The sequence below is a fragment of the Gordonia paraffinivorans NBRC 108238 genome (assembly GCF_000344155.1).
GTDB lineage: Bacteria > Actinomycetota > Actinomycetes > Mycobacteriales > Mycobacteriaceae > Gordonia > Gordonia paraffinivorans.
The window spans coordinates 1-57,496 of the sequence record NZ_BAOQ01000038.1 but is presented as its reverse complement, the minus strand read 5'-3'; the positions used below and the strand labels follow the sequence as shown (position 1 = coordinate 57,496).

The following is a 57,496-nucleotide window of genomic DNA, read 5'->3' as shown; positions in this document are numbered from 1 at the left end:
GTCTACAGCCTCCTGCGCGTCCGGTACCCGCGGCGCAACGGCTGGATTCCGTGACGGGCCGTCGCCTCATGTGAGGCGACCCAGTCTCGCCAGTAGCCGCGTCTGGCGATCGGCGCCGGCGGGGACGTCGATCCTCCGGCAGACCCCCTCGGCATAGAGAGCATCGCCGAATCCGTCGGCCGCGCTCTCCATCTCGGTCAGCTCGTCCTCGGTGAACCGGTGCGCGATCCCGGCGGCGGCGGCGATGTCCCAGCGGTGGGCGATCATGTCGAACCCGTAGAAGCGGCACAGTGTCTCGCCGATGGTCGTCGGCCCGAAGTGGCCGTCGTAGCGTCGCCGGCCGACGCCCGGATCGGTGAGTCGAGCGGCGACGGCGTCGCGGTGGGTCCGCCAGGCGCCGGCCGGGTCGTCGAGCGGCGGGGCCGTACCGAGGTCGATGCCGTGGCCGTCGAGGAACTGTCGTTGCGTCTCGATGACGTGTCCGACGACGTCGCGTGCGGTCCAGCCCTCACACGGCGAGGCGTTGTCCCAGGCGTCGGCGGGCAGGCTCTCGATCACCGCGGAGAACCCGTCGGCGTAGCGGTTGTAGCGGTCGAGCAGTGGTGTGTTGTCGGTTGTCGTGGTCATGATGAGAGTCAACCGCCGTGGGACGGGATGGGGATTGATGAAACCCGACAATCCGGGGAGCGCGCGCGTCGACGACGTCGAACGCGCTCATCTCGTGGACCCTCGCGACGCCACCTACCGGATCGGCCGCTGGGGGCCGGGCCCCGATCTCGCGGACGTGGTCCGGCGGTTCTGGGTGCCGGTGTGGTCGGTGCCGCCGGGGTCGGAGTCGCCGCAACGAGTCCTGCAGTACCCGGTCTGCCTGATGATCGTCACCGACACCTACGCCCGCTTCTACGGTGTGGCCACCGGACTGTCGGAGACGGTCCTCACCGGTGACGGGTGGGGCGTGGGCGTGATGCTCACCCCGGGCGCGGGCGGATTGCTGGTCGGCGACGTCGGCCGGTGGACCGACCGGCACGACGAGCTGTCGGTGGTCTTCGGCGACGCCGGCGCCGACCTCGCCCGCCGGGTGCGTGCGGTGATGGACGACGATCCGCTCGACGAGTCGGTCCAGCGGGAGGCGACCGGTCTCGTCGAGGCCTGGTTGCGCGGGTACCTGCCGATGGACGACGACGGGCACCTCGTCAACGCGATCGTCGACCGGGTCGAGCACGACTCGTCGGTGACCGCGGTCTCGCAGATCTGCGACGGCTTCCACCTCACCGAGCGCAGCCTGCAGCGGCTCACCCGACGCCGCCTCGGCCTCACCCCGAAGTGGCTGATCCAGCGTCGACGCCTCCACGAGGCGGCCGAGCGGCTCCGCGAGCCCGGGGACACGCTCGCCGCGCTGGCGGCCGAACTCGGCTACGCCGACGAGGCGCACCTCGGCCGCGACTTCAAGGCCGTCACGGGGATGACCCCGCGTGAGTTCTCCGGACGGTTCGGCTAGCGCACCCGCGGCCCTCTCGCGTCACCCGAAACGTCCGATTGTTGCCGGAATCACACGTGGCCAGGCAGAATCGTCCCCATATGAACAGCGACGGAGGGCGCATGACAGACGCGACTGCAGTGGCGACGCGTATCCGTCGTGCGTACGAGGAGTTCCTCTCGGGAAACATGCCTCCCACCGATGCGGTCCGGTCGATCGTGCGCGAGTCCTGGGCGCGCTCTCTCAGCCGGGGCGTCGACCCCTCCGACGTCCACCAGGTCGACGAGCTGCCGTCGGGCGTCACCGTGCCGGCCATGTCCGCCGAGGAGTTCGCCGAGTACCGGGCGGCCCATCCGATCACCGCGGTGCGGCCGCTGGTGCAGTCGCTCATGGTCGACGCGATCGCCGACACCGGTGTGGTGGTGGCGCTCACCGACCAGGTGGGACGGCTGCTGTGGGTCGAGGGCGACTCGGACGCGCGCGACAAGGCCGGGCACATCAACTTCGTCGAGGGGTCGGTCTGGGCCGAGGAGGTCGTCGGCACCAACGCGCCCGGACTCGCGCTCGCCGTCGACCGCGGTGTGCAGGTTGTGGGTCCCGAGCACTTCGCCGGACCGGTGCAGGAATGGTCCTGCGCCGCGGCCCCGGTCCACGACCCGTTCACCGGTCACGTCATCGGCGTCATCGACGTGACCGGCGGCCGCGAGGTCGCCGCGCCCTTCGCGCTCGCCGCCGTCCGTTCCGTCGTCGCCGCCGTCGAACGTGAACTGCAATCGGGCGCAGTTGATCTCGCCGATCCGTCGGTGTTCTCGCTCGGCGGTCCGCGCACCAGTGCGGCACATTTCTCGGTCCTCGGCGACGGCCCGCACCGCTGGCGGCGCACCACCGACCCGTCGAGCGCGCGCACCCTGTCGCCGCGTCACGCGGAGATCCTGGTCCTGCTGCAGGCCTTCCCGGAAGGGCTCAACACCGAGCAGCTCGCGCTCAAGCTGGCCGAGGACGGACTCGACCCGGTCAGCGTGCGGGCCGAGATCTCGCGGCTGCGGCGAGACCTCGGTGCCGACGTCCTCGCCAGCCGTCCCTATCGCCTCACGCTCGACGTGTCGTCGGACCTCCAGGACATCCGGACCCGCATCGAATCGGGCACCGACCTGGCGAGCGTGGTCGACGAGGTGGGCCGCGGCGGGCTCCTGGCCGAGTCGACCGCCCCGGGCATCGTGGAGATCTTCGAAGAGCTGCGCGAGGACCTGCGGTCGCGGCTCATCGCGAGCGGCGACGTCGCCGCGCTGCGTAAGTGGACGTCGTCGGTGCATGGTCGCGACGACCTCGTCGCCTGGCGCCGGCTGGAGCATCGCCTCCCGGTCGGACACCCCGACCGCCCCCTCGCCGGAGGTCGCATCAGGTTGCTCGACAAGCGCTACGGGCTCTGAAAGGCCCAGGTCATCGCGCGTTGCATTCGTTGCAACCCATGTGCAACGAATGCACCCCTACCGTGTGCAACAGATCACATCGGAACGCCAGGGTGTCCGGTGTGACATGTACAGGCGGCCCCTGAGGCCCACACGCAAGGAGTGACCATGACCGTCTACGCAAAGCCGGGTGCCGAAGGCTCGGTGATGAGCTACGAGTCGCGCTACGACAACTGGATCGGCGGCCAGTGGACCCCGCCGGTGAAGGGTCAGTACTTCGAGAACACCTCGCCGGTCGACGGCAAGGTCTTCTGCGAGGTCGCGCGATCGACCGCAGAGGACATCGACCTCGCCCTCGACGCCGCCCACAAGGCCGCACCCGCCTGGGGCAAGACCTCCGTCGCCGAGCGCTCCCTCGCGCTGCTGCGCATCGCCGACCGCATGGAGGAGAACCTCGAGAAGCTCGCCGTCGCCGAGACCTGGGACAACGGCAAGGCCGTCCGCGAGACCCTCGCCGCCGACATCCCCCTCGCGATCGACCACTTCCGCTACTTCGCGGGTGCGCTGCGTGCGCAGGAGGGCTCGATCTCCGAGATCGACGAGGACACCGTCGCCTACCACTTCCACGAGCCGCTCGGCGTCGTCGGCCAGATCATCCCGTGGAACTTCCCGATCCTGATGGCCGTCTGGAAGCTGGCCCCGGCCCTCGCCGCCGGCAACGCGGTGGTCCTCAAGCCGGCCGAGCAGACCCCGGCGTCGATCCTCTACCTGGTCAGCCTGATCAGCGACCTGCTGCCCGCGGGTGTCCTCAACGTCGTCAACGGCTTCGGCGTCGAGGCGGGCAAGCCGCTCGCCTCGAGCAACCGCATCCGCAAGATCGCGTTCACCGGTGAGACCACCACCGGCCGCCTGATCATGCAGTACGCGTCGGAGAACCTCATCCCGGTCACCCTCGAGCTCGGCGGCAAGAGCCCGAACATCTTCTTCAACGACGTCATGGCGGCCGACGACGGCTTCCTCGACCGTGCGCTGGAGGGCTTCTCGATGTTCGCGCTCAACCAGGGCGAGGTGTGCACCTGCCCGAGCCGCGCGCTGATCCAGCAGGACATCTACGACGAGTTCATCGCCAAGGCCGTCGACCGCGTCTCGAAGATCAAGCAGGGCAACCCGCTCGACACCGACACCATGATGGGTGCCCAGGCGTCGAACGACCAGTTCGAGAAGATCACCTCCTACCTGGCCATCGGCAAGGAAGAGGGCGCCGAGGTCCTCATCGGCGGCGAACCGGCCGATCTCGGCGGCGACCTGTCCGGCGGTTACTACATCAAGCCGACGGTGTTCCAGGGCAACAACAAGATGCGCATCTTCCAGGAGGAGATCTTCGGCCCGGTCCTCGCGGTCACCACCTTCAAGGACTTCGCCGACGCGATGCACATCGCCAACGACACCCTCTACGGCCTCGGTGCCGGCGTGTGGAGCCGCGACGGCTCGACCGCCTACCGCGCCGGTCGTGAGATCCAGGCCGGTCGTGTGTGGACCAACACCTACCACGACTACCCGGCTCACGCGGCCTTCGGCGGCTACAAGCAGTCCGGCATCGGCCGCGAGACCCACCTGATGATGCTCGAGCACTACCAGCAGACCAAGAACCTCCTGGTCGGCTACGCTCAGAACGCGAAGGGCTTCTTCTGAGCCACTCATCAAGTCACAGAAGGTGATTGAGAATGACCACCGAACGCAACGCCGTTGATCGGGTGGTCGCCACAGACGCCGCCGTGCAGCTCCTGACCAAATTGTCGGAGCTGCACGGCGGACTCATGATCCACCAGTCCGGTGGATGCTGTGACGGCTCGGCCCCCATGTGTTACCCCGTGGGGGACTACCGGGTCGGCCAACGCGACGTCCTCGTCGGCGAGATCGAGCTGCCGGAACCACTTCCGGCGGTCCGCGTCTGGATCAACGGCGACCAGTTCGAGCTGTGGAAGCACACGCAGTTGATCCTCGACGTCGTGAAGGGCCGGGGTGCCGGGTTCAGCCTCGAAGCGCCCGAGGGCGTGCGGTTCCTGTCCCGGTCCCGCGTGTTCGACGAGCAGGAAAATGCCTGGTTGGACGCTTGTCCGCCACGGCGGGGTGCGGATATAGAGTGATTAACCCCCCATTTCTGGGGACAGATCCATCACTTTACGAAGTGATGGATCTGTCCCTTTTTTGATGTGTTATTGCAGATAGTGCACGGTTGCTACTTGCGGCACGCGCGGGTGATACGAAGCTATTTCCTCTGTTACGTTCGCTGAAGCCCGACGAATTGAATACCAGACGACACCATCAGCCGAAATGAATGTGGAGGCAGGACTTCGTATGAATCGAAATACCATTCGCGTGACCACCGTTGGAGCCGCGCTGGGAGTGGCAGCGATCTTCGCACCGGCGGCCGCCTCTGCGGCACCGGGGGACTGGGTGTCGCCGACGAACTGCGCCAAGGTGGCGACCCCTTCGAACCCTGCCGGCTGGGGAAATACCTTCCCGGATGAGGCGGGTCGGGCCGGCGAGATCGTCACGACCACTGTCGTGGACGACGACGGCTCGCTCGAATTCAACACGACCGAAGAGTTGAAGAGGAAGGCGTCTTATCACGAGGCAGGCGGACTCCCGCTCGCCGAACTGGTCGACAAGAAGGGGGGCGACCGTCGGCTCACCTTCCAGGAGTCTGAAGGCCAGGCCAACTGGCAGATCCGCGTCACCGGCGCGAACACCGGCTCCGGGGACGGTTTCATGACCTTGGTGTGGGTTGCGCCCGATGCGGCAGGCACCTACGACGCCACCGACTCCGGACAGTGGTGGGCGACGCGCCCGCTGCCGAATCACCCGAACAGGCAGGACAGCCCGGGAACGCTGGAGCAACTGCTCGAAGCGGCCAACAGCGAGGGGCACACGACGGTCATCAACCACTACGGCATCTCCAGTGATCCGGGCAACGTCCAGCCGGCCAAGGTGAACGTCGACAACGTCTCCTTCAACGGCTGCACGACCAACTTCAAGGCCACCAACGACGGTGGTGGCGGTTCGCTGGAGGGCATCCTCCCGTTCTGATGACGAGACGCCACACCTGAACGCAACGGGCCCGCGACCATCTCTCCGGTCGCGGGCCCGTTCCTTCCGGTGATCAGTGGGCGTCCTCCACTCACCACAGGTCGTAGCTCACGTTGGCCTGCGGGTAGCCGGTGGCGACCGACGTGTTGATCCAGTACTGCTGCGAGACCCGGCCCGAGACGCCGGTCATCGAGGTGTCGACCCCGTAGCGGTGATTGCTGATCTGGTACTCGGCGGTCGGACCGCCGAGGCCGATCCGGTAGGTGGCGCCGACGTCGAGATGGCCGCTGAGCGGGGCGGCGGCAGAGACGATCTCCGTGGCACCGGGGTACAGGACCTGCGCCGGCCCGTTGACCCATTCGCCACCCGCTGCGCTCGAACCGACCAGGTATTCGGGCTTGTCGGTGTGGTTGGAGATCGTCATCGTGACGGTCGGTTCGCCGGGTCGGACGATCGGCATGGTGCCTGCGTGTGCCGCGCCGGCGGCGCCGAATGCGACTCCGGCGACACCGAGGGCGCCGATGGTTCCGGCTGCGATGCGGGTGGCGATCTTCTTCATGGTGGTCTCCGATCTCTTGCGGGGCGGCCCGTGGGCCGGGGGTGAAGGTTTCTCGGTGTTCCGGGCTGTCCCGGTGACACCAATGACCTTCCTCCGACAACGGCCGCCCCGGATTCCGCCGACGGGATGATGGGCCGGGGGAATCGCGTGTCCACCGATCGGTGGACCCGGCCGGGTGGTGCGCACGGAAAGGCGCCCCCGGGAAGCGCCCTCACGGGCGAAGCGGATGACGATATGAGGTCGACGCTGCCGGTGAGGGTGGAAAATCGGAGGTGCTTTTCCGTCAGCAATCATTCCGCGATCGCGGGATTTCGGGGTTGATATGTTTTGTCGCCCAAACGAACCGTCGAAAGGGCGATTAGTCCCGTATTTTCGGCGATAACGGAGAATACGGACCGAACCGGCCGGGACAATGGTGGAGGCAGGCAATCGTATGAACCGCGACGTCGTTCGGGTTGCCACCGTGGGGGTGGCATTCGGGGTCGCAGCACTGTTCGCGCCTGCATCCGCGTCGGCGGCACCGGTGTCGCCGACGAATTGTGCGGAGGTCGCGACACCGGCGTTCCGGGAGAGAACGGATTCATGACGCTGGTGTGGTCTGCGCCCTCCACCGCCGGGAAAGCCGATGCCACGAACTCGACCTCGTGGCGGGCGACCCGAGACCTTCCGGGGTACACGCGCAACACGTACACCACTCTCGAGGACGCGAAGGCGGGCAGCGACACGGTGATCGACTGCTACGGGATCTCCAGCAATCCGGGCGAGAACAACCTGCCGGGCCGGGTGAACGTGGACAGCATCAGCTTCAACGGCTGCACCACCGACTTCAAGGCGACCGGCGGTGGTGGGGGTGGCGGCGGTTCGCTGGAGAACGTGCTGCCGTCCTGACGACGGGCGAGAAGAGCCGAACGCGGCCGGGCCCGCGACCGACGTGTGGTCGCGGGCTCGGCCGTTTCCGGTGGTCAGCAGGCATCATCCTCCACTCACCACTGGTCGAAACAGACGTTTGCCTGGGGGAAGCCGGTGTCGATCTTGCTGTTGATCCAGTACCGCTGGGCGTGGCGCCCCGAGATCCCGGTCATGGCGGTGTTGGTGCCGGCCCGGTGATTGTTCACCTGGTACCGGGCGATGGGGCCGTCGTCGCCGATGCGGTACATGGCGTTGACGTCGAGGCGGCCGCTCAGAGGGGCGGTGGCGGTGATGGTCTGGGACGCGCCGGGGTAGAGGACCTTGGCCGGGGCGTTCACCCACTCGCCGCCGGCCGCGCTCGAGCCGATCAGGTGCTCGGGCTGATTGGTGTGGTTGGTGATCGTCATCGCCACGGTCGGTTCGCCGGGGCGGACGATCGGCATGGTGCCGGCGTGGGCTGCGCCGGCGGCGCCGAGGGCGAGTCCGGCGATCCCGAGGATGCCGATGGTTCCGAGGGCGAGGCGGGATGCGATCTTCATGGTGTTCTCCGACTCTCCGGGTGGATTCTGTTCTGGGATCTGGTGTTCCGGGCTGTCCCGGCGACACCACTGACTCTCCTCGGAGAACGCCTGCCCCGGACTCCGCCGCCGGGGTGATGCACCGGTGGAATCGCGCATCCACCGATCGGTGGACATGGCCGGGTAGCGAGCACGGAGAACCGCCCGTGGGATGTGTCCGCCTTGTGTGCGAAGCGGATGGCGACACGGCATCGGCGCCCCTGGTGAGGGGCGAGGTCAGGGGCGCCTGTCCGCCCGCCTGCGTATCAGCGCCCGCCCCTGCAGGACGATCACCCAGACCGCGAGGGTGAGGAGACCGACGGCGATCGGCGTGACGATCCGACCCTCTTTGCGGTTGTGTCTGCGTTGCGCCCAGAGGTCCGCCAGTTGCCCGTCGGAGGGCCAGGACTCCCGGTCCGTCCGCAGGTCGGGGAGCAGCGTCTCGGAGTGGCTGCGGCCGGCCCGCTTGTGCAGGCACAGGTCGTCGACACCCATGGGATCGCCGCCACACTGGTCGGGCACGAACCACATGTCGAGGGCGAAGTACAGCCCGACGAGCGAGCCGGCCAGGAACAGCGCGGACGAGAGCAGCGCCTTCGGACCGAGAAGCCGGCGATCGTCCACCACCCATGTGCTGCCCAAACCCGACCCGCCTCTACTCGCGTGACGCCGAGCAGACCCTACGGCATCCGTTGCGACATCGGCCGCGAAGAACTCACAGCCTCCGTGCCGGCATCTCGACGATCGCCGCGAGACCGCCGGTAGGACGGTTCTCCAGGCGCATCCGGCCGCCGAGGCCCTCGATGCGAACCCGGCGGGACGCCAGGCCGATATGGCCCGACGCCTGACGCCGCTGCAGCAGATCCTCCACGTCGACGTCTCCGGGCAGGCCGACGCCGTCGTCGAGGACGACCAGCCGCGCGACGCTGTCCTCGAATTCGGCGGTGATCTCCGCGTTCTCGGCTCCGGCGTGCTTGATCACGTTGGTGAGCAGCTCGCGGGCGGTGGCGAACAGCAGCGAGTCCGTGGAGGTGCGCAGGTCCGACGGCCAGGCGGCGGTGTCGACGGCGATCGTGGGTGCCCCCGCGCGGTTGCCGTACGAGGACGAGAGGTCGGTGAGGGCGACGGCGAGGCCGGCCTGTTCGAGGACCGCCGGATGCAGCTCGCTCAGCGTCGTCCGAAGCAACCGGGCCGACTCGCGCAAGGCGCCGTCGACACGGTCGAGGGTCTCCTCGTCGGCCGAATCACGCAGTGTCGCGAGCTCCTGTCGCGCGGCGAGAATGTACTGCAGCGCGCCGTCGTGGAGGCTGTCGGCGAGGTTGCCGCGCTCGCGTTCCTCGATCGTCATCGTCTCGTCGAGCAGTTGTGCCCGCTCGGCGGCGAGTGAGCCGATGGTGATGACCCGGGAGCGGTTGAGCTGCGCCAGCAGGACCGCGCCGACCGCGAGCGCCGCGATGACCAGGACCCGCAGCACCACGACCGACCACGGCTCGCCGTTGGCCTCCCGGGACAACGCGGTCGAGACCGCATAGACGACGACCGTCGCGGCGACGACCAGCGCGCACAGCCGCGGTTGCAGCGACACCGCCGCGATCATCGGCACCAGGGCGAACCCGGCGATCAGCGCGTTGATCGTCCAGCTGACGTCGTTCGACATGCTCGCGATGACCGCCAGGATCGTCATCAGCAGCAGGTCGACGGGCAGCCCGACCCACGACCATCGCACCGCGAATCGCGCGTGGCGCATCACCGCCCAGCAACCCGCGATACACCATGCGGCGTACAGGATTCCGGTGACGACGCTGACGGCCATCGCCGAATTGGGCGGGTCGAGGCAGACGGTGAGCAGGACGAAGGCGGCGAGGAAGACCCGCAGCAGGGCCTGGATGCGAACGCCGCGCACCGCGTGTTCGACGAGGATCCGATGGATGCGCGGCTCGTCGGCAAACCTCCCGAAGCCGAGATAGACGGTCAGACCGGCGATCTCGAGATCGGAGTTGCGGGCCACGCGGTCACTCGAGGAGCCCACGACGCATCGCCTCCGCCACCGCCGCGGCCCGGTCGGAGACGCTGAGCTTCTCGTAGAGCCGCTGGGTGTGGGGTCTTCACGGTCGTCGCGCCGATGTAGAGCTCGGCCGCGATCTGCGGGATCGACCGTCCGCGAGCGAAACCCGTCAGCACCTGCCGCTCGCGTTCGCTCAGGACGGGGGCGTCGGGCTGCGTGCGGGTGCGGATCTCGCCGGCCAGCGCCGAGGCGAGCGCGGCCGGGACGACCGTCTCGCCCTTGGCCACCCGGGTCACCGCGCCGACGATCTCGTCGCGGTCGGAGTCCTTCGGCAGGTAGCCGGCCGCGCCTTCCTGCAGCGCGCGGAACACGATCGGGCCGTCGGTGATCGCTGACAGCAGCAACACGCGGGTCGGCAACTCGTCACGGGTGACCGCGTGCGCCAGTTCGACGCCGGTCATGCCGGGCATCTGATGGTCGACGACCGCGACGTCGGGGTGCTCCCGGCGGATCAGCTCCAGCCCCGACGCGCCGTCGGAGGCCTCGCCGACCACCCGGATGCGTCCGCTCTGCGTGAAGCCGCGCGACACCCCATCCCGGAAGAACGGGTGGTCGTCGACGACGACCACGGTCACCAGTAAATCCATCGTCTGAGGATACGGCGGCTCGCGTTGCCGGGCAGAGGGTTTTCGGCGCGGACGCCTCAGCCGCCGGCACGCTCCGGCGCCGTCACCGTGATGAAGCGGGCCGCGGTCTCGACCGCGTGCCGCGCCTCCGAGGACAACTGCGGCATCAGCTGGAAGACGTGCCCCTGGTCCGGCCACGCCTGCAGGACCGAAAGCCCTCCGGCCGAGGTGATCTCGCCGTGCAGGGCCCGGGCGTCGGCACCCATGACCTCCAGGGCGCCGTACTGGATGAGCGTCTTGGGCAGTGTCATGTCGGGACGGAGACGGACCCGCATGCGCGGGTGGTCGGCCTCGGCCGTGCGGGTGTAGAGGCTCAGGATCTTGCGTGCCGACACCGCGTTGATGATCGGATCGCGCACCCCGCCGAGCTGGTTCTGCACGGCCAGCTCGAAGGTCGGGTCGTACAGCGGGGAGAATAGGACCATCGAACCGGGCTGCGGCGTGCCCGTGCAGTGGTTGACGTACAGCAGGTCGAGGGCGAGGTGCCCGCCCGCGGAGTCCCCGGCGATGACGATGTCCTCGGCGCGATATCCCTGTTCGAGCAGCCAGCGGTAACCGCGGATGGTGTCGTTTCCCGCGCAGGGCCACGGATACTCCGGCGCGAGACGATAATCGAGGCTGAACGCGGGGACCTCGGCGAGATTGCCGATCCGCGCGACGAGTCCGCGGTGTGTTCGCGGGGAGCACACGACGTATCCGCTGCCGTGGAGGTAGTAGACGATCCGCTCGCCGGGTCGGGGTTGCGGGGCGCGCCGGCCGACCACCCACTCGCCCCGCACCTGGCCGCCGCGGAACGACTCCCGGACGGGCTGCACGCGCGTCTCTCGGGGCGGGGGACCGAGCCGCTCGATGGTCCGGTTGAGGCCGGGCCGGGCCCGCTGGATCATCTGCGCGGTGATGCGTGGATGGCTGCGGCCCGCCGCGGCCATCAGCGGCCACGTCGCGCGGGTGAGGTAGGCGTTGACCGCCCGGGATCGGCGGGAACCGCGCGGGTCGACCCCGAGCGGTCCGAACGGCAGGTCGGCTCCGGATCGCGGGTCGGGGACACCGGCGGGCGCACCGCCGGCCATCGAGGTGACGCTCATCACTCCGACGGTAGCCGCGGGTGATGTCCGATGTGTCTGATCACCCGGGACGACACCGGACTGCGACCGGACCGGTACCCGAGAACCTCGCCCTCGCGACCCCGACACCGCGGTCGCGGGTTCGGTCGCGGCCGCCGCGGGAGATCGCCGAAGGGCGCGGACTCCTACCTTGCCGCGGACATATGCAGGGCGTCCGCACACGCCGGATCGGCCCTTGACGTGCAGAATCGTGGCGATTGTGCTAGCCGGATTTCGAGAGTGGACCCCCCACGTGGAAAAATGGCCCACAATGCTCATGCGGTTGCCCGCAGGCGCTCTGTCCAGCGCTGCGCGCACGCCGCCGACGAGCATGTGTTCGGGCCCCGACGATGCGGCCCGAAGGGACTGTCAGCAACGGCGCTGACGGGGACACCGCCTTTGTGGTCGTTCCGCCCAGGTCAGCCCCTCAGGGGGTGGAAGACGACGACCGTCAGCGGACATCGAGGTCCGCGACGTGCACGGCCGAGTGGCCCCCCAGACATCTACGACGGGTAGTGCGTGCACCCTCCGCACGCATAAGTGAGGCGAATATGAAGCAGGCTCCGGGACCGGTTGGTCTCTACGACCCGCGTTACGAGCACGACTCGTGTGGCGTGGCGTTCGTGGTCGACATGTACGGACGACGCAGTCGCGACATCGTCGACAAGGCGATCATGGCCCTGGTCAACCTCGAGCACCGCGGTGCCGCCGGCGCCGAGCCGAACACCGGCGACGGCGCGGGCATCATGATCCAGGTCCCCGACCGTTTCTTCCGCGAGACGGTCGACTTCGATCTGCCCCCGGAAGGCAGCTACGCAACCGGTATCGCCTTCCTGCCGCAGGGTTCTGAAGACGCGCGTCAGGCCTGCGAGGGCGTCGAGAAGGTCATCGAGTCCGAGGGCCTGACCCTCCTCGGCTGGCGCGAGGTCCCCACCAACGAGACCTCGCTCGGTGCTCTCGCCCGCGACGCGATGCCGACCTTCCGCCAGGTCTTCATCGGCGGCGCCGAGGGCATGGAGCTCGAGCGCCGTGCCTACGTCGTGCGCAAGCGCGTCCAGTACGAACTCGGCAACAAGGGTGCCGGCGCCGACGGCCCGGGCCGCGAGACCGTGTACTTCCCGTCGCTGTCGGGTCGCACCTTCGTCTACAAGGGCATGCTGACCACCCCGCAGCTGCGGGAGTTCTACGTGGACCTGCAGGATTCGCGCGTCGAGAGCGCGCTCGGCCTGGTCCACTCGCGCTTCTCCACCAACACCTTCCCCTCGTGGCCGCTGGCGCACCCGTTCCGCCGCGTCGCGCACAACGGTGAGATCAACACCGTCACCGGCAACGAGAACTGGATGCGCGCCCGCGAGTCGCTCATCGACACCGGCGCCTTCGGTCCCGATGCCGCGTCGAAGATCTTCCCGGTGTGCACCCCCGGCGCCTCGGACACCGCGCGCTTCGACGAGGTGCTCGAGCTGCTCCACCTCGGTGGCCGCAGCCTGCCGCACGCCGTGCTGATGATGATCCCGGAGGCCTGGGAGCGTCATGAGTCGATGAAGCCCGAGCACAAGGCGTTCTACGAGTACCACTCGGCGCTCATGGAGCCGTGGGACGGACCGGCGTCGGTCTGCTTCACCGACGGCACCGTCGTCGGCGCCGTGCTCGACCGCAACGGCCTGCGCCCGTCGCGCATCTGGGTCACCGAGGACGGACTCGTCGTCATGGCCTCGGAGGTCGGCGTCCTCGACATCGACCACTCCCAGGTCGTGCAGAAGATGCGCCTGCAGCCGGGCCGCATGTTCCTGGTCGACACCGCCGCCGGCCGCATCGTCGACGACGAGGAGATCAAGGACGAGCTCGCTGCCGAGCACCCGTACGCGGAGTGGCTCGAGCAGGGCATGGTCGCCGTCGACGACATCGAGGCCCCGCCGCACATCCACATGCCGCATGACCGGGTCACCCTGCGTCAGCAGGTCTTCGGCTACACCACCGAGGAACTGAACCTCCTCATCGCGCCGATGGCCAAGACCGGCGCGGAGGCGCTCGGCTCGATGGGCACCGACACCCCGATCGCGGTGCTGTCGAAGCGCCCGCGCATGCTGTTCGACTACTTCCAGCAGCTCTTCGCGCAGGTCACCAACCCGCCGCTGGACGCCATCCGCGAGGAGGTCGTCACCAGCGTCGGCTCGACCATCGGCGCCGAGGCCGACCTGCTGCACCCCGGCCCCGAGTCGTGCCGCCAGATCTCGCTGCCCCAGCCGGTGATCGACAACGACACCCTGGCCAAGCTGGTCGAGATCAACGACAACGACAAGCTGCCGGCCTTCCGCAGCATCCACATCCACGGCCTCTACCCGGTGGCCGAGGGCGGGGACGGCCTGCGCAAGGCCCTCGACGAGATCCGGGCCAAGGCGAGCGCCGCCATCGACGAGGGCGTGAACCTGATCATCCTGTCCGACCGCGAGTCGGACGAGACCTACGCGCCGATCCCGTCGCTGCTGCTGACCGCCGCGGTGCACCACCACCTGGTGCGCGAGCGCAAGCGCACCCGCGCCGGCCTGATCATCGAGTCCGGTGACTGCCGCGAGGTCCACCATGTCGCGACCCTGGTCGGCTTCGGCGCGGCCGCGGTCAACCCGTACATGGCCTTCGAGACCATCGAGGACATGATCGAGCGCGGCGTGCTCGGCGACATCGACTTCGCGACCGCGAAGAAGAACTACATCAAGGCCGCCTCCAAGGGCGTGCTCAAGGTGATGAGCAAGATGGGCATCTCGACCATCGCCTCCTACACCGGCGCGCAGCTCTTCCAGGTGATCGGCCTGTCGCAGGAGCTCGTCGACGAGTTCTTCACCGGCCTCAACAGCCAGCTCGACGGCATCGGCCTCGACGACATCGCCGCCGACGTCGCCAAGCGCCATGCCCTGGCCTTCAACGGCCGGCCGTCGGAGCGCGCGCACCGCGAGCTCGAGGTCGGCGGCGAGTACCAGTGGCGCCGCGAGGGCGAGTACCACCTGTTCAACCCGGACACGGTCTTCAAGCTGCAGCACTCCACGCGCACCGGGCAGTACAAGGTGTTCAAGGAGTACACCAAGATGGTCGACGACCAGTCGCGCCGTCTGGGCACGCTGCGCGGCCTGTTCGACTTCAACTTCGGCGATCGCGACCCGATCCCGATCGAGAAGGTCGAGCCGGCCAGCGAGATCGTCAAGCGCTTCTCGACCGGCGCGATGAGCTTCGGTTCCATCTCGGCCGAGGCTCACGAGACGCTCGCCATCGCCATGAACCGCCTCGGCGGCCGCTCGAACTCCGGTGAGGGCGGCGAGGATCCGCGTCGTTTCCATCACGACGAGAACGGCGACTGGCGTCGCAGCGCGATCAAGCAGGTCGCGTCGGGACGCTTCGGCGTCACCTCGCACTACCTGAGCAACTGCACCGACATCCAGATCAAGATGGCGCAGGGCGCCAAGCCCGGTGAGGGTGGCCAGCTGCCGCCGCACAAGGTGTACCCGTGGGTCGCCGAGGTGCGCGGCTCGACGCCGGGCGTCGGCCTCATCTCGCCGCCGCCGCACCACGACATCTACTCGATCGAGGATCTCGCGCAGCTGATCCACGACCTGAAGAACGCGAACCCGAAGGCGCGCATCCACGTCAAGCTCGTCTCCGAGGTCGGCGTGGGCACCGTCGCCGCGGGTGTGTCGAAGGCACACGCCGACGTGGTGCTCATCTCGGGCCACGACGGTGGCACCGGCGCGTCGCCGCTGACGTCGCTCAAGCACGCCGGCGCGCCGTGGGAGATCGGCCTGGCCGAGACCCAGCAGACCCTGCTGCTCAACGGCCTGCGCGATCGCATCGTGGTCCAGGTCGACGGCCAGATGAAGACCGGCCGCGACGTCGTCATCGCCGCCCTGCTCGGCGGCGAGGAGTTCGGTTTCGCGACCGCGCCGCTGGTGGTCTCGGGCTGCATCATGATGCGTGTCTGCCACCTCGACACCTGCCCGGTCGGCATCGCGACCCAGAACCCGCTGCTGCGCGAGCGCTTCTCGGGCAAGCCGGAGTTCGTCGAGAACTTCTTCATGTTCATCGCCGAAGAGGTTCGGGAACTGCTGGCGCGCCTCGGTTTCCGCACGCTGCAGGAGGCCGTCGGCCACGTCGAGGCCCTCGACACCTCCAAGGCGATCGCGCACTGGAAGAACGAGAAGGCCGGCAAGCTCGACCTGTCGACGATCCTGACCATGCCGGAATCGCCGTTCATGAACCAGGACCTGTACTGCTCGGGCGTCCAGGACCACTCGCTGGACAAGGCGCTCGACCAGCAGCTCATCGCCCAGGCGCGCGAGGCGATCGACCACGGGACCCGCGTGTCCTTCACGTCGAAGATCACCAACGTCAACCGCACGGTCGGCACGATGCTGGGCCACGAGGTCACCAAGACCTATGGCGCCCAGGGACTCCCGGACGGGACGATCATCATCGACTTCAACGGTTCGGCGGGCAACAGCTTCGGTGCCTTCGTCCCGAAGGGCATCACGCTGCGCCTCGAGGGCGACGCCAACGACTTCGTCGGCAAGGGCCTGTCGGGCGGCCGCATCGTCGTCCGTCCGGCGCGCAACGCCCCGGAGGGCTTCGTCGCGGAGAACAACATCATCGCCGGCAATGTCATCGGCTTCGGTGCCACCGCGGGCAAGATCTTCCTGCGCGGCATCGTCGGCGAGCGCTTCTGCGTCCGCAACTCGGGCGTGACGGCGGTCGTCGAGGGCGTGGGCGACCACGGTTGTGAGTACATGACCGGCGGGCGCGTCGTCGTCCTCGGCGACACCGGGCGCAATTTCGCGGCCGGCATGTCGGGCGGCATCGCCTACGTGTACGACCCGGAGCAGAAGTTCGCGGCCAACCTCAACACCGAGCTGGTCGACCTCGAGCCGCTCGAGGAAGAGGACGTAGAGTTCCTCGCCGCCATCATCGAGGAGCATCGTGCGGAGACCGAATCCCCGGTCGCCGCAGCGCTGCTCGCCGATTGGGACACTGCCCAGACCAAGTTCGCCAAGGTCATGCCGCGGGACTACAAGCGCGTGCTGCTGGCCATCTCCGAAGCGGAGAAGACCGGGCGAGACGTGAACGAAGCGATCATGGAGGCCGCACGTGGCTGACCCCAGAGGATTCCTGAAGCACACCGAGCGGGAGCTGCCCGACCGCCGTCCGGTGGACCTGCGCCTGATGGACTGGAAAGAGGTCTACACCGACTTCGACCGGTCCCACCTCCAGACGCAGGCCAGCCGCTGCATGGACTGCGGTATCCCGTTCTGCCACAACGGCTGCCCACTGGGGAACCTGATCCCCGAGTGGAACGACCTGGTCTACAAGGACCGGTGGCGCGACGGCATCGAGCGTCTGCACGCGACCAACAACTTCCCGGAGTTCACCGGTCGCCTGTGCCCGGCTCCGTGTGAGGCGTCGTGCGTGCTCGGCATCAACCAGCCGGCGGTGACCATCAAGCAGGTCGAGGTCGAGCTCATCGACAACGCCTTCGACAACGGCTGGGTCACCCCGGTCATGCCGTCGAAGAAGACCGGCAAGAAGGTCGCGGTCGTCGGCTCGGGCCCGGCCGGCCTGGCCGCCGCCCAGCAGCTCACCCGCGCCGGTCACGACGTGACCGTGTTCGAGCGCGCCGACCGCATCGGCGGCCTGCTGCGCTACGGCATCCCCGAGTTCAAGATGGAGAAGCGCCACATCGACCGCCGTCTGGCGCAGATGGAGGCCGAGGGCACCGTCTTCAAGACCGGGGTCAACGTGGGCGTCGACATCACCGCCGAGCAGCTGCGCGCCGACTTCGACGCGGTCGTCCTGGCCAACGGTTCGACCATCGGTCGCGACCTGCCGATCCCGGGCCGCGAGCTCGACGGCATCCACCAGGCGATGGAGTTCCTGCCCCAGGCCAACCGGGTCCAGCTCGGCGACACCGTCGAGAACCAGATCACGGCCAAGGGCAAGAAGGTCGTCATCATCGGCGGCGGCGACACAGGCGCCGACTGCCTGGGCACCTCGCTGCGCCAGGGCGCGGAGAGCGTGCACCAGTTCGAGATCATGCCCAAGCCGCCGATCGAGCGGGCCGAGTCGACCCCGTGGCCGACCTACCCGCTGATGTTCCGCGTCTCCTCGGCCCACGAGGAGGGCGGCGAGCGCGTCTACTCGGTGAACACCGAGAAGTTCATCGGCGACGAGAACGGCAAGGTCAAGGCGCTCAAGGCGCACGAGGTCGTCATGCGCGACGGTCGCTTCGAGAAGGTCGAGGGCACCGACTTCGAGCTCGAGTGCGACCTGGTGCTCCTCGCCATGGGCTTCGTCGGCCCGGAGCGCGGGGACCTGCTCGACAAGCTCGGCGTCGCCTACGACGCCCGCGGCAACGTCAAGCGCGACGACAACTTCGCCGCCGTCGGACTGCCGGGTGTGTTCGTCGCCGGCGACGCCGGTCGTGGCCAGTCGCTGATCGTGTGGGCGATCGCCGAGGGCCGCTCGGCGGCCGCGGCGGCCGACGAGTACCTGACCGGTACCTCGTTCCTGCCGGCGCCCATCGAGCCGACCACGGTCGCCCAGCGCTGATCTGACACATCGAGATCGCGGACTCCCGCCGCACCCGTGCAGGGTCGGCGGGAGTTCGTGGTTTTCGGGGTTCGAGAGGTGCATCGGCGGGCGGGTCAATCGCCTCACGCGGCTGCCGGTGCGCCCATAGACCAGGTGAAGCCCGGCGTGACCGCCGTCCAGTGGGCGAACCGGTATCTCGCCGGCCTGGCCTGAGCCGACGGCCGGGGACGTCCCGAACCCGCCGCCACAACTCGCCGCGCTGCGGTGAACGACCCCGGAAACCGACGACTCCCGCACACCGATCGGGTGTGCGGGAGTCGTCGTCTGTGGCCTCGGGGGCTACTTCTTGCCGCCCAGGATCGATCCGAGGATGCCGCCGAGGAGATCGCCGCCACCCTGCTTGGCGCCGCTTCCGGCCGCGCCGCCGAGCATCCCGCCGAGGAGGTCGCCGCGCTCGCCGGCGGCACCGCCGCCCTTGCCGCCGCCGAGCACGGTGCCGAGCAGATCGCCCAGGCCGCCGCTGCCGGCCTGCGTCGGGGCGCCGCCGCCGGCTCCGCCGAGAACCTTCTTGGTGAGGTAGCTCAGCACGATCGGCGCGAGGATCGGCAGCAGCTTCTGGACCACGCCCGGGTCGACCGCGGCGGCGGGGACCTGGTTGCTGACGGCGCCCGCGACCTCCGGGGTCTTGTCGCCGAAGATGTGCGCGACGATCTTCGAGCCGTCGGCCGTGTCGACCTGGTCGACGTCGATCTCACCGGTGGCGAGATCGTTGTCGTGCTGGGCGAGGGCGCCGACGAGTTTCTGGGCCGCCTCCTCGTCGGTGGTCTGCGTCTGCAGGCCGGCGAGCAGAGCGGGCACCGCCTGCCGAGCGGCTGCGCGTGCGGAGTCCTCGTCGACCCCGAGCTGCGTGGCCAGGGAGCCGTAGGGGAGGCGCGACAAGAGGTCGTCGATGTCGGACAAGGCGCTGCCTTTCGGTCAAGAACAGTGAAGGTCCACGTGAACCTACTGGATCGGGCGGTCACCCACCAGACCCCGCGCCGCGACCGTGTGAACCGGGATCGGGCCGGATGTGGTCCGACCGGATGGCATCCGACCGACCGCCGGCGGAATACCATAGTTCCTGGTAGAGAACGCGTCGCTACCGGGAATGTAACGCCTCGCGTGCCATGATCGATCTAGCCGGTGCGTAACGGCGATCACAGCCCGAACCAGCCGCGGGCGTGAACTCACATGTCGGCGCGGGCTTCGGATGATCGTGGCCGAGACCACGTCATCTCCGGGGCCGGCCGCCGAGAAATGCCGCTACAGTAGAGCAAAGTCAGAGTCCGTTGAACTGAATGTGGATCGCACCAGGAAGTGATTGGTCATGAAGTTGGCTGACACCCTTCACACATCCCGCAGGGGATCGCTGCTGAATTCGCTCATCGGGGGGCGACTCGGCGGACGCCGCACACACGCACCCAACTTCCCCGCGGAGGCCGAGCGCCTGATCACCCCGGCGGAACTGAGACGCTACGGCGTCCGCTCCTGATCAATCCGAGACGCCGACGAGGGCGGTGACCCGCACGACGGGTCGCCGCCCTCTCTGCTTTCGATCACCGTCGCGAGGAGGATCTCATTCCGCTGCGACCCGGGCGCTCATCCCGCCGATCTCGACCACGTCGCCGATTGCCAGTTGCCGGCCCCGTCGGGTCTCGACCTCGCCGTTGACCGTCACCAGGCCATCGGCGATGACCTCCTTGGCCTCGGCGCCCGACTCGATGAGATTGGCCAGCTTCAGGAACTGACCGAGGCGGATGGACTCGTCGCGGATCGTCACGTCGTACACGGTGCCGATCATGCCCCGTGAGGGCGGAGAGGGCCACATCGGTGCGGCCAGAAGAGATTCTGTGCCGCTGCACAGCCGGATCAGCGTGGACTGCGAGAGTGCGGACTGTTCTGCGACTACCTTCGACGCATGGCCACCGACTCCCCACTCGCGCCGGTCGACCCCGCGAATCCCGATGCCGCCGTTCCCGGGAACGCCCCGGCGCGGCGAGAACCCACCGCCGCCGACCGGCGATCCCTCGCACTGCTGAACCAGATCAGGCGACCCGCCGGATTCGGCCGCAACGCCCCCAAGGTGGCGGGCACGGTCGTCGGCGTCCTGGCCGCGATCTCGTTGCTGTCGAGCCTCATCCCGGCCTTCCGGCGGCTGATCCACGACCCCCGCCGGTACGTCGACGACTACATCATCACCCTGCCGGACACGAGCTTCGCGTGGGCGTTCGTCCTGGCCCTCATCGCCATCGCGCTGTCGGCGCGCAAGCGCATCGCCTGGTGGATCAGCGTCATCTACCTCGTGCTGTTCATCGCCGGCAACCTCGTCTTCCTGATACCGGCGCTCGAGGACGATCTCGAGGTCACGTCCTGGGACCGCACCAACCTGTGGATCGGCGTGGTGATCGACCTCGCGGCGCTGATCTTCCTGATCGCGACGTACAAGCAGTTCTACACCCGGGTTCGCCGCGGGGCGGTGCCCGCCGCGATCGCCACCCTGATCGTCGGCCTCGGCATCGCGACGCTGCTCGGCTGGGCGCTCGTCTGGGCCTTCCCCCACAACCTGACCCACGGCGAGCGGCTCGCCTACGCCTTCAACCGGGTCGTCGCCTTCGGCGCCATCGACGCCGACGCCTCCTTCGACGGCCGGCACGCGCCGGTCTTCGTCAACGGCCTGCTCGGCCTGTTCGGCGCCCTGGCCCTCATCGCGGCGGCCGCGGTCCTCTTCCGGTCGCAGCGCCTGCGCTGGCTCATCACCGCCGAGGACGAGTCGCTCATCCGCGCCCTCATCAAGCGGTTCAACGACGACGACTCGCTGGCCTACTTCTCCACCCGTCGCGACAAGGCGGTCGTGTTCTCCCCGGACGGCCGCGCCGCGATCACCTACCGCGTGGAGGTCGGCGTCGGCATGGCCGGCGGCGACCCGATCGGCGATCCGGAGTCGTGGCCCGACGCCATCGCCGAATTCGTCGCCCTCTGCGAGAAGTACGGCTGGCACCCGGCGGCCATCGGCGCGAGCGCGCACGGCGCGGAGGCCTACCACGCAGCCGGTTTCGTCACCCTGAGCATCGGCGACGAGGCGATCATCCACACCCGCGAGTACAGCCTCAGCGGTCCGGCGATGAAGGCGGTCCGGCAGGCCGTGACGCGCACCCGGCGGGCCGGGGTCACGGTCCGCATCCGCCGGCACGCCGACATCGACGACGCCGAGATGCAGAAGGTCATCGCCCGCGCCGACGAGTGGCGCGACACCGACGAGGAGCGCGGTTTCGCGATGGCGCTGTCGCGGCTCGGCGACCGTGCCGACGACGAGTGCCTGCTCGTCGAGGCCGTCATCGACGAGGGCACGCCGAGCGAGCGGGTCGTCGGCATGCTGTCCTTCGTGCCGTGGGGCCGGCGGGGCGCGTCGCTGGACCTGATGCGCCGCGACCGTTCGGGCCCCAACGGCGTCGTCGAGACGATGGTCTCCGAGCTGTGCCGCAACTCCGAGCAGTTCGGCATCACCGAGGTCTCCCTCAACTTCGCGGCGTTCCGCGCGTTCTTCGAGCAGGGACCGCAGATCGGCGCGGGCCCGATCATGCGCTTCGGGTACTCGGTGCTGATGTTCGGCTCGAAGTTCTTCCAGATGGAGTCGCTGTACAAGTCCAACGCCAAGTACCTGCCGGACTGGCAGCCGCGCTACCTGTGCTTCGAGGACAGCCGCATCCTGCCGCGGGTGGGCCTGGCCGCGATCGTCACCGAAGGTCTCGTCACCCTCCCGAAGTTCGGCCGCGACAAGCACTACGAGGGCGGGCGCTCGTCGATCCCGCCGGGTGTCGACGCGCCGGCGCTCATCGCCCGGCTCGAGGAGGAGGCCGAGACCCGCGACGTCGCCGTCGTCCACCGGCCCGAGCAGGTGCGGGTCCGCCTGGAGAAGATGGACCGGCTCGTCGAGCAGGGGTTCGATCCGTACCCGCCGGCCGACGCCCCGACGCACACGATCGCGCAGGCCCGCTCCGAACCGGAGGGCACGGTGGTCACCATCGCCGGCCGCGTCACACGCCTGCGCGACTTCGGCAAGGTCGTCTTCGCCGACGTCCACGACTGGTCGGGCGAGGTGCAGGTGCTCGTCGAGGAGTCCCGCCTGATCCCGGGCACCCCCGATTTCGGCGGCGACGTCGATCTCGGCGACCTGATCCAGGCCCGCGGCGTGGTCGGCACGAGCCGGTCCGGCGAGTTGTCGATCCTCATCGACGCGTGGCGGTTCAACGGCAAGTGCCTGCGGCCGCTGCCCGACAAGTGGGCGGGCCTGACCGACCCGGAGGCGCGCGTCCGCCAGCGCTACGTCGACCTCGCGATCAACGAGCGCAGCCGCCAACTGCTCGCCACGCGCAGCATCGTGGTGAAGTCGCTGCGGGACTTCCTGTCCGCCCGCGGCTTCCTCGAGGTGGAGACGCCGATCCTGCAGCAGATCCACGGCGGCGCGAACGCCACCCCGTTCCAGACGCACATCAACGCCTACAACCTCGACCTGTACCTGCGCATCGCCCCCGAGCTGTACCTGAAGCGGCTGTGCGTCGGCGGCGTGGAGAAGGTGTTCGAGATCGGCCGCAACTTCCGCAACGAGGGCGTGGACTTCAGCCACAACCCGGAGTTCACGAGCCTGGAAGCCTATGAGGCGCACAGCGATTACCTGAAGATGCTCGATCTCACCCGCGAGATGATCCAGCACGCGGCGACCGCGGCCCACGGCGAGCCGGTCATCGTGAGGACCGACGCCGACGGCAACGAGGAACGCATCGACATCTCCGGCGAGTGGCCGGTGAAGACCGTGCACGAGGTCGTGTCGGAGGGGGCGGGGGAGGAGATCACCCCGGACACCCCGGTCGAGCAACTGCGCGTGGTGTGCGACCGCCTCGACATCAACTACCGCCCCGACTGGGACGCCGGCCAGATCGTGCTCGAACTGTACGAGCACCTCGGCGAGGACCGGACGACGTTCCCGACGTTCTACACCGACTTCCCGACGTCGGTGTCGCCGCTCACGCGTGCGCACCGGTCCAAGCCGGGTGTCGCCGAGCGTTGGGACCTCGTCGCGTGGGGCGTCGAGCTCGGCACCGCGTACACGGAGCTGACCGACCCGGTGGAGCAGCGCAAGCGCCTCACCGAGCAGTCGATCCTGGCCGCGGACGGCGACCCGGAGGCGATGGAGCTCGACGAGGACTTCCTGCAGGCCCTCGAGTACGCCATGCCGCCGACCGGCGGTCTCGGTGTCGGCGTCGACCGCGTGGTCATGCTGATCACCGGCCAGTCGATCCGCGAATCCCTGGCGTTCCCGCTGGCCAAGCCGCAGGACGCCTGACCTCGGGCACACTGGCCGGGTGACCCCGATTCCGCACACGGAGGACGCCCCCGGTGAGTTCGTCACCGTGGGCGACCACCGGCTGCACGTCCTCGACGAGGGGGCGGGCCCGCCGCTGCTGCTGATGGCGGCGCTGGGCAGCAACTGGTTCGACCTCGACCCGCTGGTCTCCCGGCTGGTCTCGTCGTGGCGCGTGATCCGCTACGACCGGCCCGGGTACGGGCTGTCGAGCCCGGTCGGGCGGCAACACCTCCCGACGCTGCTCGGCGAGGTGGACCGGATGGTCGAGGTCCTCGACGCGCGCGGGGTGACCGAACCCGTTGTGGTGGTCGGTCATTCGCTGGCCTCGCTGTATGTGGAGGCGTTCGCGCGCCGCCATCCCGAGCGGACCGCGGGGGTGGTGGTGCTCGACGGCTCCTACGTGCTGGTCCCGTGGCGGCTGGTGCCGCTGTCGTTCCGGGTCGGCAACGCGCACCGGCTGGTGGGGACCGCCCGGGCGGTGACGAGCCGCGTGGGGCTTCGCCGGTGGCCGAGCCTGGGCGTGTGGACGCGGGTCGTGCCCGCGCCCCCGGAGGGTCGCGGGGAGAGTCAACGGCATTGGGGCGCACGGCTGTTCGGTCAGCCTGAGTTCCTGCTGGCGATGCTGGTGGAGAATGCCGCCTTCGGGGCGATGAACAAGACCCTGCGGCAGTTGCGACGCAGCAATCCGATGCCGCGCGTGCCGGTCACCGTCGTGGTCGCGTCGTCGACGCTGCCCGGCTGGCGGCTGTTCTGGGAGTGGAAGCAGCAGCGCTACGCCGATGTTCTCGGCGCCGACCGGATCACGGTGCTGCCCAGGGCGAAGCACTTCCTGGTCTCCGAGCGGCCCGACGAGGTCGCGGAGATCATCGACGACGTCCGGTGAGCACTGGGGCGGTTCTGCGCGGCGGTCACGTACCCATCGCGCCGGCGATACGGAGGCCGGGAGATGTCCGCCACCGGGAGGCTGGGTGCGCAGAGCGGGATTGGTTAGCCGGAGTAAGCGTGATGTACACCACACTTCGGGTGTGCGATGCTGTGGAGGCTGTGCAGCGCAACGAATCTCGTCCAACACACTGTCGTCGGAAGGCGGAGAGATGAAAAGTGCGCGAAGAGTGGGGATCTCGGCAGCCGCATCGGCGTCGATGCTCGCGGGTCTGATCGTGGGCGTGGGTGCCCACGCGCCGGCGGCAGCGGCGCCGTCCGGGCCTGCGAGTCAGGTGGCCTCGGCGAAGTGGAAGCCGTTGCCGACCGTCTATTCGAACGTCCGGGACACCGACAGCAAGCTGGTCTTCCCCTACGCCTTCATCCTGAGTGTCGGCCAGACGCGACAACTGAACGATTCCGGGATCCTGCCCGTCGTGGCGAATGCAGGGATACGCATGGGTGACGTCAGCGAGATCGCCAGGGTGGTGCGCACGACCATCGCGAAGGAGCGGCTGACGACAGAGGGCGGGTGCGTGCTGCTCATGTACTCACCGACCCCGCTGTACAACCCCTCGACGAAGGAGATGACGCACTGGGCCGGCCATTGGTACCGCGGCACGGAGGTCTGCACCCCCTGACGCCGGGTGCGAAGGCGGGTGCGCGGGGGTTGCCGCCGGATCTCTACCCGGCGGTAACCCGGAACTTGCGGTTACACCTATACTGGTCGGTATGAGCGAGTTGACCTTCACCCCGACGGCAGATCTCGTCGACGAGATCGGCGCCGACGTCCGCAGTTGCGACACCCAGTTCACGCAGTACGGCGGCAACCGGGAGTTCGTCGGGCGGGTGACCACCGTCAAGTGCTTCCAGGACAACGCCCTGCTCAAGTCGGTCCTGAGCGAGTCCAACCCGGGCGGTGTGCTGGTCGTCGACGGTGACGCCTCGGTCCACACCGCGCTGGTCGGCGACGTCATCGCCGAGCTCGGCCGTTCCAACGGGTGGGTGGGCATCATCATCAACGGCGCCATCCGCGACGCCAAGACCATCGGCGGCATGGCGATCGGCGTGAAGGCACTCGGCACCAACCCGCGCAAGTCGACCAAGACCGGCGCGGGCGAGCGCGACGTGCCGCTGACCATCGGCGGCGAGACCTTCAACCCGGGCGACATCGTCTACTCCGACGACGACGGCATCGTGATCGTCAGCCCCGAGAACTGAGTTCTCCGCAGGTCGTCCCACCCGCCGCAGCAGACCACCAACGCCGTAGGAGCCCCGCCATGCCGAAGCCCACCGCCGATTACTTCGACCGTCTCGGAGCCCTCGTCGCCATCGACGACGCCGCCTCCCGGCCCACCCGCCCGGTGCTGGAGGCCTTCAGCGGGGTGGAGATGGCCACCATCCCGGTCGGCACCGCCGAGGACCTCGAGGCCGCGGTCGCCCGCGCACGCCAGGCTCAGCAGGGCTGGGCGGCGAAGACCCCGGCCGAGCGCGCGGCCGTCCTCGACCGGTTCTCCGAGCTCGTCCACCGCAACGCCGCGTCGTTGATGGACATCGCGCAGGCCGAGACCGGCAAGGCCCGGATCTACGCGCAGGAAGAGGTCCTCGACGTCGCGCTCACCGCGCGGCACTACGCCGTCGCCGGCCCCAAGCTGCTGGCCGATCGCAAGGTCAAGGGCATGCTCCCGGGCGTGACCAGCGTGCGGGTGCGTCACCTGCCGAAGGGCGTGGTCGGCGTCATCAGCCCGTGGAACTACCCGCTGACCATGGCGGCCTCGGATGCGGTCGCCGCCCTCGTCGCCGGCAACGGCGTGGTCATCAAGCCCGACAGCCAGACCCCGTACTGCGCCCTCGCGGTCGCCGAGCTCCTCTACGAGGCGGGGCTCCCGCGTGAGCTCTTCGCGGTGGTCCCCGGCCCGGGCAGCGTCGTCGGCCAGGCGATCATGGCCACCACCGACTACGTGATGTTCACCGGCTCGTCGGCGACCGGCGCGACGCTCGCCGAACAGGCCGGACGCCGCCTCATCGGCTTCTCCGCCGAGCTCGGCGGCAAGAACCCGCTGGTCGTGACCGCGAGCGCCGACATCGCCAACGCCGTGCAGGGCGCGGCGCGTGCCTGCTACTCCAACTCGGGCCAGCTCTGCATCTCGATCGAGCGGATCTACGTCGACAAGAAGATCGCCGACGAGTTCGCCGACCGGTTCGCCGCCTACGTCTCGACGATGAAGCTCGCCGCGACCTACGACTTCACCGCCGACATGGGCTCGCTCGCCTCGGCCTCGCAGATCGAGACCGTCGAGGCACATGTCGAGGACGCGGTCGCCAAGGGCGCCAAGGTCCTCGCCGGCGGCAAGCGGCGTCCCGACCTCGGCCCGTTCTTCTACGAGCCGACGGTCCTCACCGACGTCACGGACGAGATGACGTGCTGCCGCAACGAGACCTTCGGTCCGGTCGTGTCGATCTACCCGGTCGACTCCACCGACGAGGCCATCAAGCTCGCCAACGACACCGAGTACGGACTCAACGCCAGCGTCTTCGCGGGCAGCAGCTCCGAGGCGCAGGCCGTGGCCGAGCAGCTGCGCGCCGGCACGGTCAACATCAACGAGGGCTACGCCGCCGCGTGGGCGTCGACCGCCGCGCCGATGGGCGGCATGGGCATCTCGGGCATGGGCCGTCGCCACGGCGAGGAGGGACTGCTCAAGTACACCGAGTCCCAGACCATCGCCGAGCAGCGCTTCATCGGCATCGACCGGGCTCCGCTGATCCCGAAGAACATCTACCGCGCGATCACCCCGACCGCCGTGCGGGCGCTGAAGTACCTGCCCGGCCGCTGACCTCACTCCCGGCACTTTCGGCGAGATCGTCCGAACGGGCGACGTTCTCGACGCGCGCGAGTCGGCGACGTCCGTTTGGATGCTGAGGTGCTCGGTAAGTCGTCGGCGGTCCTCGCCGCTTTCGTCGTGGTCGTGGTGACGGTGTGCGGACTCACCGTCGCGTCGTCGACGCGCCCGCTCGTCGCGGCGCCGTCGTCGGTGGACGCGCCCACCGAGATGGCGGCGAGGACGCCGGTCGGCGAACAGATCGTGCTCAGCTTCAGCGGTGACACCATCCTCGGGACCGACGACACCTTCGCCGCCGAGTCGGGACTGCCCGCGGTGTGGGAACGCAGCGGCCGGGCGCCGGATCACTTCTTCCGCAACGTCCGCCATCTGTTCACCGCCGACGACCTGACCGTCGGCAACGTCGAGGTGGCGCTCACCCGCTCCCGGGAGAAGCGGTACAAGGGGGAAGGCGAGGTCTACCACTTCCACGGCGACCCGGCCCCCGGCGCACACCCTGCCAGCCGGCGGATTCGACGTCGCGACCGTCGCCAACAACCCCACGTTCGACTACGGGCAGACCGGCTTCGACGACACCCTCGCGGCGCTGGCCGACGCCGGGATCGGGGTCTTCGGAACCGGCTACGAGGGCGAGGGTTCCGGCTACGACCTGATCCTGGTGCGCAAGGTCAAGGGTGTGACGTTCGGGTTCGTCGGCTACCAGGCGTGGACCGACGGGCCGGAGATGGCCGGCCGCATCCACCGCGATTTCGCCCGCTTGCGGGCGGCCGGGGCACAGGTGATCATCCCGTACTTCCACTGGGGCGACGAGTCCGAACACCTGCCGAGTCCGGTCCAGACGAACCTGGCCCACATCGCGGTCGACGCCGGCGCGGATCTGGTCGTCGGCACGCACCCGCACGTCATCCAGTCCATGGAGGTCTACCGCGGAAAGCTGATCGCCTACTCCTTCGGCAATTTCGCGTTCGGCGGCAACAGCAACCCGTCGGACAAGCGGGCCCTCATCCTGCAGACCCGCTTCACCGCGGTCGACGGCTCGGTCCGCGATGTCGGGTTCCGCGTCATCCCGACCCGGGTGTCGTCGACCGAGGCGTTCAACGACTATGCGCCGACCCCGTATCGAGACGGTGAGAAGCGCGATGTCCTCGGCTTCGTCAACTCGCTGTCGCCGACGCTCGGCGGACGGATCGACGACGTGTTCGTGCCGGTTGTGCCGCCGCCGGTCCCGGCCCCGGGGCCCAGGCCTGCCCCGGCCGGATGAAACGGCGGGCCCGCTCGCCGGAATGCCGTGCCCCGGCGCCCGGCCGCGATTACGGTGACCCTGTGAGCCGGACACGTCGCGCACGCAGAAGAGCCATCCGATCGTTCGCCGCGCTGGCCGCCGCGTCGGCCGTGGCCGCCGGGACCCTCGCCGACGCGCCCGCGGCGCACGCGCAACCGCCGCTCGAGGTGACGACGGTCGCCGACGGGCTGACCATCCCGTGGGGCGTCGTGGTCGCCCCCGACGGGACGGTGCTGACCGGGGAGCGGTCCGGACGGTTCGTCGCCGTCCGCCCCGACGGCCGCAAGGTGAACGTCAAGGCGGACCTGTCGAAGATCTTCGCGGTCAAGGAGGCCGGCCTCATGGGCCTGGCCATCGACCCGGGCTTCGACGAGACCCGCCGCGTGTACTCCTGCCAGGCCGAATACACGCGGCCCGGCGCGTTCACCGTCCCAGGCGAGATCGCCGACATCCCCCTGCCCGCGCCCCAGACGGGGCAGACCATCCGCGTCGTGTCGTGGCGGGTGAACGACGACTGGACCGAGATGGTCCGGGAACGCACGGTCGTCGACGGAATCCCGGTCACCTCGTCCGGCCGGCATGCGGGCTGCGGCCTCGCCGCCACCTCCGACGGCATCTGGGTGGGCACCGGCGACACCGCCACCCCCGGAGTGCCGCAGGACCGGAACTCGCTGGGCGGCAAGGTGCTCCACGTGGATCGCAACGGGGCGCCGGCCCCGGGCAACCGGTTCCCGGGCAGTCCCGTGTACAGCCTCGGCCACCGCAACATCCAGGGCGTCGCGATCGCGCCCGGCGGTCGCGTCTACGTGGCCGAACAGGGGACCACCCGCGACGACGAGATCAACCTGATCGTCGCGGGCGGCAACTACGGCTACCAACCGGACCGCATCCCGGTCATCTACGACGAGTCGGTCCCCATGACCGACACCGGCCGGATTCCCGGAGCGATCGGCCCGGTGTGGTCCTCGGGCGACTCGACGATCGCGACACCCGGCGTGGCCGTCCTCCCGGAGACCGGTTGGGGACCGTACAGCGGTGGCCTGGTCGTCACCGCGCTCAAGGGCCAGCGGCTGGTCTTCCTGAAGCCGTCCGACGACGGACGCCGGGTCGTGTCGAAGACCGAGGCGCTCACCGAGCAGCACGGGCGATTGCGCAGCGTCGCGGTGGCTCCCGACGGGTCCCTGGTGCTGACCACCAGCGACGGCGGCGGCGCCGATCGCATCCTGCGCGTGCGTTGGACGGAGTAGCAGATGTGTGACGAGAAGATCGTGCAGCACGCCCACGACGAGGCCCGCCGGATGTCGCGGCGGAAGGCGCTGCGGGTCGCGGCCGGTGTGACCACGGGGGTCTCGGCAGCGGTGGCCGCCGGGGTGGGGATGTCGGCACTGGCCCAAGCGGCGCCCGCCGGCGCCGAGGGCAATCGGCGGATCGTCGACCTCACCCACACGCTGTCGCCGTCGTTTCCGCTCTGGCCCGGCGAGCCGCCGGTGCTCACCGTCCCGACCTCGCGCGTCGGACCGGGCAACTCGGGGTATTCGACCAACTACCTCTCGTTCCCCGAACACGCCGGGACCCATGTCGACGCGCCGTCGCACAAGATCGGCAACGGGATCACCGTCGCCCGGATCGACCCCGCCGACCTCATGGCGCCGCTCGTGGTCATCAGCATCGCGTCGAAGGCGCGCGGGAACCCGCGGGCGACGCTGACCGAACGGGACGTCGCGGAGTGGGAGAAGCGACACGGTCAGATCCCGCGCGGGGCCCTCGTCGCCCTGCACACCGGGTGGCAGCCGAGAACCGGCGGGGCCCACGCGGCCGCCTATTCGCCCGGCGTCGTCGAGATGCTCGTCGCCGAACGGCGGGTCGTGGCCATCGGCACCGACACCCTCAGCATCGACCTGTTCGACGAATCCGGTGCGCACACCGCGATTCTCGGTTCCGGGAGGTACGCGGTCGAGGCGATGGCGAACCTCGACGCCGTGCCGCAGACCGGGGCCACCGTGATCGTCGGGGCGCCGAAGTTCGCCGGCGGGACGGGCGGCCCGGCGCGGGTCCTCGCCCTCGTCTGAGAGACGCGCCGACACATGGCATCCCGGATCGGCGAGTTCCGCCGCGGCCCGTACACCTTCGACGTGCTCGACGAGGGGCCGGGAGACGGTGAGCCGGTCCTGCTGCTCCACGGGTTCCCGCAGCGGGCCACTTCGTGGGAGCGCGTCGTCCCGCTGTTGCACGACAAGGGGTTTCGCACACTGGCCCCGGACCAGCGCGGGTACTCGCCCGGGGCCCGCCCGCCGCGTCGACGTGAGTACGTGCAGTCCGAACTCGTCGCCGACGCGCTCGCGCTGCTCGACGCCGCCGGCATCGACCGCGTCCACCTCGTCGGGCACGACTGGGGCGCGGCGGTCGCGTGGACGGCGGCCGCCCACCATCCGGATCGGGTCGCCACCCTGACCGCGCTGTCGGTCCCGCATCCGGGCGCCTTCGCGCGGGCGATGGCGCGCGGGCAGATCCTGCGCTCCTGGTACATGGCCGCGTTCCAGATCCCGAGACTGCCCGAGGCGTTCCTCGGGAGGATGATGCGGACGAGGCCGGATTTCGGCCGTCGGATGGGCCTTCCGGAACCGTTCGCGTCCGGCCTGAGAGCCGACATCCTCGACCACGGGGCACTGCCCGGCGCACTGGCCTGGTATCGCGCGATGGTGTTCCCCGACCCGGGGGCGGCGCCGACGCCGGTCCGGGTGCCCACGACCTACCTCTGGGGCGACCGCGACATCGCCCTCGGCCGGGCCGGTGCCCGTCTGTGCGCCGGATGGGTGGACGCGCCGTACGAGTACATCGAGCTCTCGGGCGCCGACCACTGGCTGCCCGAGTCGCGAGCCGAGGACGTCGCCGCCGCGATCCTGACCCGCATCGGCGGCCGATAGGCCGCGTGTCGAGATCGCGGCGGGAAACCGGGTTTGAACGGCGTCGTCGCCGGTTACCCGTGTGATGTGAAGCGATCTGATCGAGTGAGCCACTCCGCGGTGCCCGACACCGTATGGTCGGACGCGGACAGCGCGAACGGTGACCACCGAGCAAGGAGTGGGCACGGCGAGGCGGCCGACGACCGGCTGCGAGGACTCGTGACACGAATCGACCTGCGGCCAATCGACTTGCGACGGGGGCTGTTCCGTGGCTGAACGTGGAGCAACACCGAAGGTCTCGCCGCTGCGGCGAGGATTTCTGGGTGCCATCCGGCATCTGTTCAACCCGCTGCATCCCGACGACTACCTGGAGCTGATCAACCCGCTGTGGACCACGCGGGAGCTACGGGGACGCGTCGTCGAGGTGCAGCCGCAGGGTTCCGGGGCGGCGACGGTGTGGATCGAGCCCGGATACGAGTGGCCGGGCCACCTGCCCGGCCAATACGTCCGCCTCGGAGTCGTCATCGATGGCGTGTTCCATTGGCGCGCATACTCTCTCACCTCCGATCCGCATCCGCGCGACGGCCTGATCGGTGTGACCCCCAAGCTCGTCGAGGGCGGCACGGTGTCGCCCTACCTGGTGCGCGGAATCCGGCCCGGCGAGATCGTGCGGCTCGGCGAGATCGAGGGCGTGTTCACGCTGCCCGATCCGCTGCCGGAGAAGATGCTGTTCGTCAGCGCCGGCAGCGGCATCACACCGATCATGAGCATGCTGCGCGACCTCGACCACCGCGACCGCATGGACGACGTGGTGGTCATCCACTCCGCGCACAGCGAGGACGAGGTGATGTTCGCCGCCGACCTCGAGTCGATGGACTCCCGGCACGACGGCCTGCAACTGACCCTCCGCATCACCGGCCGCGACGGGCGGATCAAGGCGGCCGACCTCGACGAGCTGTGCCCGGACTGGCGGGAGCGGCAGGCGATGTGTTCCGGGCCGAGGGATCTCCTCGACAGCCTGGTCGATCACTTCGAGTCCGAGGGCGTCGGGGACCGGATCCATCTCGAACGTTTCCAGCCGATCATCGGGGGTAACCCCGGCGAAGGCGAGGGCGGCACCGTCCGGTTCCTGCGCAGCAAGACCGAGGTCGACTGCGAGCCGGGCACCCCCATCCTCGTCGCGGGGGAGGAGAGCGGTCTGCAGCTGAAGTTCGGCTGCCGGATCGGCATCTGCCACACCTGCACCGGGGTGCTCAAACAGGGCAACATCCGCGATCTGCGGACCGGCGAGGTGAGCTCGCCGGAAGGCCAGAGCATCCGAATCTGCGTGAACACCGCCGAGGGAGACGTCGACGTCGACCTCTGAGCGGGCCGGCCCCATACGGTCGACCTCTCCAGGGAAGGACCAACATGACAGCCACCGATTCCGGACAACGCGTGACCAATCCACTGGCCCATCTCGACGCCGAGACCATCGAGCGTTTGGGCAAGGAATTCGATGCGATCCACGACGAGGTCTACAGCGACCTCGGCGACCGGGACCGCCGCTACATCAAGACGGTCATCGCCACGCAGCGGCAGCTCGCCGCGCTCGGCCGCGTCGTGTTGCTCAACTCGAGATCGCGCGGGGCGTGGGTCGCCGGCACCGCATGCCTGGGCATGGCCAAGATCCTGGAGAACATGGAGATCGGCCACAACGTCATGCACGGCCAGTGGGACTGGATGAACGACCCCTACATCCACTCGTCGGTATGGGACTGGGACACCGCCTCCACTGCCGAGGCATGGAAGCACTCCCACAATTACGTCCACCACACGTTCACCAACATCCGCGGCAAGGACAAGGATCTCGGCTACGAGATCATGCGGATCGACCCGAACCAGAAGTGGCATCCGGTCTACCTGCTGCAGCCCTTCTACAACGTGCTGCTGATGGCATTCTTCGAGTGGGGCGTCGCGTTGCACGACCTCGACCTCGAGGCGATCCGCCGGGGCGAGAAGTCCACTGCCGAGGTCGTCGAGGACCTCAAGGGCATCGCGGGCAAGATGCGCCGCCAGGTGGTCAAGGACTACATCGGCTGGCCGGCGATCAGCGCCGGCGCGTTCCTGCTGACCCAGGCGCTGACCGCGGGCGGCATCCGGCAGCCGTCGACCTCCAGGATCGGCAACGCGCTACGACGGTTCGGCGGACGGCGCGGTCGGACGACATCCCTCGCCGGCCTCGCCGACCGGGTGATGCCCGGCGCCGAGAGCACCTTCCTGCGCACGATGACCGCGAACTTCACGGCCAACATCATCCGGAACGTCTGGGCCCACGGCATCATCTTCTGCGGCCACTTCCCGGACCAGACCTACACGTTCAGCCAGGACGAGGTCGAGAACGAGACCCGCGGCGGCTGGTACGTGCGCCAGTTGGTGGGGGCCGCCAACATCGAGGGCAGCCCGCTGTTCCACGTCATCAGCGGAAACCTCGGCTACCAGGTGGAACACCACCTGTTCCCCGATATGCCGAGCACCCGGTACGCGGAGGTCGCGCCGAAGGTGAAGGACATCTGCGAGCGCTACGGACTGCCGTACAACAGCGGGCCGCTCTCGCAGCAGTGGGGGCAGGTCCACCGGACCATCGCGCGCCTGGCACTCCCGGGCGGCAAGCCGCGCCCGAAGCCCGGTCCGTACCATCGCCCGCCGCATTCGCGCGGTGAGGAACCGCGCCCCAGCGAGGCCGCCCGCTTCCGCGGGCGCCTGCCCGCGGATCACCCCGACGCGGGTCCCGAACACTCCTCGGGCGGCGTCCGCGTGTCGCCGCCGCCGCGCGACGCCTAGGAGACGCGGGGCGGGCGGCGCCGGAATCAGCGCAGGGCCCGTCTCAGGACGACGAAGACCACGAACGCCGCGAACGCGGCCAGCGCCGCGTAGAGCGGGGTGCGGTCGGGCTCGGCCGGCTCGGTCGGCAGCCCCGACCGGAGCTGCGCGAACGTCGCCTGGGCGGCGTCGGATTCGGCCACCACGTCGATGGGAAGGTGCTGCGGGGTGGCCGGCACCGGTGACGGCTTCACCGGCTCGGCGGCCTGCGGCGCGGCCTCGGCCGATTCCGGCGCGGGAGTCGTGCCCGCAGCCTTCACCGGTTCGGTCGGCGGGACCGGTTGGGTGGACTCGGGTGTCGTCGCTGCCGCAGGCCGCGCCGACTGTTCCCCCTCTGTCGTCGCCGCAGGCGGCGCCGACGGTGCGTTTTGTGTCGTCGCCGCAGGCGGCGCCGACGGTGCGTTCTGTGTCGTCGCCGCAGGCGGCGCCGACTTGGGCGGGGCCTTTTTCGTGGTCGGCTTGGTCGCGGGAGCGGTCTTCCTGGCGGGTGCGGCCTTCTTCGCCGGGGACTTCTTGGCGGCCTTCTTCGCCGGGAGCTTGTCCCCGCCGTTCTCGGCAGCGGTCGTCGGCGGGGTCTTCTCGGCCTCGGCGGGCGCCTTCTTCGCTGCCGCCTTCGTGGCAGGGGCCTTCTTCGCCGGGGACTTCTTGGCCGCCTTCTTGGCGGGTGCCTTCTTCGCGGGCGTCGGTGCGGCGGCCTTCTCCGGGGATGCGCCCGAGTCCGACGCGCCGGATGACGCCTGAGACGCGCCGTCGAGCGGGAACAGGGCGGGTTCGTCGGCGTCGGGCCGGGTCACACCGGCGTTCTCCCCAGACGGTGTCGTCGAATCACCGTCGGACGGCGTGAGGTTCGGCTCCTGCTCGGTCATGCGGCGCTCCCTTGCGTGTGTCGTGCGCATGCGTGCACGCAAGTGAACCCCCCACGTGACGCGTCGACCTCATCCTAGTGGCTGGGCGCCGGCGGCACGGCAGGGTCAGGAACGCACGCCGAGACGCGCGAGGATGTCGGCGTCGATCGCGTTGAGCTCGTCGTCGATCGACTTGTGCGCGGTGCGGCGCTGCGCGGCCGACATCGTCTCCGCGGCGTCGACGGCGATGTCCAGGTTGTCCAGGCGCCGGGTCATCGCGGCCACGAAGTCCCCGGCGTCGGCGCTGGTGTCCTGCGCGACGACCTTCTCCAGCGCGGTGCGCGTGGTGGTGATCCGCGCCTTCAGCGGAGCGCCGTGACCGCTGAACTGCCGCAACACTTCTGGCGACACACCGGCGCGACCGGCCTGGAGCGCGGAGATCTGGGCCCGGGCGCCGACCGCGGCCCGGTAGACGATGGGCGCCGCGATCGGTGCGACGAGTCGGGCGACGGTCAGATACCGCTTGACGCTGGCCGGGCTCAGCGGCCTCGCATCGGCCACCGCCTTGGCCTCGGCGGCCACCTTCTTGGTCTCGGCCTTGGCGACCTTCTCCTGCGCCTTCGCGACCTGCTTGGCGGTCTTGCGCTCGGCCCGCAGCTTCTTCTGAAGATTCTTCTGCTCGGCCTTGTGGCGGGCCTTCTGGATCTTCCGGCGGTTCTTCACATCGAACTTCGCCTCGAGCTTGGCCTTCGTCTTGAGAGCCTTGGCCTCGGCGCGGCGCTGGGCGCGCGACCTACCGTCGGAGGAGAACAATCCCATCAAATGACCTTTCGCTGCTGCCGAGTGACCGCTGCGGGCGTGGTAACAAGTACAAGCATGACACGTGGCCCTGGGCGGCCACGTGTGGAGACCGTCGGAGGCGAGAAAGGGATCGCGTGGCCACAGTGGTGTTGTCGCCGCGCGATCTGGCGGGGTGTGAGCACAGGGTCGCCCTGGACTTCGGTCACGAGCGCCGGCGGAGCGCCGAACCGGACCCGCCCGGGGTGCAGCGGCGCAAGGAGGCGGCGGCCGAGCACCGCGCCATGGTCCGCGAGCTGTTGCGGGGCATCCACAGCGATCAGCCGGGCGCGTTCGTCACCGTCGACGCCGACATCCCGGCCCTGGAGCGGGTCGACGCGACCCTCGCGGCGTGTGACGCCGGTGCGCAATGGATCTGGAACGCCACCCTGCCCACCGACGTCGACCACGCGCGCCGCGGACACGCCGAGCTGCTGGTGCGCGTCGGCGAGGGGTACGTCCCGATCATCGTCGTCAACCACCGGGTCTCCCAGCGGGTCAAGGGTGCGCCGCTCGCCGACGGGCGTCCGGCGTCGATGCTCACCAGCCCGCTGTGGGGGTGGGCGCCGACGCCGGATCCGTACCGGACACCGCGTCCCAACCGGCGGGACAACCTGCGCCTGGCCCATCTGTCGGCGATGCTGCTGGAGATCGGCCGCGCCGCGTCGTCGGAGCCGTCCGAACTGCGCGGGGGAGTGATCGGGGTCGACGCCGACTGCATCGTCGTGCAGGACACCGGTGCGATGTTCGAGGACTACCTCGAGGTCCTCGACCGCCGCAGGGCCATTGCCTCCCAACGGATTCCGACCGAACCGCGCCGGGTTTCGGAGTGCAAGTCGTGCCAGTGGTGGGTCAAGTGCGGCCCGGAGCTCGAGGCACGGCGCGACGTCTCGCTGGTCGCGAGCGGAAACCAGGCGAGCGCACTCACCGAGGCCGGTATCACCACGGTCGACCAGCTCGCGGCCCAGCGTGGGGACCCGCCCGAGAACTGGCCCGGCAATGTTCGGTTCACCGACGTGGTCATCGGCGCCATCGCCTGGCTCGACGACCTCGATCTCGTCCGCCGGCTCGACACCCCGCGGGTGCACCGCGCCGACGTCGAGATCGATGTCGACATGGAGAGCTACGGCGAGCACGGCGCCTACCTCTGGGGCACGCTGAGGACCGACACCACGAACCCCGACGAGCCCGCCGTCTACCGCCCGTTCGTCACCTGGGACCCGCTGCCGACGCGCGACGAGGCCCGTTCGTTCGCGGAGTTCTGGACCTGGCTGACCGCAGAGCGCGAGGCCGCGCACGCGGCGGGCAAGACCTTCGCCGCGTACTGCTACTCCCAGCAGGCCGAGAACCGGTGGCTGCTGGGATCGGCCGACCGGTTCGCCGGCGAACCGGGCATCCCGTCCCGCGCCGAGGTGGAGGCCTTCATCGCCTCTGATGAGTGGGTCGACATCTACGAGGCCGTGGGGGAGAACTTCGTCTGCCCCCGCGGCAAGGGTCTCAAGCGCGTCGCACCCGTCGCCGGTTTCTCCTGGCGTGACGACGACGCCAGCGGCGAGGCCTCGATGGAGTGGTACCGCGCGGCCGTCGCTCTCGGCGGGGGCCGGCCCGACCTCAGCCAGCGTGAGCGGCTCCTCGAATACAACGAGGACGACGTGCGCGCGACGAAGGTGCTGCGGGAATGGATCTCAGAGCGTGCGGCCGAGGAGATCCCGCACGAGCGGGACGTCCTGGCGCGACACTGAATCCCGCGCGTCGTCGAGCGTGGTCGCGGCACCGTCGGATCGCCGCATCGGCCGAGCAGTTGGTCAGCTGCGCAGGGACCGCAGGGAGTCGAGGAACGACCCGCTGCCGAGCATCGCGACAGCGCCGAGCAGGAGCAGGCCGCCGGGCGCGACGCCGTAGAGGAACTTCTTCAGGCCGGTGAAGGCGGCCTCGGGCGACGCCGCGGGCAGCGCCTGGGGCGAACCCCCCGAGCCGTCGGACGGCGCCGACGCGGAGACGGCGGAGACATCGGTGTCGGCGTCGTGATCATCCGTCGCCGAGGCCTCCGCTCGTGGCGCGTCGACCTGAGCCGGGGTGCCGCCGGGCATCGCCCGGCCCGGCAGCGCCATCGCGGGTGCGGGGAGTCCGGGTGCCGTGACGGGCGGGCCGCTGGGTGCGGCCACGCTCGGGACCGCGCCGCCGGGGGCCGGCGGGGTTGCGCCGCCCGAGCCGCCGCCACCGGGCGAAGGCGAGGGAGATCCGTTGCCGCCGGCGGGCGGGACGACCGGGACGAGCGGTCCGCCCGGCCGCGGGACGATGACGATGCCGACGGACGAGGAGTTCGTGGAGGTCGTGGTCGTCGACGACTGGCTCGATGTGCTCGACTCGGTGGGCTCGGACGACGCGGTGGGCTCGGACGACGGAGCGACCGTCGACCCGGGCGAGGATTCCGTGGACTCCGAAGACGAGGAGGAGGGTCCCGACGAGGACGAGGGCCCTGCCGAGGACGATGGTCCCGCCGAGGGGGCGGTCGATCCCCCGGTGGTCTGCGGCGAGAACCCGTTGTCGTCGTCGGTCGAGGTGGCCGCGCCCGAAGAGCCCGGGCTGCCCGTCGAACCGGACCCGTGCCCGTGATGACCATGCCCGTGGTGACCGTGCCCGTGGCCTCGGCCCTGCCACGAGTGGCCTGTGCCGTTCCCGGAGCCGGTGGGGCCGCTGCCGGAGCCGGTGGGCGCGGAGCCGGCACCACCCGTCGGGTCGGAATCGCCCGCGGAGTCGCTGTTCGATCCGGCGCCGGCGGTCGAGTCGCCGCCCGAGCCGGTCGGCGTCGGCGAGGCCAGGCCGGGGGCCATGGCGAGCAGCGCGACCATCGCCGCGACGGCCAGGAGCGCCGCGAGCGTGCGACGTCGCGTGCGGTCACGCCGATGCGTCGGCATGCGGTGTGTCATCGGTCTTCTCCGCGCGTACAGTCGTCGGTGGACGCCGGGGGTGTGCGACCTTGCGAAGAAGGGCCGTCGACACCTCGGCGGTGACAGATGTGCACGCGCCGCTGCTGTGCCGACAACGTTGGTCCCCCCGGAATGTGAAGAACGCCACACTGGTGTTCGTTACATCATCACCACAGGTGATGCCCATGGTGTGCGGACGTCCGGTACGTTTTCAGCGTACCGGTCATTGCGACGGCCGAGTGCAGCGGGCTTTAATGTTTGCAAGTTCAAGTTTTGCGTTTCGGAGAAGATGGTCATGACTTCAGGAGGGGCGGAGGAGCCTATGGGCGACACCGGACGCACCGACTCCGAGCGTTCGAAGGCGAAGAAGGATTCGGATTCGGATCCGGGCTTGTTCGCCCGGCGGCTCGAGGAGTTGTTCAGGACCGTTCCGGGTCCGAACGGTAGGGCATACAGTGCCAAGGCGATCGCGGCGCGATCGACGGAGCGGGGGTTCCGGCTCGGTGAGTCGTACCTCAGCCAGCTTCGGTCCGGGAAGGCGAAATCACCGTCTTTCCGCACCGTCGAGGGCATCGCTGCGGCTTTCGGGGTGGATGTCCACTACTTCCTCGAGGATCGACAGGCTCAGCGGACACGCGACGAGATCGATCTGATGCGCCTGCAGGCGGACACCAACGTGCAGTTGGCGGCGTTCCGCCTGGCCGGACTTTCGAGCGACTCGGTGACGGTGGTCAACGAACTGATCAAGGTCCTTCGTGAGCAGCAGGGTCTGCCGAAGGATCCGCCGGATGTGATCGCGGCGGGACTCAGCGACGAGAAGCCGTCGGCGGATTCCCGACTGCGCGTGGTGGGCGAGAACGACGACTGAGCCGTTTCGCCGGAGGACTCGTGGGCCGTGGGGTGTCGGCCCAAGAGGCGTTCTGGCCTGCGGCGTCGGGTGTGCACCGTCGGCGTGAGTCGACGGTGATGTGAATCCGGCGCGGTGGATCCGAATGGGTCGGTCGTACAAGAGCATGGTTCGATGGGGTCCATGCGTCGATCCGAGCGCGCGTTGCGTGTGCTGTGCCGCACCACGTTGAAGGGGCTCGATCTCGATCTGCCCCTCGACGTGTTCCAGCTGTGTGAGCGGTACGGCGAACGCCGTGGCCGACCCGTCACGCCGATCGCGCACCCGCTGCCGACCGGGGTCCCCAACGGGATCTGGCTCGCGGCCGCGGATGCGGACTACTTCTTCTACCAGGCGAACACCTCGCCGTTGCACCGCGACCAGATCATCATCCACGAATTCGGTCACCTGATCGCCGGGCACCAGATGCTCGGCGAGCTGTCCGTCGAGGGGCTCGCCGCCCTCAGCCAGGAGTCGTCGGACGCCGCGCTGCGTCGCACCTGCTACTCCGACGACCGCGAGTGGGAGGCCGAGATGCTCGCGTCGATGATCCTGGCGTGGGCCGAGGAGGCGAGCACCGGCGTCGGTGCGACCGCCCGACACGACGAACTGCGAGGTCTCCAGCGTCTGCTCGGAGGTCATCGCGGATGGTTGTGACCGGGACGGGAGACCCGACGTTCCTGCTCGCCGCGTCGCTGGACGCCGGGGTGGGCGTGATCAACACGATCGCCGCCGTCGTCTTCGCGCTCGCGTTCTGCTGGCGTCTCGACCAGATCCGGCGGGCCGGATGGGGTCTGCAACCGCTCGCGATGATGGTCGCGGTGGCGTCCCTGACGGTCGCGTTCGTCGTCGTCAACGAGTCGGTGGCCGACGCCCTGAACACCAGGGGCTTCCAGGGACTCTCGCGGGTGGCGTTCTACGCGCTGCTCGCGATCGGCGTCGCCGCCCTGGTCGTGGTGTTCTTCTTCCCCGACCGGGTGACGAGGGAACGGCGCGCCGGCTGGGAGGCGCTGCCGCTGGTCGCCTCGCTCGTCGGCCTGCAGGTGACGATGCTGGTGATCCCGCAGGAGATCCGGACCGAGACCATCAGCGAGTGGACGGTCCAGAACCTGGGCTTCGCCCTGTTCATGCTCATCGCCAGCGGCTATCTCACCTACGGTTTCGCCGCGTGCGTCAACAGCGTCCGGAAGTTCTACACGACGGCCGACGGCTATCTGCGCGTCTCGCTCGGGCTGCTCATGGGCGGTCTGGGTCTTCTCGCCTCCAGCGCGATCGCCCAGATCGTGTTCGTGATCGTCTCCGCGTCGAGGGTCGCCCGGTCGCCATGGCTCGTCACCACCAATCGGGTGCTCGCGATCCTCGGCGTGGTGGTCTTCCTCATCGGCATCAGCTATCCGATGGTCTACTCCCGGATACAGACCCACCTGGCCAACCGGCGACGCCGTCGTCTCGACACCGAGCTGCTGCCGCTGTGGCGCGTGGTGACCGATGCGATCCCCGAGGTGGTCCTGCCGGACGTCGGGAACCTGCCGCCGACCACCCGGCTCCACCGCCGGGTCGTCGAGACGCGCGACGCGTTGACCCAGCTCAGTCCCTATCTGCCGCCGGTCTTCGAGTACGCGGAGGTCGAGGTCCAGGTGCGGCTCCTGCGTGCGGCGGTCGTGGAGGCGATGGCCGCCGCCGACGGGTCCAGGGAAAAGATCAGCGGCGCGGTCCGCGACCTCGCCCCCGCCGAGGGCGAGGGTCTGGAAGCGGATGCCGCGCCGCTGATCAGACTGTCGAAGGCACTGCTGGCGACCGGGGCCGACGAGTCGGCCGGTACCGGCTAGGAGCCGGATCTCGATCAGCCCCGGCGGAGCCGGATCTCGATCAGCGCGGTGCCATGCGGATGGCGCCGTCCATGCGGATCGTCTCGCCGTTGAGGTAGTTGTGCGCCACGATGAACTCCGCGAGCTGGGCGTACTCGTCGGGCTCGCCCAGACGCTGCGGGAACGGGATCGCCTCGGCCAGGGTCTTCTGGAACTCGGGGGTCACGCCGGCGAGCATCGGGGTGCTGATGGTTCCCGGTGCGATGGTGTTGACGCGGACGCCGATGCGGGCGAGGTCGCGCGCGGCGCAGATGGTCATGGCGTGGACGCCGCCCTTCGACGCGGCGTAGGCGATCTGGCCGATCTGGCCCTCGAAGGCCGCGACCGACGCGGTGTTGATGATGACGCCGCGCTGGCCGTCACCGTCGATGGTCGACTCCTCCGCCATGCGGGCCGCGGCCAGACGCATGACGTTGAAGGTGCCGACGAGGTTGATGTCGATGACCTTGCGGAACAGGCCGAGATCGTGCGGGCCGTTCTTGCCCAGGATTCGGGACGCCCAGCCCACGCCCGCGCAGTTCACCGCGACGCGCAGCGGTGCGCCCGACTCCGCGATCGTGTCGATGGCGGCCTGGACCTGCTCCTCGTCGGTGACGTCGGCGGCGATCAGCGTGACGCCGTCGGTGGGGGCGGCCTTGTCGATCGAGTCCTGCAGGTCGAGGCCGAAGACCTGTGCGCCTGCGGCGGCGAAGCGACGGGCGGTGGCCGCGCCGAGGCCGGAAGCCCCGCCGGTGACCAGAACGGAAGCGCCAGAAACGTCCATGGGTGAGTAGTCCTTTCGCGGTGCCGGATGCCGCCGGTCCGTGACCCTCCGGGGATCCCGGACGGGAGACGCGCGCCGGCGCATGTGCACGTTCACGATAAACAGGCACGGGAGAGAGTCCGTGCAGGACCCCCGAGTGAACGCTCGGTGAACGGCGCGGCGATCGGTACCCGACCCCGGCCTACGGGACCGACGGGGTGGGGAGGTCGGCCTGCGCGGCCGAGCGGCGGTCGCGAGCGATGAGGAAGGCGCCGACCCCGCTGATCACGACCGCGGCCGAGATCGTGGCGGCGACCAACGGCATGGACGCCCCGACGAGGCCGGTGGCGGTGAGCCATGCCGCGAATCCGAAGAACAGGACCGCGGCGCCGATCGAGATGATTCGTTCGGGCAGGTGCTTGCCGAGGAACCCGCCGACCGCGATGGCAAGCGCATCGGCGGCGACCATGCCGATCGTCGAACCGATCCACACGCCGAGCCAGTCGTGGTCGGTTGCGATCGTGATGGTCGCGAGCATCGTCTTGTCGCCGAGTTCGGCGAGGAAGAATGCGGACATCACCGCGAGGAACACCGAGGCGCCCGCGCGGGACGCCCGGTTCTGCTCCTCGTCGTCGAGGCGGTCCCCGTAGAGCGTCCAGAGACCGAAGACCAGCATCGCCAGGCCGGCCAGGACCGACAACAGGTCGGTCGGCAGGCTCATCCCGAGGAAGTGCCCGAAGAAGACCGAGACGGCGTGGACCGCGGTGGTGGCGGCGGTGATCGCGAGGATCACGACCCACCAGCGGTACCTCAGCGCGTAGGTCATCGCCATCAGCTGTGACTTGTCGCCCAGTTCGGCCACGAAGATCACGCCGAAACTCAGGAGGAGGGCGGTCATCACGGTCGCCAGGTTAGTGAGGCCTAACTACCGAATGCAACAGATCAGCTGACCGTATCCGCGCAGGTAGGGGGCTCGCAAACGAAGATTCGGGTGCCCGAAAAGCCCGCGTTCGGACGCCCTGGGCGAACCGATCGGGCGCTCCCGGCGGCTCGGGTCCCGGCACGTGTGCGGCTGGGTCGCGCCGCCGAACCCGGCCGGTCAGGCCGCCAGGAGCATCGCCAGCACCGCGGTGTCCGGGTCGGCGTTCGGGTCGATGCCGATCTGGTTGCGGAGGTTGACCACGGTGCCGTCCGCCTCGGCCTCGGCCCAGCCGGCGCGATGCTCGAGACCGAGCTCGGGGATGCCCGGCAGCAGGACGCAGCCCGACGCGACCTCAGAGCACTCCGGCAACGACGGACGGGTCTGCGACGGCGGATGGAGCATCACCAGGGCCGGGGGATTCTTCAGGAACTTCCCGGCCTCGACGAAGCTGTCGTCGACGACGTTGCCGATCGCGACCATCATCCCCACGGTGTCCGACCCGGCCTCCGGGGGCGGATCCTCGACGACGCCGAAGACCGTCGTCGTCGGGAGAAACCCCGGTCGGCAGGCGATGCGGACCGATCCGACCAGCGTCTGCGTCCACTCGAGGGTCGACTCCGGCCAGCGGCCGGAGATCAGGATGCCGTTGCGCTTCCCGTCGTCGAGCTTGAACGGCGTGAGTCCGATCGGAATCGAGTTCATCGCTTCTCCTCCAATTCGGGTGAGAGGCCTGTCATCTCGCACACGGACAGCGGCGTCATCAGCCCGTGTGGACAAGAATCCGCCCACGTGGCAAAACCGACAACCCGAACCGCGCACTTGTGACGGTTCTTTAACAAGGAACGCTTCGGGCACGGTCTGTGCCGGTCGTCGACGGCCACACCCGGGGCGCCCGCGCACACCAGGCACACTTGAACGGTGAAGAACTCGCCTCCGCTGAGGCCGATGGAGTTCGCGTCCGTCGCGATCTTCGGTGGCCTGACCGTCGCCGCGGTCGTCATAGCCTCGGTCATCCCGCTCGCGCAGGCGGCAGGACTCCTGGCCCCGATCCCGCTCGCCCTGGTCGCGGCGCGCACCCGCCCGCGAGCGCTCGTCACCGCGACGGTGGCCACCACCGCGGTCGCCTTCGCCATGGCGGGCACCGGGGCCATGGCGACGGTCCTCGGGTCGGCGCTCGTCGCCGGGATCGTCGGCGACATCAAGCGACGCCGTCGCGGTTTCCCGACCCTGCTCGCTGCGACGCTCGTCGCGGCGCCCCTGCTCGGCGGCGTCTCGGTGCTCCTGCTGCTGATCCTGGTGCCGCTGCGCGAGCTGACGATCGAGGCGCTGACCAACTCGATCCACGGCGTCGCCGGGCTGATGCACCGATGGGGGCCGTTCGACCGGGTGGGCAACGGACTCGATGCATTCGCCGACAGCATCGCCTCCCACTGGTGGGTCTGGATCTGGGTGTCGGGAACCGTCGGAACCGTCATCTCGCTGGTGGTCGCCTGGTGGATTCTCGGCCCGGTGATCCACCGTCTGCGGGACGTGCCCAGCGAGGACACCCTCGACTCCGACGTGCAGGCGACCGGACGGTCCGCCGTCGAGGCCGGTGTCGCGCCGCTGCCGATCGTCGCCGAGGGCGTCGGCTTCTCCTACTCGCCGGGCGCCCTGCCGGTGCTGCGCGACATCGACCTGCGCATCGACCCGGGTGAGTTCGTCGCGATCGTCGGCGCCAACGGCTCCGGGAAGTCGACACTCGCCAAGATCCTCGCCGGCCGGACGCCGACGAGCGGGGTCGTCCACCGGCCGGGGCTCGCGGGCCTCGGCGTCCACGGTGGCACCGCCCTCGTCCTGCAGCGTCCCGAGGTGCAGATGCTCGGTTCCCGCGTCGCCGACGACGTGGTGTGGGGGCTCCCGGCCGGAACCGAGGTCGACGTCGACGCGCTGCTGGCCGAGGTCGGGTTGGCCGGGCTCGGCGACCGCGAGACCACCGACCTGTCCGGAGGCCAGCAGCAGCGCCTCGCGATCGCGGCGGCGCTCGCCCGCCGGCCGCAGCTGCTGATCGCCGACGAGGTCACCTCGATGGTCGATCCGGAGGGACGCGGCCATCTGCTGAAGCTGTTGGCAGCCCTGGCCCGGAGGCACGGCATCGCGGTCGTGCTCATCACGCACCGCGGCAGCGAGGCGGCCGCGGCCGACCGCGTCATCCACCTCGACCGCGGGCGCATCGTGCCGCACCCGCCGCTTTGGATGCCCGATCCCACCACGGACCTCGACCACCCGGCCGTGGTCGAATCCTCCTCGCTCGCCGACCCCGGGCCCCACATCGGCGGGCCGCTCATGGTCCTCGACCAGGTGAGCTACGCACACCTGCCGGGCTCGCCGTGGGAGGTGCAGGCCCTCACCGACGTCAACCTCACCGTCTACCGGGGCGAGGGACTGCTCATCGTCGGCGGCAACGGATCCGGCAAGACGACCCTCGCCTGGATCATGGCCGGCCTGCTCACCCCGCTGACCGGCACCTGCCATCTGCTCGGGGTCACCGGGAAGGTCACGCCGGCAGCCGGTTTCGACGCCGGGGAGCCGATCACCGAGCATGTCGGCGCAGTGGGGCTGGGTTTCCAGCACGCGCGCCTGCAGCTGCAGAAGGTCACCGTCGCCGACGAGATCATGGCGGCCGGCGGCGAGAAGATCGGCACCGCGGAGGTCGCCCGCGTCCTCGAACTCGTCGGACTGCCGAGGGAGATGGCGGCGTCGAAGGTCGACTCGCTCTCCGGCGGGCAGATGCGTCGCGTCGTGCTCGCCGGATTGATCGCCCGCAAGCCGGACATGCTCGTCCTCGACGAACCGCTCGCCGGTCTCGACCCGGTGTCGCGGGACGAGATCGTGGCGCTGCTGGCGCGCCTGCGCGCCGAGGGCATGACGATCGTGATCATCTCGCACGACTTCGAATCCCTGGATTCGGTGTGTACCCGCCGCGTCAGGCTCGTCGACGGGCGGTTGCTGCCCGACTCCCACGATGTCGCCCCGCTACCGGGCCGGGACGGAGGTGTCCGATGACGATGCGCACGGTTCCGCTGCGGCAGGTGCCCGGCGACTCGTTCGTCCACCGTCTGTGGGCGGGCACGAAACTGCTGATCGTGTTGATCCTGGGGCTCATGACCTGGGCGTTGCCGTCCTGGCCCGCCCTGGGCATGGTCGCCGGTGTCGTGATCGTCACCGCGCTGATCGCCGGCATCCCGTTGGGCGCCATCCCGCGGCCGCCGTGGTGGTTCTGGGGACTGATCGGGATAGGGGTCGCGGTCAACGCGTCGTTCGCCGGGCTCGCCGGGGCGCTCGTGTTCCTGCGGGCCACGGCGCTCGCACTGGTGCTGGTCGGGAGCTCGATCCTCGTCATCTGGACGACCCCGATGGCCGATGTGGCACCCGCCATCGCGCGGCTCATGCGTCCGCTGCGGTGGTTCCGGCTGCCCGTCGACGAATGGGCGGTGTCGATCGCGTTGTGCCTGAGGGGACTTCCGATGCTGATCGAGGAGCTGCGGATGCTGCGCGCGGCACACAAGCTGCGCCCGGTGGCACGCGGCCGCACCGATCACCCGTCGGCCGAGATGGGGATCCTGGACCTGATCACCGCGGCCATGTCGTCGGCGCTGAGACGCAGCTCGGAGATGGCCGAGGCGATCACCGCCCGTGGCGGCACCGGCCGCCTCACCGCCCACCCCTCCGGTCCGGGCCGCGCAGATGCGGTGGCGCTCTTGGCGATCGGGGTGGCGTGCGCGATCGCGATCACCGCGACGGTCCTGCTGTAGGCGGGGCGCCCGTCACGTCAGACGCGACACGGCGCCGGCCACCCCGAGGTGACCGGCGCCGTGTGTGTTTCGCTCTGGCGAAGAGGGATCAGGCCGGGACGATGAGTCCGGCGCCCTGGGTCTTCGCGCGGCCGTAACGCTCGCCGGCGTCGGCCCAGTTGACGACGTTCCACCACGCCTTGACGTAATCCGGCTTGACGTTCTGGTAGTCGAGGTAGAAGGCGTGCTCCCACATGTCGAGCATGACGACCGGGATGATCGCGGCCGGGATGTTGCCGCTCTGATCGGTCAGCTGCAGGATGACCAGCTTGCCGCCGATGGTGTCGTAGCCCAGGATCGCCCAGCCCGAACCCTGCAGGGTGGTGGCGGCGGCGGTGAAGTGGGCCTTGAACTTCTCGAAGCTGCCGAACTGCTCGGTGATGGCCGCGGCGAGGTCACCCTCGGGCTCGCCACCGCCGTTGGGCGACAGGTTCTTCCAGAAGATCGAGTGGTTGGTGTGACCGCCCAGGTGGAAGGACAGGGTGGCCGAGAGGCCGTAGACCTTGCCGGCGATGGACTCGTCCTCGCGGGCGGCGGCCAGCTTCTCCAGGGTGTCGTTGGCGCCCTTGACGTAGGTCGCGTGGTGCTTGCTGTGGTGGAGCTCCATGATCCTGCCGGAGATGTGGGGCTCGAGTGCCCCGTAGTCGTAATCCAGATCCGGCAAGGTGTATTCAGCCACGATGTTCCTCTCTGAGGTTCTCTTCGTTCGGTGCTATTCGTTTTCCCTGTTCACGCGAGTACGCGACGAAAAAGTCGTGACACGCGGATGGTTCCACCCAACCGCAGTGCATGGGTGATTGCAACAAACACACGGCAATCGACGGCAGGTGCGGTCGAAGATCACCTTCTTGACGATGCTTCCTAGAGAAGGACGACGGCGACGAAGAGGGCGAGGATCGCGAGGATGCTGAGCGCGATCGCACGACAACTCCTCGCGACGTCGTAGTTGGCGCGCGGGACGCCGCGGGATGTCCGGAACGTTCCTCGAAGGTCTCCGGTCGCGTGCGTCGCCATGTTCGCCTTTCATCACCGATCGGCTCTGCGGTCACACCCGGTGGACGGTCCCTGCGTACGAGGTCGCATACAGTGACCGGCGTCATAACACGAATGTGACCGCCATCATAAACAGACTCGGACGGCTGACTCAACTCGCCGGCCGGGGTCCTCTGCCCACCGCGCGTAGACTCGGAACATGTCCTGGCTCGACCAACTCTTCGCCGCGAGTTCGCACAAGCAGCAGCTCATCGATTCCGACGCCGCGCTGCCGGGTCGCGACACCGAGATCACCGTCCCCGGGGATCACCTGGTGCTGCAGACCCCGATGCGGGGCCGACCCGGGCCGGACGGCGAGTACGCCAACGGCGGGGTGGGCGACTTCGGCGACGGACTGGCGATGATCGTGCTGGCCGGCGGCTGCTTCTGGGGGGTCGAGGAGATCTTCTGGCAGGTCGAGGGCGTGTACACGACCGCGGTCGGCTACGCCGGTGGCTTCACCCCGAACCCGACCTACGAGGAGACGTGCACGGCGCGGACCGGCCACACCGAGTCCACGCTAGTCGTCTTCGACCCGGCGGTGATCGATCTCGAGAGCATCCTCAAGATCTTCTGGGAATCACATGACCCCACCCAGGAGATGCGCCAGGGCAACGACATCGGCACCCAGTACCGATCGGCGATCTACACTTTCTCCGACGCCGACCTCGAGGTCGTGAAGAACACCGCGGAGCGGTTCCAGACCGCCCTCGACGCCGCCGGCGCGGGCCGGATCGCCACCGAGATCAAGCCGCTCGCCGAGGCCGGTGACGGTCGCTTCTACTACGCCGAGGACTACCACCAGCAGTACCTCGCGAAGAACCCCAACGGTTACCGCTGCCACTCGTCGACCGGCATCCGTTACCCTGCCTAGGTGTCGGACCGCCCCTGCCCGAGCCCCCGGAACCCGCGGTGAGCAGGGCGATCACGCTCCGGCAGTGGAACCGGACCCTGCTGTCGCGACAACACCTCGCGCGGCGGATCGACGAGGACGCCATCGAGGTCCTCGACCGGTGCGTCGGCCTCCAATCGCAGGATCCCCGGGCGGCCTTCTTCGGATTGTGGTCTCGCATCGAGGGATTCGACCCGACCGAGCTCGACGACCTGCTCGTCGGCCGTGACGTGGTGCGGATGGCGCTGTTGCGCTCGACGGTCTTCCTCATCGACGCCGAGGACGCCCGCTGGATCCGCCCGCTAGCCGGACCCACCCTGCGTCGCGAGCTCTCGGTCCACGCACGGCGTCTCGCCGACGCGGACGCGGAGCAGGTCGTCGCCGACGCCGAGGAGCTCCTGACCGGCGCCGCGCTGAGCGTCGGGGAGCTCGGAAGGCTACTGGCCCAACGCCATCCCGGGGAGAACCCCTCGACCCTCACGGCGATCGCCCGGTGCGGGCTGCCGTTGGTGCAGGTGCCGCCGCGCGGACTGTGGCGCGGTCGCGGGACGCCGACCTACCGGCTCTTCGACGAGTGGGCGGGTCCGGGGGAGCCGGCCGTCGCCGACGACTCCGCACGCGCCGACCTCGTCCGCCTGTATCTCCGCGGGTTCGGTCCCGCGACGGTGGACGCGATCCAGACCTGGTCGGGTCTCACCGGTCTGCGACCGCTCGTCGAGAGACTCGAGGCGGACTGGGAACTGCAGAAGCTCACGGGCCCGCACGGCGAGACCCTCTACGACCTCGAGGGCCTCGGCCTCGCCGACCCCGATCTGCCTGCCCCCGCGCGCCTCGTCGCGCCGTTCGATCACGTCATTGGCATCGCCGCCGACCGCGTCCGGGTCGCCGACCCGGAACTGTTCCGCCGCACGGTCACCGCCAACGGCCGGTCGCCGGGATTCGTCCTGGTCGACGGATTCCTGGCCGGCACATGGCGTCTCGAGGGTGACGAGGTCCGCGTGGACTACCTGCGTGAGGTCGGCAGGGCCGGGCGCGGCGAGGTCGACGACGAGGTGGACCGCCTGCGGGAGTTCCTGGCCGCCCGCTGAACCCCACCTGGTTGTCCCGTGCAGCACGATGCCGGCGACCGTGACCACCCGGCTCGGTGTCTCACCGGCCGGTACGCGGATTGCGCGCCGTGATGCAGTAACGCCTGCCTGCCGGGTCGCTCATCACCGTCCAACTCGGGAAGCGCTCGACCACCGTCGCACCCCATCCTTCGTGACGGACGACCTCGTCGGGCACCGAGCTGGTCGCGAGGTCGAGGTGCGCCGTCGCGGTGTGGCCGGAGTCCAGCCGTTGCAGCAGCAGGCCCAGGGTGATCGCGGGCTGCCGTGGGAGATGGACGAATTCCGCGCGGTCGTCCGGGACGGGGGCCCACCCCGTCAGCGTCGCCCAGAATTCGACCTCGACGTCGAAAGCAGGTGCCGGGATGTCGATGCAGATCTGGTCGGCGATGCTGATCGCGTCGCCCGGCCAGCGGATCGGGCGGGCCCGCTCGGACTCGCCCTCCCACGGGACGAGACAGAAGCGGAATCCCGCCGGGGACCGCAGGATCCGGTGGGTGCCGGCATCGTGTTCGGCGGTCGCGCCCAGGGCGACCGCCTCGGCGCCGGCGCCGGCCACGTCGTCGGTGTGGATGTCGAGATGCATGCCGCCCGGACCGTCGTCGACGCGCTGGACCCGCAGGTGCGGGTCTCCGGTGAACGGCTCCAGGGAGGCGAACTCGCGGTGTTCCCCACGTGGCGGGGACACGGTGCTGCCGGTGATCGCGCGCCAGAATCTGACCTCCTCGCCGAACGCGTCTGCGGGGAGGTCGAGGAAGGCGGTGAGCCACCCGACCTGCACGTCGGCGAGTCTACGGTCCGCCACTAGACTCGGTCAGATGACTGGTGGACCCCTGGGGGCGTTGGGCAAGAAGTTCGCGCGGTCGCGCGCCGAACACGTTGCGGTGGTCCGACTCGACGGCCAGATCGGCGCGGCGTCGATGGGCCGGCACGGCATCACCACCGACACCCTCGAGCCCGTCCTGAAGAAGGCCTTCGACACCGATCGTCTCCGGGCCGTGGTCGTCGTCATCAACTCTCCCGGCGGTTCGCCGGCGCAGTCGGAGTACATCGCCGAGCGCATCCGGCAGCTGTCGGCCGAGAAGGGCGTGCCCGTCCTGGCGTTCTGCGAGGACGTCGCGGCCTCCGGCGGTTACTGGGTGGCCTGTGCTGCCGATGAGATCTTCGCCGCGAACACCTCCATCGTCGGCTCGATCGGCGTGGTGTCGTCCGGTTTCGGCTGCTCGGAACTGCTCGGCCGCTTCGGCGTGCAGCGCCGCCTCTACGCGACCGGCGACAACAAGGCCCGGCTCGACACCTTCCTGCCGGAGAACCCCGAGGACGTGGAGTGGATCAAGGGGCTCCAGGCGCAGTTGCACGAGGCGTTCATCGCCTGGGTGCGCCAGCGCCGGGGGAAGAAGCTGACCGGCTCGGACGGCGAGCTGTTCAACGGAGACGTCTGGGTGGGTCGGCGCGCCGCCGAACTCGGTCTGGTCGACGGCATCGGCGTGATGCGGTCGGTGGTGGCCGAGCGCTACCCCGACGCCGAGATCGTCAACGTCGAGGCACCCAGGCCGCTGATCGCCCGACTGGTCGGAGATCAGGTGTCGGTGTCCGGTCTGGCCGAGAGCGTGACGTCGGGGATGGTGGCCGCATTCGACCGCGCGCAGCCCGTCCGGACGGCATTCCTACACCGCGACTGAGGCCCCGTACAGACCCCCTTTCGGGGGAATCCCCAAGGGTTATTCCCCAAGTTATCCACAGGTGTGTGCACCGGAAAGAATGTGCAGGACCACCGCGTCTATGCACTTTCGTGAACTTCCTGCGACCGATTCGAACAATTTCCGTGACGCCAATCACACACGAACTGGGTTTGGCCAGCAGTTTTCCACAGTTTCCACAGCCTCATCCACAGGTTGACGTTGACATGTGCACAGTCCGATCTCGCCGTTCAGACACATGTGGATAAATCTATGACGATTGGCATAGTCCGTTTCATCCGATTTGGTGCGCGGTTCGGGAGGCCGGTGGCGGATCGCTCCTCGGGCCGGGTGATGACGCGGCACCCAGCGGGCGGCGACTGTGCCACCATGGGACACGTGACCATGGGCGATATCACGCAGGTGCCGGTGACAGACCTGCCGGACGACTTCACGGGCAAGACCGATTCGATCATGCTCGACGTCCGCGAGGACGACGAATGGGCCAACGGCCACATCCGCGGAGCCCTGCACATCCCGCTCGCGGAGATCCCGGCGCGCCTCGACGAGATCGACCCCGACACCGACCTCTATGTCGTCTGCCACTCGAGCGGACGGTCGATGCGCGTGCTGCAGTACCTGGCCCAGATCGGGTACGACGGCATGTGCGTGCGCGGCGGGATGCTCGCCTGGCAGGAGCACGGCAAGCCCGTCGAGTACGGCAGCGGCGAGCCCGAGGTCGACGCCCACCGATGATCGACCTCTGTCCGCGGTGCCGCATCCAGGCGCCGCATCGTCCCGGCCGGGAGCGCTGTCCACGCTGCGGCGGACCGCTGAGCGTGGTGGAGGATGCCGCGCGTGCCCTTCGCGACGCCGACCCGCGAGACAGGGAGCCCGTGGGTGCCCGGGCCGCGGCGCCCTCGCGTCCCGCGCCGCCGCCGGTGACCGGACGCCTGTACCGGGCCCCGCAACTGCGCTGGGTGGCCCGACGCCCTCCCGAGGCGATCCCGATCCGACGCGGCCCGTCCCGGCCCCCCGGCCCGCGGCGCATACCTCGATACACCTACATCCCCACATGGGGTTTCCGTGACGAGCCGGCGTCCGACGACCCGGCGCGCAGCAGGCTCGACCATGCGCGGTCCCAGCTGCTCTTCGCCCTCGTGACGACCGGCGTGGCCCTGGCCGCCTCCGCGGCGGTCCACCTGTTCCGCTACATGCTTCTCGCGGTCAACCGTTCCACGCCGCTGCCGGAGTGGCTGATCGCGGTCTCCGAGGTGCTCGTCCTGTTCGTCGGCATACTCGCCCTGCTCGGGTTCGTCGTGTCCACGCTGATGTTCGCCCGGTGGGTCCTCGACCTGCGGGCCGAGGCGTATCACGACGCCCATCTCGTCGATCCGCGACGGCCGGTGTGGGTCGCGCTGCTGGCCGCTGTCCCGCTGGTCAACCTGGTCGGTGCGCCGCTCGTCCTGGGCGAGGTCGCCGCGGTGCGCGTCGGGCACGACCCCGCCCTCGACGCCGGGCGGGTGCGTTCCCGCCTGCGCCGCATGTGGGTCGCGTGGGCGGTGGTCAACGCCGTGGCGGTCGCGGCCGTCGTGGCGCGCGTTCTCGCCTGGCGGTCCGATTCCCTGCAGACCGGTGCGAATTCGCTGACGATGGTCATCATCAGTTCCGCGGTCTCGGCGGCGTTCGCGTTCTGGATGGCTCGGAGGATTCCGGGCCTCTTCGACGCGTCGTCGGCCCCGGTCCCGACGAAGAGGTGGGTGGCGGTCGCATGAGCTCACGGGTGAACGTCAACGCGGTCGAGAAGGTGTCCAGGTCGGGCAAACCGGCGGTCGTCGCGCACCGCGGCGCCTCCGGGGACCGCCCGGAGCACACCCTCGCCGCCTATGAGCTGGCGCTGGCACAGGGCGCCGACGGGCTCGAATGCGACGTCCGGCTGACCGCCGACCACGAACTCGTCTGCATCCACGACCGGACCGTCGACCGCACCTCCGACGGCTCCGGGATCGTCAGCGAGATGACCCTCGCCGAACTCCGCGAACTCGACTTCGGCAGCTGGCATCCGTCCGGGGCGTCGGCGTCGGTCCTCACGCTCCGCGAACTCCTGACCCTGACCCTGGACTGGCGCCGGCCGGTCCGGCTGTTCATCGAGACCAAGCACCCCGTGCGCTACGGCAGCCTCGTCGAGCAGAAACTGCTGGAGATGCTGCACGAGTTCGGGGTGGCGATGCCGCCGTCGGCCGATCACAGCCGGGCCGTGGTGATCTCGTTCTCCTCCGCCGGCGTGTGGCGCATCCGGCGGCACGCCCCGATGCTCCCGACGATCCTGCTCGGCGACACCGCCCGCCTCCTACGCGGCAGCGCGGCGACCGCCGTCGGGGCCACGGGCATCGGGCCGTCGGTGACCACACTGCGTCAGTACCCGGACCTCGTGGACCGGGCGGCCGCTGCGGGCCGGGTCACCTATTGCTGGACCGTCGACGAACTGGTCGACGTGCAGCTGTGCGCCGACCTCGGGGTCCGTTGGGTGGCCACGAACCATCCCGCCAAGGTGCGCGACTGGCTCGTCACCGTCGACTGAGGCGCCCCGGAGGCGGGCCCGGCGTCGTCGCGGATGCCGGGCGGTCACAAACCGCAGCCCGGAGAGAACCCGGGCCGTGAGAAAGTGGACCGATGGGCAAGAAGAGCAAGCGGGGCAGTGGACCCCGTCCGGGTAGCAATCGTGCCGAGCGGGTGGCCGCTCGCAAGGCTCGGCAGGCGGCCGCACTGGCGCCGCCGCCGCGGCCGTTCGCCGGCCTCGCGGCCGAATGCGACCTCGTCGCACTGCGCACCTTCGTCGCGTCGGCGACCGCGCCGCTCGAACTCGCCGAGCCCGCCGGGTCGCGCAACGAGGTGTCGATCGTGACGATCCTGCCGGGTGCCGGGCCGGCGCTCGCGCGCGAGAACGGCGGCGCCACCGAGGGTCTGGTCGCGCTGCAGACCGAACCCGACCGCGCGGCGCCGGCCATCGAGCTCGCCGGCGCGATCGCGTGGGCCGCGCACGCCGAGGCGGGCAGCGAGTTCGACCTCGAGGCCGCCGACGAGTCGCCGTCGCTCGACGAGGTGATCAAGGCCGACGCCACGCTCGACATCACGGTCCACGACGACTTCGCATGGTGGTTTCCGGAGGGCACCGAGACCCCGGCCGAGATCAAGCCGATGCTCGAGCGGGCCAACGACTCGGTGCTGCCGACCGCGCGGCTGGTCGTCGACAGCGGCAACGGCGCGCCGTGGTGGGTCGACGCGGGGGAGCGCGCCCATCTGCGGTGGATCCGTCCCGAGCCCGAGGACAACCTCATGGCGGCGATGGCCCGGCTGCACGCCGCCGGCCGGCTGACGCTCGGCGAGGGCTCTCGGTTCGCCGGATCCTTCCGCACCCACGGGCTGCTGGTGCCGGTCTTCGACCTCGACAACGAGATGCACCACGAGGAGTGGCACGCCGGCCTCAACCAGCTCGACGAGTGGCTGAGCGAGGCGCTCGCCGAGACCACGCCGCTCACCACGGCCGAACTCCGCTCGCGCGACGGCATCCGCGGGCGGCAGGTGACCCTGCGCTAGGGCGCCTGGGGACATTGCATTTCGGCGCCGCCACCCGAGAGCGGGTGGCGGCGCCGAAATCGTCTGTGTCGCTTGCGCGATCCCCCGGGCGAGGCCCTAGACGACGCCCCCGGCGACCGGCGGCGCGGTCGGGTCGGGGGTCGCGGGACCGTTGAACTCGCGCTCGACGAAGTTCTCGAGATCGAAGAGGTTGCCCTTGCAGCGCTCGGCGATGGTCAGCAGGGTGGTCATGGTCGCGACCTCCTCGACCTGTTCCTTGAGGAACCACTGCATGAACTGCTCGCCGAGGTAATCGCCGGTGTCGCGGGCCGACTTCGCCAGGTCGACAATCTGCTGGGTGACCGTCTTCTCCTGCTGGAGGGCGAGTTTGATCGGCGCCTGGTAGTCCTCGAAGGTGTTGTTCGGCGCGGGGACCCCCGGGATCTCGACGTCCATGTCGCGATCGAGGAAGTACTGGACGATCATCATCGCGTGGTTACGCTCCTCGACCGCCTGGCGGTAGAAGAGCTGGGCCAGCTGAGGCATGTCGTGGTTGTCGAAGTAGGTGGCGACCGCGATGTACTGCTGGGACGCGTAGAACTCGTTGGCGATCTGGTCGTGCAGCAGCTGATGGAATTTGGTGAACTCGGTCATCACCCCATCCTGGCAGCAGAAACCGCCTTCTACCAGCAAGTTCAGCCTTACTGAGGCTAGTCTGGCCTGTCTTTGGCAAGCCTGTGCTCGTCGTGTCAGCCCGCGTCGACGAGCAGTTCCTCGGGAATGGGCCGACCTGCGCGGAGATACGCGAAGAAGTCCTCGGTCTGCTGTGTGACCGGAAGGGCGAGACCGTCGTCGGTGTACTCGCTCTCGCCGGTGGGCGTGGTGGTCGTCACCGGATCCCGCAGCGCGAACATGAGTGTGGCGAGGTTCCAGATGTGATCCCGCTCGTCGACGGTCAGCGAGTCGATCGCCCCGTCGACGAAGCCGAAGAACCGGAACGGGTTGAGCAGCACCGCCGGACTGGTCGCCCGTTTCACCAACGCGGCGAGGAACTTCCGCTGGTTCACCACGCGCTCGAGGTCCGCGCGCGGGAAGGCGCGGGTGCGGACGAGGCCGAGCGCCTGCCGGCCGTCGAGATGGTGGCACCCCTTGGACAGCCGGAGGCCGGCCTTCGGGTCGTTGAGCGGTTGGTCGATGCACATTTCGACGCCGCCCACCGAGTCGACGAGGGTGTCGAAGCCGCCGAAACCGATCTCGGCGTAGTGGTCGATGTGGATTCCGGTGACGCTCTCGACGGTCTGCGCGAGCAGCGCCGGACCGCCGATGTTGTAGGCCGCGTTGATCTTCAGGCTGCCGTTGCCGGGGATCTCGACGTACAGGTCGCGCGGGATGCTGACGACGGTCGCCTTGCCGCTATCCGGCGGGTTGTGGACGAGCATGATCGTGTCGGTGCGTGACCCGTCGGCGTCGCCGGTGGACAGGCCGGCGCGCTGCTCTGCGGTGAGGTCGGCACGCGAATCGGTGCCGACGATGAGCCAGTTGCTGCCCGGGGTGTCGGCCGGGCGGCCCGCGTAGGGACGCAGCGCGTCGATGCGATCGAGCTTCGAGTCGTAGTAGAAGAGCAGCCCGGTACCGCCGAGCACAACGACGAGCACCAGGACCAGCAGGACGCGTCCGACGCGCAGCACGCGCCGCCGGCGTCGCCGCGGCCTCGGCGGAGTGACCGGGGGCCCCGGCGGTGCGGGAGGTGCGGGCGGACGCGACGAGGAGCGGCCGG

The 57,496-nt window shown here is 69.4% G+C and carries 53 protein-coding genes and 1 pseudogene (1 of these 54 cut by a window edge); 34 read left to right on the top strand and 20 right to left on the bottom strand.

Translation table 11 applies throughout. The annotated features are described in order from the left end of the window. Positions 1–54 carry the 3' end of a hypothetical protein gene (locus GP2_RS17610; protein WP_040527366.1) on the top strand. 201 nt of this gene lie to the left of the window's left edge, so 54 of the gene's 255 nt are visible here — the last part of the coding sequence; the start codon falls outside the window, past its left edge; it ends in the stop codon at positions 52–54. Between the two features lie 12 nt (positions 55–66). On the opposite strand, the gene GP2_RS17605 is transcribed toward GP2_RS17610, so the two are convergent. Continuing rightward, positions 67–627: a maleylpyruvate isomerase family mycothiol-dependent enzyme gene (locus tag GP2_RS17605; RefSeq protein ID WP_040527365.1), complete on the bottom strand. Its 561-nt coding sequence runs from the start codon at positions 625–627 to the stop codon at positions 67–69. Between the two features lie 37 nt (positions 628–664). On the opposite strand from GP2_RS17605, the gene GP2_RS17600 reads away from it, so the two are divergent. The 5 genes from GP2_RS17600 (at position 665) to GP2_RS17580 (ending at position 5,976) form a co-directional block, all read left to right on the top strand. Beyond that, complete coding sequence (locus GP2_RS17600; RefSeq protein ID WP_006901911.1) at positions 665–1,498, top strand: helix-turn-helix domain-containing protein; 834 nt, start codon at positions 665–667, stop codon at positions 1,496–1,498. 101 nt (positions 1,499–1,599) lie between these two features. Further along, a complete protein-coding gene (locus GP2_RS17595) occupies positions 1,600–2,907 on the top strand; it encodes a GAF domain-containing protein (RefSeq protein ID WP_006901910.1) in 1,308 nt (435 codons plus the stop codon). A 147-nt stretch (positions 2,908–3,054) separates the two neighbouring features. Then, the gene (gene adh / locus GP2_RS17590; RefSeq protein ID WP_006901909.1) at positions 3,055–4,578 is read left to right on the top strand and encodes an aldehyde dehydrogenase; all 1,524 of its coding nucleotides are present in this window, start codon (positions 3,055–3,057) and stop codon (positions 4,576–4,578) included. Positions 4,579–4,610: 32 nt separating this feature from the next. Next, complete coding sequence (locus tag GP2_RS17585) at positions 4,611–5,033, top strand: DUF779 domain-containing protein (protein WP_006901906.1); 423 nt, start codon at positions 4,611–4,613, stop codon at positions 5,031–5,033. Between the two features lie 187 nt (positions 5,034–5,220). Then, positions 5,221–5,976: a hypothetical protein gene (locus GP2_RS17580; protein WP_255218657.1), complete on the top strand. Its 756-nt coding sequence runs from the start codon at positions 5,221–5,223 to the stop codon at positions 5,974–5,976. 91 nt (positions 5,977–6,067) lie between these two features. Here GP2_RS17580 and GP2_RS17575 read toward each other — a convergent pair whose 3' ends face one another. Continuing rightward, complete coding sequence (locus GP2_RS17575) at positions 6,068–6,535, bottom strand: hypothetical protein (protein WP_006901904.1); 468 nt, start codon at positions 6,533–6,535, stop codon at positions 6,068–6,070. Positions 6,536–7,117: 582 nt separating this feature from the next. Here GP2_RS17575 and GP2_RS17570 point away from each other — a divergent pair. Further along, positions 7,118–7,423, top strand: coding sequence for a hypothetical protein (locus GP2_RS17570; protein WP_006901903.1), 306 nt, complete (start codon positions 7,118–7,120; stop codon positions 7,421–7,423). A 95-nt stretch (positions 7,424–7,518) separates the two neighbouring features. Here GP2_RS17570 and GP2_RS17565 read toward each other — a convergent pair whose 3' ends face one another. The 5 genes and pseudogenes from GP2_RS17565 to GP2_RS17545 form a co-directional block, all read right to left on the bottom strand. After that, entirely contained in the window at positions 7,519–7,983 is a 465-nt protein-coding gene (locus GP2_RS17565) for a hypothetical protein (RefSeq protein ID WP_006901902.1), read from the bottom strand. A gap of 255 nt (positions 7,984–8,238) precedes the next feature. Next, complete coding sequence (locus tag GP2_RS17560) at positions 8,239–8,643, bottom strand: hypothetical protein (protein WP_006901901.1); 405 nt, start codon at positions 8,641–8,643, stop codon at positions 8,239–8,241. Between the two features lie 73 nt (positions 8,644–8,716). Beyond that, positions 8,717–10,030: a sensor histidine kinase gene (locus tag GP2_RS17555; protein ID WP_006901900.1), complete on the bottom strand. Its 1,314-nt coding sequence runs from the start codon at positions 10,028–10,030 to the stop codon at positions 8,717–8,719. Then, a pseudogene (locus GP2_RS17550) lies at positions 10,014–10,653 on the bottom strand (response regulator). Before GP2_RS17550 ends, GP2_RS17555 begins: the two are co-directional and overlap by 17 nt. A 56-nt stretch (positions 10,654–10,709) precedes the next feature. Further along, entirely contained in the window at positions 10,710–11,777 is a 1,068-nt protein-coding gene (locus GP2_RS17545) for an alpha/beta hydrolase fold domain-containing protein (protein ID WP_040527359.1), read from the bottom strand. 569 nt (positions 11,778–12,346) lie between these two features. Here GP2_RS17545 and gltB point away from each other — a divergent pair. Both gltB and GP2_RS17535 read left to right on the top strand, forming a co-directional pair. After that, positions 12,347–16,930 (top strand): glutamate synthase large subunit, encoded by a 4,584-nt coding sequence (gltB, locus tag GP2_RS17540; RefSeq protein WP_006901896.1) that lies wholly within the window; start codon positions 12,347–12,349, stop codon positions 16,928–16,930. Continuing rightward, positions 16,923–18,380 carry a glutamate synthase subunit beta gene (locus tag GP2_RS17535; protein WP_006901894.1) on the top strand — a complete coding sequence of 486 codons (1,458 nt, stop codon included), beginning with the start codon at positions 16,923–16,925 and terminating at the stop codon, positions 18,378–18,380. The genes gltB and GP2_RS17535 overlap by 8 nt, the downstream gene beginning before the upstream one ends. Positions 18,381–18,701: 321 nt before the next feature. Here the strand turns inward: GP2_RS17535 and GP2_RS17530 are convergent, their stop codons facing one another. Together GP2_RS17530 and GP2_RS17525 are read right to left on the bottom strand one after the other, a co-directional pair. Continuing rightward, on the bottom strand, positions 18,702–19,322 hold the full coding sequence (locus tag GP2_RS17530; RefSeq protein ID WP_006901893.1) for a DUF937 domain-containing protein: 621 nt from the start codon (positions 19,320–19,322) through the stop codon (positions 18,702–18,704). A 655-nt stretch (positions 19,323–19,977) separates the two neighbouring features. Then, entirely contained in the window at positions 19,978–20,202 is a 225-nt protein-coding gene (locus GP2_RS17525; protein WP_006901891.1) for an RNA-binding S4 domain-containing protein, read from the bottom strand. A gap of 117 nt (positions 20,203–20,319) precedes the next feature. Here GP2_RS17525 and lysX point away from each other — a divergent pair, with 117 nt between their 5' ends. The 11 genes from lysX (at position 20,320) to GP2_RS17470 (ending at position 34,532) form a co-directional block, all read left to right on the top strand. Then, positions 20,320–23,742 carry a bifunctional lysylphosphatidylglycerol synthetase/lysine--tRNA ligase LysX gene (gene lysX, locus GP2_RS17520; protein ID WP_006901889.1) on the top strand — a complete coding sequence of 1,141 codons (3,423 nt, stop codon included), beginning with the start codon at positions 20,320–20,322 and terminating at the stop codon, positions 23,740–23,742. A gap of 19 nt (positions 23,743–23,761) precedes the next feature. After that, the gene (locus GP2_RS17515) at positions 23,762–24,646 is read left to right on the top strand and encodes an alpha/beta fold hydrolase (RefSeq protein ID WP_006901887.1); all 885 of its coding nucleotides are present in this window, start codon (positions 23,762–23,764) and stop codon (positions 24,644–24,646) included. A gap of 229 nt (positions 24,647–24,875) precedes the next feature. Then, entirely contained in the window at positions 24,876–25,325 is a 450-nt protein-coding gene (locus GP2_RS17510) for a hypothetical protein (RefSeq protein WP_040527357.1), read from the top strand. Between the two features lie 91 nt (positions 25,326–25,416). Then, entirely contained in the window at positions 25,417–25,905 is a 489-nt protein-coding gene (rraA, locus tag GP2_RS17505) for a ribonuclease E activity regulator RraA (RefSeq protein WP_006901884.1), read from the top strand. Between the two features lie 59 nt (positions 25,906–25,964). Next, positions 25,965–27,518, top strand: coding sequence for a succinic semialdehyde dehydrogenase (locus GP2_RS17500; protein WP_006901883.1), 1,554 nt, complete (start codon positions 25,965–25,967; stop codon positions 27,516–27,518). Between the two features lie 502 nt (positions 27,519–28,020). After that, a complete protein-coding gene (locus tag GP2_RS22285) occupies positions 28,021–28,785 on the top strand; it encodes a CapA family protein (protein ID WP_255218658.1) in 765 nt (254 codons plus the stop codon). 62 nt (positions 28,786–28,847) lie between these two features. After that, positions 28,848–30,053, top strand: coding sequence for a PQQ-dependent sugar dehydrogenase (locus GP2_RS17490; RefSeq protein ID WP_006901880.1), 1,206 nt, complete (start codon positions 28,848–28,850; stop codon positions 30,051–30,053). A 3-nt stretch (positions 30,054–30,056) separates the two neighbouring features. Further along, positions 30,057–30,875: a cyclase family protein gene (locus tag GP2_RS17485; protein WP_006901879.1), complete on the top strand. Its 819-nt coding sequence runs from the start codon at positions 30,057–30,059 to the stop codon at positions 30,873–30,875. Positions 30,876–30,890: 15 nt separating this feature from the next. Beyond that, positions 30,891–31,730, top strand: coding sequence for an alpha/beta fold hydrolase (locus GP2_RS17480; protein WP_006901878.1), 840 nt, complete (start codon positions 30,891–30,893; stop codon positions 31,728–31,730). A 247-nt stretch (positions 31,731–31,977) separates the two neighbouring features. Beyond that, positions 31,978–33,075: a ferredoxin reductase gene (locus tag GP2_RS17475; protein ID WP_006901877.1), complete on the top strand. Its 1,098-nt coding sequence runs from the start codon at positions 31,978–31,980 to the stop codon at positions 33,073–33,075. Positions 33,076–33,119: 44 nt separating this feature from the next. Beyond that, positions 33,120–34,532 carry a fatty acid desaturase family protein gene (locus GP2_RS17470; protein ID WP_006901876.1) on the top strand — a complete coding sequence of 471 codons (1,413 nt, stop codon included), beginning with the start codon at positions 33,120–33,122 and terminating at the stop codon, positions 34,530–34,532. Positions 34,533–34,558: 26 nt separating this feature from the next. Here GP2_RS17470 and GP2_RS21380 read toward each other — a convergent pair whose 3' ends face one another. Next, on the bottom strand, positions 34,559–35,437 hold the full coding sequence (locus GP2_RS21380; protein ID WP_006901875.1) for a hypothetical protein: 879 nt from the start codon (positions 35,435–35,437) through the stop codon (positions 34,559–34,561). A gap of 105 nt (positions 35,438–35,542) precedes the next feature. Then, the gene (locus tag GP2_RS17460) at positions 35,543–36,235 is read right to left on the bottom strand and encodes a DUF6474 family protein (protein ID WP_006901873.1); all 693 of its coding nucleotides are present in this window, start codon (positions 36,233–36,235) and stop codon (positions 35,543–35,545) included. 116 nt (positions 36,236–36,351) lie between these two features. Between GP2_RS17460 and GP2_RS17455 the strand changes: the two genes are divergently transcribed. Next, positions 36,352–37,995: a TM0106 family RecB-like putative nuclease gene (locus tag GP2_RS17455; protein WP_006901872.1), complete on the top strand. Its 1,644-nt coding sequence runs from the start codon at positions 36,352–36,354 to the stop codon at positions 37,993–37,995. Positions 37,996–38,058: 63 nt separating this feature from the next. Here GP2_RS17455 and GP2_RS20990 read toward each other — a convergent pair whose 3' ends face one another. Next, complete coding sequence (locus GP2_RS20990; RefSeq protein ID WP_131734408.1) at positions 38,059–38,418, bottom strand: hypothetical protein; 360 nt, start codon at positions 38,416–38,418, stop codon at positions 38,059–38,061. Positions 38,419–38,557: 139 nt separating this feature from the next. Here GP2_RS20990 and GP2_RS17445 point away from each other — a divergent pair, with 139 nt between their 5' ends. The 4 genes from GP2_RS17445 to GP2_RS17430 all read left to right on the top strand — a co-directional run bounded on the left by GP2_RS17445 (position 38,558) and on the right by GP2_RS17430 (position 41,898). Next, a complete protein-coding gene (locus GP2_RS17445) occupies positions 38,558–38,869 on the top strand; it encodes a hypothetical protein (protein ID WP_157211725.1) in 312 nt (103 codons plus the stop codon). 609 nt (positions 38,870–39,478) lie between these two features. After that, positions 39,479–40,051: a helix-turn-helix transcriptional regulator gene (locus GP2_RS17440; protein WP_040527376.1), complete on the top strand. Its 573-nt coding sequence runs from the start codon at positions 39,479–39,481 to the stop codon at positions 40,049–40,051. 162 nt (positions 40,052–40,213) lie between these two features. Further along, a complete protein-coding gene (locus GP2_RS17435) occupies positions 40,214–40,726 on the top strand; it encodes a hypothetical protein (RefSeq protein ID WP_040527353.1) in 513 nt (170 codons plus the stop codon). Then, positions 40,717–41,898: an MAB_1171c family putative transporter gene (locus GP2_RS17430; RefSeq protein WP_006901867.1), complete on the top strand. Its 1,182-nt coding sequence runs from the start codon at positions 40,717–40,719 to the stop codon at positions 41,896–41,898. Before GP2_RS17435 ends, GP2_RS17430 begins: the two co-directional genes overlap by 10 nt. Positions 41,899–41,938: 40 nt before the next feature. Here GP2_RS17430 and GP2_RS17425 read toward each other — a convergent pair whose 3' ends face one another. From GP2_RS17425 to GP2_RS17415, 3 genes are all read right to left on the bottom strand, one after another. Continuing rightward, positions 41,939–42,700: an SDR family NAD(P)-dependent oxidoreductase gene (locus GP2_RS17425; protein WP_006901866.1), complete on the bottom strand. Its 762-nt coding sequence runs from the start codon at positions 42,698–42,700 to the stop codon at positions 41,939–41,941. 181 nt (positions 42,701–42,881) lie between these two features. Next, complete coding sequence (locus GP2_RS17420) at positions 42,882–43,580, bottom strand: TMEM165/GDT1 family protein (protein WP_040527351.1); 699 nt, start codon at positions 43,578–43,580, stop codon at positions 42,882–42,884. 198 nt (positions 43,581–43,778) lie between these two features. Beyond that, entirely contained in the window at positions 43,779–44,303 is a 525-nt protein-coding gene (locus tag GP2_RS17415; protein WP_006901864.1) for a hypothetical protein, read from the bottom strand. Positions 44,304–44,546: 243 nt separating this feature from the next. Between GP2_RS17415 and GP2_RS17410 the strand changes: the two genes are divergently transcribed. Together GP2_RS17410 and GP2_RS17405 are read left to right on the top strand one after the other, a co-directional pair. Further along, positions 44,547–46,646, top strand: coding sequence for an ABC transporter ATP-binding protein (locus tag GP2_RS17410; RefSeq protein ID WP_006901863.1), 2,100 nt, complete (start codon positions 44,547–44,549; stop codon positions 46,644–46,646). Continuing rightward, the gene (locus GP2_RS17405; protein ID WP_006901862.1) at positions 46,643–47,395 is read left to right on the top strand and encodes an energy-coupling factor transporter transmembrane component T family protein; all 753 of its coding nucleotides are present in this window, start codon (positions 46,643–46,645) and stop codon (positions 47,393–47,395) included. Before GP2_RS17410 ends, GP2_RS17405 begins: the two co-directional genes overlap by 4 nt. 88 nt (positions 47,396–47,483) lie before the next feature. Here GP2_RS17405 and GP2_RS17400 read toward each other — a convergent pair whose 3' ends face one another. Beyond that, complete coding sequence (locus GP2_RS17400; protein WP_006901861.1) at positions 47,484–48,113, bottom strand: superoxide dismutase; 630 nt, start codon at positions 48,111–48,113, stop codon at positions 47,484–47,486. A 182-nt stretch (positions 48,114–48,295) separates the two neighbouring features. After that, positions 48,296–48,448, bottom strand: a complete 153-nt coding sequence (locus GP2_RS21890) for a hypothetical protein (protein WP_165484424.1) — start codon at positions 48,446–48,448, stop codon at positions 48,296–48,298. A gap of 178 nt (positions 48,449–48,626) precedes the next feature. Here GP2_RS21890 and msrA point away from each other — a divergent pair, with 178 nt between their 5' ends. Both msrA and GP2_RS17390 read left to right on the top strand, forming a co-directional pair. Then, a complete protein-coding gene (gene msrA / locus GP2_RS17395) occupies positions 48,627–49,340 on the top strand; it encodes a peptide-methionine (S)-S-oxide reductase MsrA (protein ID WP_006901860.1) in 714 nt (237 codons plus the stop codon). A 38-nt stretch (positions 49,341–49,378) separates the two neighbouring features. Beyond that, positions 49,379–50,446, top strand: a complete 1,068-nt coding sequence (locus GP2_RS17390) for a winged helix DNA-binding domain-containing protein (protein ID WP_006901858.1) — start codon at positions 49,379–49,381, stop codon at positions 50,444–50,446. A 61-nt stretch (positions 50,447–50,507) separates the two neighbouring features. Here GP2_RS17390 and GP2_RS17385 read toward each other — a convergent pair whose 3' ends face one another. After that, positions 50,508–51,245 carry a VOC family protein gene (locus GP2_RS17385; protein ID WP_040527374.1) on the bottom strand — a complete coding sequence of 246 codons (738 nt, stop codon included), beginning with the start codon at positions 51,243–51,245 and terminating at the stop codon, positions 50,508–50,510. Between the two features lie 37 nt (positions 51,246–51,282). On the opposite strand from GP2_RS17385, the gene GP2_RS17380 reads away from it, so the two are divergent. The 5 genes from GP2_RS17380 (at position 51,283) to GP2_RS17360 (ending at position 55,740) form a co-directional block, all read left to right on the top strand. Beyond that, positions 51,283–52,146 carry a S49 family peptidase gene (locus tag GP2_RS17380; protein ID WP_040527349.1) on the top strand — a complete coding sequence of 288 codons (864 nt, stop codon included), beginning with the start codon at positions 51,283–51,285 and terminating at the stop codon, positions 52,144–52,146. A 402-nt stretch (positions 52,147–52,548) separates the two neighbouring features. After that, entirely contained in the window at positions 52,549–52,899 is a 351-nt protein-coding gene (locus GP2_RS17375) for a rhodanese-like domain-containing protein (protein ID WP_006901855.1), read from the top strand. After that, a complete protein-coding gene (locus tag GP2_RS17370) occupies positions 52,896–53,918 on the top strand; it encodes a DUF4328 domain-containing protein (RefSeq protein ID WP_006901853.1) in 1,023 nt (340 codons plus the stop codon). The genes GP2_RS17375 and GP2_RS17370 overlap by 4 nt, the downstream gene beginning before the upstream one ends. Beyond that, positions 53,915–54,724 carry a glycerophosphodiester phosphodiesterase gene (locus tag GP2_RS17365; RefSeq protein WP_006901849.1) on the top strand — a complete coding sequence of 270 codons (810 nt, stop codon included), beginning with the start codon at positions 53,915–53,917 and terminating at the stop codon, positions 54,722–54,724. Before GP2_RS17370 ends, GP2_RS17365 begins: the two co-directional genes overlap by 4 nt. A gap of 92 nt (positions 54,725–54,816) precedes the next feature. Continuing rightward, the gene (locus GP2_RS17360; RefSeq protein WP_006901848.1) at positions 54,817–55,740 is read left to right on the top strand and encodes a DUF5926 family protein; all 924 of its coding nucleotides are present in this window, start codon (positions 54,817–54,819) and stop codon (positions 55,738–55,740) included. Positions 55,741–55,836: 96 nt separating this feature from the next. Here GP2_RS17360 and GP2_RS17355 read toward each other — a convergent pair whose 3' ends face one another. Both GP2_RS17355 and GP2_RS17350 read right to left on the bottom strand, forming a co-directional pair. After that, positions 55,837–56,373: a ferritin gene (locus GP2_RS17355; RefSeq protein WP_006901846.1), complete on the bottom strand. Its 537-nt coding sequence runs from the start codon at positions 56,371–56,373 to the stop codon at positions 55,837–55,839. Between the two features lie 95 nt (positions 56,374–56,468). Further along, positions 56,469–57,496, bottom strand: a 1,028-nt coding sequence (locus GP2_RS17350; protein ID WP_006901845.1) for an LCP family protein, incomplete at its 5' end; no start/stop codon positions are given.

What these genes read in the sequence shown, in the direction of transcription:
- GP2_RS17375 (WP_006901855.1), top strand. Translation starts at nt 52,549, where the DNA reads ATGGGCGATATCACGCAGGTGCCGGTGACAGACCTGCCGGACGACTTC.
- GP2_RS17380 (WP_040527349.1), top strand. Translation starts at nt 51,283, where the DNA reads ATGACTGGTGGACCCCTGGGGGCGTTGGGCAAGAAGTTCGCGCGGTCG.
- GP2_RS17600 (WP_006901911.1), top strand. Translation starts at nt 665, where the DNA reads ATGAAACCCGACAATCCGGGGAGCGCGCGCGTCGACGACGTCGAACGC.
- GP2_RS17445 (WP_157211725.1), top strand. Translation starts at nt 38,558, where the DNA reads ATGCCGACGGACGAGGAGTTCGTGGAGGTCGTGGTCGTCGACGACTGG.
- GP2_RS17480 (WP_006901878.1), top strand. Translation starts at nt 30,891, where the DNA reads ATGGCATCCCGGATCGGCGAGTTCCGCCGCGGCCCGTACACCTTCGAC.
- GP2_RS17430 (WP_006901867.1), top strand. Translation starts at nt 40,717, where the DNA reads ATGGTTGTGACCGGGACGGGAGACCCGACGTTCCTGCTCGCCGCGTCG.
- gltB (WP_006901896.1), top strand. Translation starts at nt 12,347, where the DNA reads ATGAAGCAGGCTCCGGGACCGGTTGGTCTCTACGACCCGCGTTACGAG.
- GP2_RS17440 (WP_040527376.1), top strand. Translation starts at nt 39,479, where the DNA reads ATGACTTCAGGAGGGGCGGAGGAGCCTATGGGCGACACCGGACGCACC.
- GP2_RS21890 (WP_165484424.1), bottom strand. Translation starts at nt 48,448, where the DNA reads ATGGCGACGCACGCGACCGGAGACCTTCGAGGAACGTTCCGGACATCC.
- GP2_RS17435 (WP_040527353.1), top strand. Translation starts at nt 40,214, where the DNA reads ATGCGTCGATCCGAGCGCGCGTTGCGTGTGCTGTGCCGCACCACGTTG.
- msrA (WP_006901860.1), top strand. Translation starts at nt 48,627, where the DNA reads ATGTCCTGGCTCGACCAACTCTTCGCCGCGAGTTCGCACAAGCAGCAG.
- GP2_RS17575 (WP_006901904.1), bottom strand. Translation starts at nt 6,535, where the DNA reads ATGAAGAAGATCGCCACCCGCATCGCAGCCGGAACCATCGGCGCCCTC.
- GP2_RS17580 (WP_255218657.1), top strand. Translation starts at nt 5,221, where the DNA reads ATGAATGTGGAGGCAGGACTTCGTATGAATCGAAATACCATTCGCGTG.
- GP2_RS17470 (WP_006901876.1), top strand. Translation starts at nt 33,120, where the DNA reads ATGACAGCCACCGATTCCGGACAACGCGTGACCAATCCACTGGCCCAT.
- GP2_RS17410 (WP_006901863.1), top strand. Translation starts at nt 44,547, where the DNA reads ATGGAGTTCGCGTCCGTCGCGATCTTCGGTGGCCTGACCGTCGCCGCG.
- GP2_RS17370 (WP_006901853.1), top strand. Translation starts at nt 52,896, where the DNA reads ATGATCGACCTCTGTCCGCGGTGCCGCATCCAGGCGCCGCATCGTCCC.
- rraA (WP_006901884.1), top strand. Translation starts at nt 25,417, where the DNA reads ATGAGCGAGTTGACCTTCACCCCGACGGCAGATCTCGTCGACGAGATC.
- GP2_RS17500 (WP_006901883.1), top strand. Translation starts at nt 25,965, where the DNA reads ATGCCGAAGCCCACCGCCGATTACTTCGACCGTCTCGGAGCCCTCGTC.
- GP2_RS21380 (WP_006901875.1), bottom strand. Translation starts at nt 35,437, where the DNA reads ATGACCGAGCAGGAGCCGAACCTCACGCCGTCCGACGGTGATTCGACG.
- GP2_RS17365 (WP_006901849.1), top strand. Translation starts at nt 53,915, where the DNA reads ATGAGCTCACGGGTGAACGTCAACGCGGTCGAGAAGGTGTCCAGGTCG.
- GP2_RS17360 (WP_006901848.1), top strand. Translation starts at nt 54,817, where the DNA reads ATGGGCAAGAAGAGCAAGCGGGGCAGTGGACCCCGTCCGGGTAGCAAT.
- GP2_RS17485 (WP_006901879.1), top strand. Translation starts at nt 30,057, where the DNA reads ATGTGTGACGAGAAGATCGTGCAGCACGCCCACGACGAGGCCCGCCGG.
- GP2_RS17595 (WP_006901910.1), top strand. Translation starts at nt 1,600, where the DNA reads ATGACAGACGCGACTGCAGTGGCGACGCGTATCCGTCGTGCGTACGAG.
- GP2_RS17525 (WP_006901891.1), bottom strand. Translation starts at nt 20,202, where the DNA reads ATGATCGGCACCGTGTACGACGTGACGATCCGCGACGAGTCCATCCGC.
- adh (WP_006901909.1), top strand. Translation starts at nt 3,055, where the DNA reads ATGACCGTCTACGCAAAGCCGGGTGCCGAAGGCTCGGTGATGAGCTAC.
- GP2_RS17415 (WP_006901864.1), bottom strand. Translation starts at nt 44,303, where the DNA reads ATGAACTCGATTCCGATCGGACTCACGCCGTTCAAGCTCGACGACGGG.
- GP2_RS17545 (WP_040527359.1), bottom strand. Translation starts at nt 11,777, where the DNA reads ATGAGCGTCACCTCGATGGCCGGCGGTGCGCCCGCCGGTGTCCCCGAC.
- GP2_RS17460 (WP_006901873.1), bottom strand. Translation starts at nt 36,235, where the DNA reads ATGGGATTGTTCTCCTCCGACGGTAGGTCGCGCGCCCAGCGCCGCGCC.
- GP2_RS17425 (WP_006901866.1), bottom strand. Translation starts at nt 42,700, where the DNA reads ATGGACGTTTCTGGCGCTTCCGTTCTGGTCACCGGCGGGGCTTCCGGC.
- GP2_RS17405 (WP_006901862.1), top strand. Translation starts at nt 46,643, where the DNA reads ATGACGATGCGCACGGTTCCGCTGCGGCAGGTGCCCGGCGACTCGTTC.
- GP2_RS17355 (WP_006901846.1), bottom strand. Translation starts at nt 56,373, where the DNA reads ATGACCGAGTTCACCAAATTCCATCAGCTGCTGCACGACCAGATCGCC.
- GP2_RS17585 (WP_006901906.1), top strand. Translation starts at nt 4,611, where the DNA reads ATGACCACCGAACGCAACGCCGTTGATCGGGTGGTCGCCACAGACGCC.
- GP2_RS17565 (WP_006901902.1), bottom strand. Translation starts at nt 7,983, where the DNA reads ATGAAGATCGCATCCCGCCTCGCCCTCGGAACCATCGGCATCCTCGGG.
- GP2_RS17570 (WP_006901903.1), top strand. Translation starts at nt 7,118, where the DNA reads ATGACGCTGGTGTGGTCTGCGCCCTCCACCGCCGGGAAAGCCGATGCC.
- lysX (WP_006901889.1), top strand. Translation starts at nt 20,320, where the DNA reads ATGGCCACCGACTCCCCACTCGCGCCGGTCGACCCCGCGAATCCCGAT.
- GP2_RS17605 (WP_040527365.1), bottom strand. Translation starts at nt 627, where the DNA reads ATGACCACGACAACCGACAACACACCACTGCTCGACCGCTACAACCGC.